Here is a 55,810-nt window from a genome sequence, read left to right on the forward strand (position 1 = left end):
GCTGCGAGGGAGGCACGGCGTAAAAAGATATATCTCGGAGTGAACGACACCTATGGATAGACGACAGTTGCTCGCAATGCTCGCCGCGGGCACTGCGACGGCCCTGACGGGCTGCTCCGCGAGCGACGCCTCCCCGCACAAGATCACCCCGCGTATCAGCGGACCGGTCACCGCGTCCACGACGACGGCGGCTACCGAGCCGCTGGCCGCTCCGCCCGGTACCCCCAAGTCCGCCATTCCCGCCGGGACCATTACCGCACTGCCCGGCACCGGCAGCAATTTGGCGCTCACCGTCGACGACGGGGCCAGCCCGGAAGTGGTCGGCGCGTACATCAAATTCGCGCAGGACACCGGCGCGCGGTTCACCTTCTTCGTGACCGCGAATTACGACTCCTGGACCGCCCATCGCGCCGAGCTGCGGCCGCTGGTGGAGTCCGGCCAGATCCAGCTGGGCAATCACACCTGGGACCACCCCGACCTCACCAAGCTCTCCGCGGCCGAGGTATCGACGCAGCTGGGCAAGGCAAAAACCTTCCTGCACAACAACTTCGGCGTGGACGGCACCCCCTACTTCCGGCCGCCCTACGGCCGCCACGATGCTACGGTCGACAAGGTGGCAGCGGATCTGGGGTACACCGTCCCCACCATGTGGTACGGCTCGCTGTCGGACTCCGGCGTCATCACCGAGGACTACCTGATCGAGTGCGCGCGAAAGTATTTCAACGCGCAGGCCATCGTCATCGGGCATGCCAATCATCCCCCGGTCACCCATTGCTACGGGCAGCTGATCGACATCGTGCGCCAGCGCAATCTGTCGCTGGTCACGCTCAATGACGTACTGAGGTCGCCGACGTAGCCGGATTCGGCCGGGGGAGTGGATGTTCCGGCGCCACGGGCGCTGGAGACGAGGGAATGAGGTTCGATATGGACAGGCGACGGCTGCTGACGATGCTGGCGGCGGGCACGGCCGCCACCCTGCTGGGCACCGGTGAATCGCGCGCCGACTTCCCCTTCGACACCGGATCCTCCGGGATCGTGCCGCAGATCCCCGGCATACCGCAGATCCTGGCCCCGGACTTCGGCCCCAAGACGCCGATCGGCCCGGGCACCATCAATGCCCTGCCCGGCGCGGGCAACCACATGGCGCTCACCATCGACGACGGCGCCAGCTCCGAAACCATCCGGGGTTTCATCGATTTCGCCCGCAATACCGGGGCCCGGATCACCTTCTTCGTGACCGCCTACTACCCGGGCTGGCTCGATCACCGGGATGTGCTGCGCCCCCTGGTCGATTCCGGTCAGGTCCAGCTGGGCAACCACACCTGGGACCACCCGGACCTGACCCGGCTGTCCGGCGGCGCCGTCGCCGACCAGCTGAACCGGTGCAAGGACTTCCTCTGGAACCAGTACGGCACCGACGGAACCCCTTACTACCGGCCGCCTTTCGGCCGCCACAACGGCAGCGTCGACGCTGTCGCCGCCGACTGCGGCTACAGCGTCCCGGCCATGTGGTACGGCAGCCTGAGCGACACCAACAAGGTGATCAGCGAGGACATGCTGCTCGACGCCGCCCGCCAGTGGTTCCGCGCCCAGGCCATCGTCATCGGCCACGCCAACCGGCCCACCGTCACCCACATCTACGACCAGCTCATGGACCTCATCCGCGAGCGCAGCCTGCAACTGGTCACCCTCAACGACGTCCTGATCCCGCCGCGCTAGCGCCCGGCCGCCGCGAATCAGCCCGTGAACACGGCGGATTCGCGGAGCCGGTGCAGGCGCAGGGCCAACTGGATCTCGAGCGCGCGATCCGGATGCTGACAGCCCTCGCCGAGCAGCCCGGTGATCCGCTCCAGCCGCTGCGTCACCGTATTCACGTGCACGTGCAGCTGTTTGGCGCTGGCGCTGAGACTGCACCCGCTGGCGAAGTAGGTTTCCAAGGTGTGGACCAGCTCGGTCCGGCGGCGGCGGTCGTAATCGACCACCGGACCGAGCGCATTGTCGAGGAAGGCCGGGGCGTCGGCGTCACCGCTGATCAGCAGGCCCACGAAGCCCAGATGTGCTGCACTGGAGGCGGATGCGGCGCGGCCGAGCGCGTGCAGCACCCGCACGCAGCGCATTGTCTCGCGGTAGGCGGGCTCGGTACCGGCGGGCAGCTGCACCGGTCCCGCGCCCGCGACGGTCGCCCGGGAGCCGAGCGCCGCCGCCAGCTCCCGGCCGAGCTGTTCGGCGGCGGCGGTGGGGTCCGAGCCGGGCAGCAACAGCACGGTGTGCTCCCCGCGGGTGGCGGCCAGGCCGTGCTGGGTCATGCCGTAACCGGTTGTCCAGGTGGCCATTCGGCGATGCTCGCCGTGATCGACGTCCACCAGCACATGGGGCCGTGACAGATCGATGCCCAGCAGCGCGGCCTGGTTCTCCAGCGCCGCGCGATCGGCGACCCGCCCGGCCAGCAGATCGTCGAGCAGCTCGCCGCGGACCCGGCCCTCGGCCTCGGCAATGCTGCGGCGGAACAACAGCAGCAGCGCGGTCACCAGCGTTGCGCGTTCGAGAATGCGCTGATCGGAGACCGACAGCGGGTCCGGATGATGCAGCACCAGGGTGCACAGCGGTTCGCTGCCCGCACCGCCGGGCGCGGCCCACAGCTCCTTCAGCTGCGCGGTGCGCCCCAATTGCGCTGCCGTGGTGACGATCTCGCCCAGCATCCGGTCGTCCTCCAGCTGCCCGTGCGGCCGGGGGCCGGGCGCGTCGACCAGGCCGACACGGCGGCCGTCGGCGTCGAGGACCAGCAGCGCCCCACCGAGGATATCGGCGGCGACCGCGGCGACATCGTCCACGCCGCCGCCCCGCACCACCACGTCGGTCATCCGGTCGTGTGCCTGCGCCGCCCGTTCCACGGTGTTGTAGTGGGCGTGCATGGCCTCGTTGGCGGCGCTCCATTCGGCCAGCGCCGTGCGGGTTTCGGTGAGCAGCCGGGCCGAGTCCAGTGCGATGGTGGCGTGTGCGGCCAGCGAAGACAGCAGCGCGATCTCCTCGGGCGCGTACGGGCGGGCATCGCGGTGCGAGGCGAACAGCACCCCGATCACCCGCTCGCCCAGCTTCATCGGCACGCCCAGAATGGCCACGATGCGCGCTGACGGGACGAATCCAGAAGCCGCTCATCACGATTCACGGCACCCTCGACACCCTGCTGCCCATCGGCCGGGACTCCGACGTGTATGCCGCCATGATCCGCGACCGGGGCCGGGGCGATCTGCACCGGTACTACCGGGTCGAGGGTGGCAACCACGTGGACGGACTGTACGACACCCACCCGAATCTGCTGCGGCCCATGCTGCCCTGCTTCCGCAGCGCCTCCACCGCACTCGAATCATGGACGGCCGCAGGGCAATTGCCGACGCCGGACGCGACCTTGGCCCGGACCGCCGTCGGCGACCCGGCCGCTACCTGCCCGCTGGGCAACTGAGAGAAGGAAGAATGATGAGGAATATCACGACGGCATCGCTGCTGCTGGCCGCCGCGGTGGGCATCGCAGCGGGTCCCGCGGGAGCGGCTCCGGCTGATGCAGGTGGCAATGCCATCGATTACACCGCCACCACGACCGAGACCGGCGCGATCATTCGCACCGACGCCGGTTCGCTGGTGAACGACAACGGCATCTTCGAGATCAAGGCACCGGACGGCACCGTGATAGCCGGGACCGAATTGAAGCTGCGGGTGGACGATTTCGAGTTCCCGGTCGCGGCGCGGATCTCCGACCACACGGCGACCTTGACCCCGCAGATCGATGAGGCGCACGCGGTGTACAAGCCGGTCGCTTTGCCCTACGAGGATCAGGCTCCGTTCAAGAGCCAGTACGACCGTGAGCAGGCGGCGTGGGCCCGGATGCGCGACACCATCAGTGTGGGAGCGACGATCGGCACGCTGGTCGGCGGCCTGGGCGGGGCCGCACTGGGCTGCCTCGTCGGGGCGGGCGCGGCGGCGGGGATCGTCGGGCTGGGCTCGGCGGGCATCCTCGCCGCCATGTTCGTGCCGCTGCTCGGCGCCGCGGGCGCGGGTTGCGTGATCGGTGCGGGCGCCGTCGGTTTCCTGGGCACCTTGGCGGGTCAGCTGTTCATCACGGCCCCTGTCGCGATCGCCGCCGCGGTGCAGTAATTCACCACGATCAACGCGCCGTTCACACCGGCGAAGTAAGGCCCTCGCCGCCCGGCGGGCAGTGCCGGGCGGCGAGGTTCATCCCAATGTTGAGGAAACCCGCATGAAGTTGCGAAACGCTTTATCCGCCTTGGCCGTTGCCGCGGGACTGGCCGCGGCCACCGCGTCCATGGTGACCGCCGCCGTTCCGAGTCCCACGCCGGGCGCCCTGCAGGGCTACAACATCAGCGCCACCTACGTGTCGGGCGTCTCGTCCGGCGGCTACATGGCCAACCAGCTGCACATCGCCTATTCCGGAGTGTTCGCCGGCGCGGGCATTTTCACCGCCGGTCCCTACCGCTGCGCCGGGGACTTCGATTACGCGGTGCGCGCACAGAATTCGTGCATGCAGAACGGGTCGGGGCGGCAGACTCCCGCCCAATTGGAAACCGAGACACGGGATCTGGCGAGTCAGGGCGAGGTGGACGCCGTCGCCAATCTCTCCGGCGCGCCGGTGTACCTGTACCACGGCACCAACGACAACACCGTGCTCCAGGCCGTCAACGACGATCTCGCCGCCTACTACGCGGGTTTCGGCGCGAACCTCACCTACGACAAGACCAGCGCGGCCGGGCATGCCTGGGTCAGTCCGCTGGGACCGGTGAACTGCTCGGATACCAGCTCGCCTTTCATCAACAACTGCGGCAACGATCCCGAGAAGGCGATGCTCGCCAAGTTCTTCGGCACCGTGAGCGCCCCGGCCGCCACGCTGAACGGCAAACTGGTCCAGTTCGACCAGAACACCTACGCGCCGGGCGGTAGTGCGAGCGCTATCAGCATGGACGACAAGGGATTCGCCTATATTCCGCAATCCTGCGCGGGCGGGACCAGCTGCCGCCTGATGGTCGCCCTGCACGGCTGCAAACAGGGCTACGACTACCAGTCGTTCGGCGACACCTTCATGAAGGACGCCAACCTCAACGAATACGCCGACACCAACAACATGATCGTGCTCTACTCCCAGGCGATTCCGCTCAGCAGCGCGAGCACCACCAACCCGAACGGTTGCTGGAACTGGTGGGGCTACGGCGGTGACAGCGCCTACGCCTGGCACGGCGGCAAGCAGATCGAGGCCATCATGGCCATGGTCCACAAGCTCAGCGGCGGTGCGACACCGCCGACCAGCACGACCACACCGCCCCCGACCACGACGACCACACCGCCCCCGACCACGACGACCACACCGCCGACCACCACCGTTCCGCCGACCACCACGACTCCGGCGCCCACCTGCATCACCGACAGCAACTACAACCAGGCCGTGGCCGGCCGGGCGCACCAGAACCTCGGCCAGACCTATGCCAACGGGTCGAATGATGCTCTCGGCCTGTGGAATACCTACAACACCAGTTCGCTGAAGGAGACCAGGCCCGGCTACTGGCAGAAGTGCTGAGGGGTGCGGCACTCATCGGGCGGCACGGCGATCTTCAGCCGTGCCGCCCGGCGTGCGCGGCGGCGGCGGTGACCAAATGCCCGGAGGGTCGGGCGAAAAGCCCGTGTTCCACGATCTTCCGGCCCGCGACACTCGGGCTATGCGGGTCGATGAAGACAGGCTGACGGTGCCGGATCGTACGACGATGACCGAGGCCATGGAGTTGGCGGCGCGAGCGCCGTCGGTGCACAACACCCAGCCCTGGCGCTGGCGTTTCGACGGACTTCGCCTGCGGCTCCACGCGGATCCGACGCGTCGGCTGGCCGCGGTGGACCCCCACGGCCGGCAACTGGTGATCAGCTGCGGCGCCATGCTCGACCATGTGCGAACCGCGTTCGCCGATCGGGGCTGGCATGCCGAGGTGCTCCGCCTGCCGGACCCGAAGCGCCCGGACTACCTGGCCGCCATCGGATTCCGGCCGTGGGACGAGGTACCGGCCGAACTCCGGGAGCGGGCACGGGCGATCGAGCGGCGGCGCACCGACAGACTGCCGCTGCGGGCTCCCGCGCACTGGGAACAGACGCTGGGGGCACTCCGTGAGGTGGCCGCGCCCTACCGCATCGCCGTCGACGTGCTCGCCGAGGATGCTCGCCCGAGCCTGGCCGCGGCCTCCCGCCGTTTCGGCGACCTGCGCCGCCTCGACCTGCTGTACGAAACCGAATTGGACATGTGGACAGGACATTCCGACGGGGCCGACGGCGTGCCCGCGACGGCCCTGGTCTCCGACACCGAGTTCGACCGGGTCGGGGTGGGCCGGATCTTCCCGTCCGGCGCGCCCTCCGCGCGCCGCCCCGGGCTCGACGATCGCGCCCGGCTGGTGGTGCTGAGCACCGCGAAATCCTCGGTGACACATTGGCTGCGAACCGGTGAGGCGCTGTCGGCGGTGCTGCTGCGCTGCACCGCGGACGGGCTCGCGAGCTGCGCCCTGACCCACATCACCGAACTCCCGGCGGGGCGGGAACTGCTGGAAACCCTGGTCCCCTACCCCGGCACACCTCAGGTAGTGATCCGGGTCGGCGAAGCGCCGCGGGGCGCGGACCCGATAGAGTCCACGCCCCGCCGTCCACTGGACGAAATTCTCTCCTACTGAACGAGATTCGTGCGGTCAGGGGGTGGACTGCACCCCGCCCCCGACCGTGATCGCCGGACGTGACTCGCCGATGCCCATCGCGTGATCCAGCAGGATCAGAGCCGCGATCAGTGCCAGCGCCCCGAGAATCACCACCAGACCCAGCGGCACCCGCGGGATGCGGAAGGTGGACATGTGCTGGGGGCGCGTCATTTCGCCTCCACCGCAGCGGTTTCGGTGACCTGATGGGCCCCCGCGCCCCAGCCGACGTGCGCCTCGGCGCGCATGCGCTCCACCATGTGCGGGTAGTGCAACTCGAAAGCCGGACGCTCGGAACGGATGCGGGGGAGTTCGTAGAAGTTGTGCCGCGGTGGCGGGCAGGAGGTCGCCCACTCCAGGGAGTTGCCGTAACCCCACGGGTCGTCCACGGCCACGACCTCGCCGTAGCGGTAGGACTTGAAGACGTTCCACAGGAACGGCAGCATCGACGCGCCCAGCAGGAAGGCCCCGATGGTGGAGACCTGGTTCAACAGGGTGAATCCGTCCGAGGGCAGGTAGTCGGCGTAGCGGCGGGGCATGCCCATATTGCCGAGCCAGTGCTGGGCCAGGAAGGTCAGGTGGAAGCCCAGGAAGGTGGTCCAGAAGTGCCACTTGGCCAGGCGCTCGTCGAGCATGCGCCCGGTGATCTTGGGGAACCAGAAGTAGATGCCCGCGAAGGTGGCGAACACGACCGTGCCGAACAGGGTGTAGTGGAAGTGCGCCACCACGAAATACGTGTCGGACAGGTGGAAGTCCAGCGGCGGGCTCGCGAGGATGACGCCGGACAGGCCGCCGAAGAGGAAGGTCACCAGGAAGCCCAGGGAGAACAGCATGGGCGATTCGAAGGTGAGCTGGCCCTTCCACAGGGTGCCGATCCAGTTGAAGAACTTCACGCCGGTCGGGACCGCGATCAGGAAGGTCATGAACGAGAAGTACGGCAGCAGCACGGCTCCGGTGGCGTACATGTGGTGCGCCCACACCGCGATGGACAGCGCCGCGATGCCCAGCGTCGCGTACACCATGCCGGTGTAGCCGAAGATCGGCTTACGGGAGAAGACCGGGAAGATCTCCGACACGATGCCGAAGAACGGCAGCGCGATCACGTACACCTCGGGATGCCCGAAGTACCAGAACAGATGCTGGAACAGCATGGTCCCGCCGCTGGCCGGATCGTAGATGTGCCCGCCCAGGTGCCGGTCGTAGTACAGCGCCAGCGCGGCCGCGGTCAGCAGCGGGAACACCAGCAGCACAAGGAAGCTCGCGACCACCACGTTCCACGTGAAGATGGGCAGACGCCACATGGTCATGCCGGGGCAGCGCAGGCACACCACCGTGGTCAGCATGTTGACCGCGCCCAGAATGGTGCCCAGGCCGGACGCGCCGACGCCCAGGATCCACATGTCCGCGCCGACACCGGGGGAGTGGATGATGTCGCTCAGCGGGGTGTACGCGGTCCAGCCGAAGTCGGCCGCGCCGCCGGGGGTGATGAAGCCCGCCGTCGCCAGTGACGCGCCGAACAGATACAGCCAGTAGCTGAGCGCGTTCAGGCGCGGGAACGCCACATCGGGCGCGCCGATCTGCAAGGGCAGCAGGATGTTCGCGAAACCGAAGATGATCGAGGTCGCGTAGAACAGCAGCATGATGGTGCCGTGCATGGTGAACAGCTGGTTGAACTGCTCGGGCGAGAGGAACTGCATGCCGGGCTTGGCCAGCTCGGCGCGCATGATCAGCGCCATCAGGCCCGCGATCATGAAGAAGGCCATCGAGGTCACCAGATACATCTGACCGAGGACCTTGGGGTCGGTGGTGGTGACCACCTTGTAGAGGAACGAGCCCTTGGGGGAGCGCCGGATCGGATGCGGCCGCACCGCCACCGGCAGTGCCGATCGATCCGGTGAATCCGATCTCGGCATGGGAGCTACCTGTGTCACCTATCCTCCTGAGCGACCGTTCCGAAAACGCGCACCCGGCAGCAGAATTGGCGGAAATGCGCAAAGCAACCGAACGGTAGTCACGGGGAACCGGCCCCGACCAGGCCGAAGGGACCTTTCGGGGACCTCTGGCGTCCGATTGGGGACTTTCGGCGATTCGGTGGACAACCCTGTGGCCCTGGCCCCGCCCGCCCGTGTGACTTGGCTTACCCGGGCACGAAAAAACCCGCGCCACCTCCGAAAACCGGAAGCGGCGCGGGTTTTTCCGCGAACGGACTCAGGCGACGATGTTCACCAGGCGGCCCGGCACCACGATGATCTTGCGAGGCGGCTTGCCGCCCAGCAGTTCCGCGATCTTCTCGTCGGCCAGGGCGGCGGCCTCGACCGCGGCCTGATCGGCGTCGGCGGGCACGCTGACGCGGGCGCGGACCTTGCCGTTGACCTGGATCGGGTACTCGACCGAATCCGCCACCAGCAGCGCCGGATCCGCCACCGGGAACGGGCCGTGCGCCAGGGCGACGGTGTGGCCCAGGCGTTCCCACAGCTCCTCGGCCACGTGCGGGGACATCGGGGCCAGCATCAGGACCAGGGGCTCGACCAGGGACCGCGGCGCACCGTCGCCGTAGTTCTTGGTCAGGTAGTTGGTCAGCTCGATCAGCTTCGCGCCCGCGGTGTTGTCGCGCAGGTTGGCGAAGTCGTCGTCGACACCGGCGATCGTCTTGTGCAGCACGCGCAGCGCATCGGTCGACGGCTCGGCGTCGGTGACCTTCAGCGCGCCGGTCTCCTCGTCCACCACCAGTCGCCACACGCGCTGCAGGAAGCGGTGCGCGCCCACGACATCCTTGGTGGCCCACGGCCGCGAGGTGTCCAGCGGGCCCATCGACATCTCGTAGAAGCGGAAGGTGTCCGCGCCGTACAGGTCGCACATCTCGTCGGGGGAGATGGCGTTCTTCAGCGATTTGCCGATCTTGCCGTACTCCTGGAAGACCTCCTCCTCCACGCCGGAGGCATTGGTCCAGAAGAACTTTCCGTCCCGCTCTACGATCTCCGCGGCGGGCACGTAGGCCCCGCGCGCGTCGGTGTAGGCGAAGGCCTGGATGTAGCCCTGGTTGAACAGGCGGCGGTACGGCTCGGAGCCGGACACGTCACCCAGATCGAACAGCACCTTCTGCCAGAACCGCGCGTACAGCAGGTGCAGCACCGCGTGCTCCACACCGCCGACGTACAGGTCCACGCCGCCCGGATCCTTCGGACCGTGCTCGGCCGTGCGCGGGCCCAGCCAGTACTTCTCGTTCTCGGGGGCGCAGAAGGTCTCGTCGTTGGTGGGGTCCGCGTAGCGCAGCTGGTACCAGGAGCTGCCCGCCCAGTTGGGCATGACATTGGTGTCGCGGCGGTACTTGCGCGGGCCGTCGCCCAGATCCAGTTCGACGTTCACCCAGTCGGTGGCCTTGGCCAGCGGCGGGGACGGCTCGGAGTCGGCGTCGTCCGGGTCGAAGGTGACCGGCGCGAAGTCGTCGATCTCCGGCAGCCGCACCGGCAGCATGGATTCCGGCAGCGCGTGGGCCCCGCCGTCCTCGTCGTAGACGATGGGGAACGGCTCGCCCCAGTAGCGCTGCCGCGCGAACAGCCAGTCGCGCAGCTTGTACTGGACGGTGCCCCTACCGTGGCCGTTGGCCTCCAGCTCGGCGATCACCTTGGCCTTGGCGGACTCGATGTCCATGCCGTCGATGTAGCCGGAGTTCACCATGACGCCGTCACCGGTGTACACGGCCTCCGAGACGTCGCCGCCCGCGACCACTTCCACGATGGGCAGGCCGAAGGCGGTGGCGAACTCCCAGTCGCGCGCGTCGTGGCCGGGGACGGCCATGATCGCGCCGGTGCCGTAGCCGCTCAGCACGTAGTCGGCGATGAAGACCGGCACGCGCGCGCCGTTGACCGGGTTGGTGGCGTAGGTGCCCAGGAAGACGCCGGTCTTCTCCTTGTTCTCCTGCCGCTCCAGATCCGATTTGGCCGCGATCGAATTGCGGTAGGCCGCAACGGCTTCCGCGGGCGTATCCGCGCCGCCGAAGGTCCAGCGCTTGTCGGTGCCCGTGGGCCAGGACGCGCCGGTCAGGGTGTCGACCAGCTCGTGCTCGGGGGCCAGCACCACGTAGGTCGCGCCGAACAGGGTGTCGGGGCGGGTGGTGAAGACCTCGATCAGGTCGCTGCCCGCCTCGAACTTGACCTGCGCGCCCCGCGAGCGGCCGATCCAGTTGCGCTGCATGGCCTTCACGTTCTCCGGCCAGTCCAGCTCGTCCAGGTCGTCGACCAGGCGATCGGAGTAGGCGGTGATGCGCATCATCCACTGCCACAGGCGCTTACGGAACACCGGGAAGTTGCCGCGCTCGGAGCGGCCGTCCGCGGTGACCTCCTCGTTGGACAGCACGGTGCCCAGGCCCGGGCACCAGTTGACCATCGAATCGGTCTGGTAGACCAGGCGATAGGAGTCGACGACGGAATTCTGCTCGGCCGGGGACAGCTCGTTCCAGGCGCGTCCCTGAACGGCTTCGCGCTTGCCGTCGGCGAATTCGGCGATCAGCTCGGCGATCGGGCGGGCCTTGCCCAGGCCCGCGTCGAACCAGGCGTTGTAGATGCGCAGGAAGATCCACTGCGTCCACCGGTAGTACTCGGGATCGGTGGTGGCGAAGGTGCGCCGCCGGTCGTGGCCCAAGCCCAGCCGGTCCAGCTGCCGCTGCATATTGGCCATGTTCGCGACCGTGGTGTCGCGCGGGTGCGCGCCGGTCTGCACCGCGTACTGCTCGGCGGGCAGGCCGAAGGCGTCGTAACCCAGGGCGTGCAGCACATTCCGGCCGTGCATGCGGTGATAGCGGGCGAACACGTCGGTGGCGATATAGCCCAGCGGGTGCCCGACGTGCAGGCCCGCGCCCGACGGGTACGGGAACATGTCCTGGATGAACAGCTTGTCGGCCGGGGTCTCGCCCTGCAGCGGACCGACCGGGTTCGGCGCGTAGAACGTGCCGCGCTCCTGCCAGTTGCCCTGCCACTTGCGCTCGATGCGCCCCGCGAGGTCGGCGTTGTAGCGGTGTGCGGGAACGTCGCCGCCCCCACCCGCGGTCGCGGTGGGTGTTTCGGTTGCACGGGTGTCCTGCACTGTCCTGCCTTCTGTGTCCAGCCAATCCCCGATAAAGGTCGCTCACCAGGGTAAAACGTGGCCTTCCCCAGGCCCAAAAAGGGTAGGGGTACCGTTTACCGGGTGTTCGTCGTGGCGCTGATCCTCTTTGTCTTCGCGGCTGTGGCCGTGGTCACGGGCGTGCTCGGGTTTACGGGCGCCCTCCCTGGCAACCGGTATTTCGGCGTGCACTCGGAGGCGGCGGTGAAAACCGAGGAAGCCTTCAAGCTCGCCAACAAGGTGGCGGCACCGACCTCCATCGTGGCCGGGCTGCTGCTCGCGGCCAGTGGTGCGGTGGCGATCGTGGCGGGTGGGATTCCCGCGCTGATCGTCGCGGTGGTGGCCGTGGTGATCGCGGTGTTCACCCTCGGGGCGGGTGCGGCGGCCGCGGAGAAGGCGCTGGCCGTGGCGTTTCCGGAGGAGAAGGTCGGCGGGTGCGGGAGCGCCTGCGGCTCCTGCTCACTGCGCGACGCCTGCGAGCCCGCCTAGCCGCTTCGCGACGAGTACTCAGTTCGCGAGGTCGCGGCGCATCCAGATGTGCGGGATGCCCGCGTCCATGCCGATCTCGCCGTACGCCTCGTAGCCGAGCTTCTCGTAGAAGCCGCGGGCCCGGGTCTGCGAATGCAGTTCGACCGCGCCCAATCCGCGCTCGGCCACGCGCTCCTCGATGGCCCGAACCAGGGCCGCGCCCAGTCCGGTACCCCGGGTCTCCTCCAGCACCGCCAGTCGGCCGAGCACGCCGACGCCGTCCCGCACGATCAGGCGTCCGGCCCCGACGGGCTTGCCGTCCAGGCGGGCCAGGAAATGATCGGCAACCTCATCGAGTTCATCGATCTCGATCTCTTCGGGCACGCCCTGCTCATCCACGAACACCTTCATGCGCACGGCATAGGCGTCGGCTAGTTCTTGTTCGGTACTGACGGTGACGACCTGGATCATGAGTCCAGCATGCCTGAGTGTCCGAGCTCACTTGCCGAGAGTTCGCCAGCGTGAGCGGCGGGCCCGATTCGGTCCCGGCCCGGGCAGCCCGAACTCGCTCGCGAAGGCGGCCGCGTCCGCGATCGTGGTGGTCTTTGGCCGGGTCCGCGCCCACTCCACGTAGCGGGCCGTGAAGTCGGGTCCGGCGGCAAGTGCCAGGTGCGGGAAGCGCCGGGCCACCTCGTGCGCCCGCTTGTGCAGCAGTCCCTGCGCGGTGGCGGCGAGATCGGCCGCGTCGAAACCGGGCGGCACCGCGGCCCCCGCCACCAGCGCCGACACCAATGCCGCCTGCTGCTGTGCGAGTGTCATGTCCGAATCGGTTCCGGGTGCAGGGTGACGGCCGGGCGGCCCGCCGCGGCGGCGATGGCATTCAGTTCGGCCGCGAGTTCGGTTGCGGGCGGGTAGTTCCCGTCACGCTCGAGCATGAGCGGGACGGTACGGCCCGGCGCGAACTCGGCGACCAGGGCCAGCACCTCGGCGGGGACGGCGTGCACGTGGGTGTCGATATAGCGGCCGCCGGACTCGTGGCCGCCCGCGATATGGCAGTACGCCAGCCGCTCGGTGGGCAGGCGCAGCAGTTCGGTGAGCGGATCGCGTCCCGTATTGCGGGCATTGGCATACACATTCGCGATATCGAGCAGCAGGTAGACGCCGGTGCGGTCGACCAGCTCCCGAAGGAATTCGGCCTCGGTGTATTCGGCGTCGGGCCATTCGAACAGCGTCGCGATGTTCTCCACGGCCAACGGCACGTCCAGCTGCCTGCTGGCACGGAAGATATTGCGCTCCAGTGCATCCAGCGCCTCGCGGGTGCGGGGGACCGGCAGCAGGCGCCCGGCCTCCAAGCCACCCGCGCGCACGAAGGCGATGTGCTCGCTCACCAGCGGTGACCCCAGTGTCCGTGCGCATCCGGCGAGGTGGGCGACGCGTCCGTCGTCCACCGCCTCCGCCCCGCCGAGCGAGAGCGAAATACCGTGCGGCACAGCCGGAATGCCCCGGTTCACCAGAGCGGCCAGCTCCTCGGGCACGGCGATGCCGGTTCGCGATCCGGAGCGACCGAGCAATGTGCCGAGGCCGCCGCGCCCGGAACCGCCGGGGGTCAGGGTTTCCGCGATCACCTCGCAGAAGCCGATGCCCTCCAACGCCGCGACCGTCCGCAGATCTCGCGCCGCCAGCCGATGCCCAGCGCCCCCGCCGGGAGCGGTGATCCGCTCATCCGCCGCAGCCTCCCCCGCAACTGCTGCCGCAACTGCTACTGCTGCAACTGCTTCCGCCGCCGCTGTCACCGCTGCTGCCGCTGTCGGTGCTACAGCTGTAGCCGCTGCCGCCACCGCCGACCGGGACGGCCGCCATGCTCACCGCTCCGGCCAGCTCCGGATCCATCATCCACAGCGCGGCACCGCCGAACAGGGCCACGGCCAGGGCGGCGCTGTCGGGACCGTAGGAGCTGTAGGCGGGCGAATTGCCCGGCCGCAGATACAGATTGCGCTCCTGTTCGGCCGCGAGCGTGTCACGGCCACGCCGCGCCACCCGGGGCGGCCGCAACATCAGCGCCGCGGCGATGAACGTGACGATCAAGGCCACCACCAGGAATCCGACGCTGTGGTGTGTCGAGGCGCCGGCGACCAACCGCGCGAGGCCGATCACGAGCAGCAGGTCGAGCGGAAGGGTGGCCAGGATCAATGCTTTCCGCTGTCGCGGACCCGACAGGTACCCGCGGGCGCGAAGATCCGCGCGCATCTTGACCACCGCGAAAATGCCCGCCGCCCGCAGGTCTCGAATGTTGCGCCGGTCCGTACGAATCAGGTGCGCGTGCAGCGAGACCGACAGGGGGTCGAGGGCAGACATTTCGGCGGCGGTCGGCGTGCGGATCGACCGCCCGGTGGAGTCGATGAGGTGCCTGCCGCGCAGTTGCGCCAGGCCCGCCAGCACCGGTCGCTTCTCGTCGATCAGCATGGCCAGTTCGGTGGGACGCAAGGGGCCGTTCGGGTCCGATGCCGGTGTGATCCTGTTCAGTACCGCGCGGCGACAGGCGAGTGCGAGGCCCAGCGCCAGCAGTGCGCCCAGCGCGTAGTACCCCAGAAAGGCAGGTCCCGAGATTCCCCAGGTGTCGGGTGCGGTCGTGGCCGCGGCGGTCCACTGGACCATGGCGATTCCCCTCGGGAGTCGTCGTGATGTTCGATCACCACCAGTATCGCCGTCGCGCGGGTGCGGTGTTATCCCGAGAATTTTGGGGTGTTTAGCCTGGTTCGGTGCGATTTATCAGCAAGTTCTACATAGACGGGTTCATCCTGTCGATCCTTGCGATGGTCCTGCTGGCCAGTGTTTTCCCAGCCCGGGGCGAGGCCGCCGAGGTCGTGAGCTGGTTGACGAAGATCGCTATCGCATTGCTGTTCCTGCTCTACGGCACCCGGCTCGCGCCGCGGGAGGCAGTCGAAGGTCTCAAGCACTGGCGGCTGCATCTGACCGTGCTGGCCTGCACGTTCGTGCTGTTCCCGGTGATCGGCCTGGCCGCGCGGGTGCTGGTGCCGCACGTGCTCACCAGCGACCTGTACACCGGTGTGCTGTTCCTGTGCCTGGTGCCGTCCACGGTGCAGTCCTCGATCGCCTTCACCTCCATCGCCAAGGGCAATGTGGCGGGCGCGATCGTGAGCGCCACGGTGTCGAACCTGCTGGGCGTCTTCCTGACTCCCGCGCTGGTGATCGCGCTCATGAACACCACCGGCCAGGCGCGGGTCGATCCGTCCGCCGTGGTGGACATCGTGCTGCAGCTGCTGGTGCCGTTCTTCGTCGGACAGCTGATCCGGCCCAAGGTGAAGGGCTTCCTGTCCCGCTATGCCGAGCCGACCAAGCTGGTGGATCGCGGTTCCATCCTGCTGGTGGTCTACAGCGCCTTCAGCGCGGGCATGGTGGAGGGCATCTGGCATGCCATGTCGCCGTGGCGGATTCTGCTGCTGGCCCTGGTGTGCTGCGCCATCCTGGCCATCGTGCTGACCGCCACCGGATTCCTCGGCGAGGCGGTGCGATTCGATCGCGCCGACCGCATCGTGGTGGTGTTCTGCGGTTCCAAGAAGAGCCTGGCCACCGGTCTGCCCATGGCGACGGTGCTGTTCGCCGGTCACCCGGTGGGCCTGATCGTGCTGCCGCTCATGATGTTCCACCAGATTCAGCTGATCACGTGCGCGGCCCTCGCCGGACGCTGGGCTCGTACCGCGCCGTCAGCGTGAGCAGCCGGCTGTCCTCGCGCCGCAGCGAGCGCCCGCCGGCCGAGGGCCGCCCGGCCAGCGCGTGCAGTACGGCGCGGTCGGCGAGCGGATCGCCGACGGCGATGCGGGCGCTGCCGTCCGGATAGCGCTTGGCCACGATTCCGGCCAGCGCCAGCGCGGGGGCGATATCGCGCCCGGGCAGGTAGAGGAAGTTGGCGCTGCTGCGCGGCACCCGGATGCCGCCGCGGCGCAGTTCGGCGCGCAGTAGTTCGCGTTCGGTGGTGATGCGCAGAATCCGTTCTCCCAGTTCGGCTTCGGCCGCGTAGGAGGCGCGCACCGCGGCCACCGCGGTGGCTGGCACGCCGAACGGCAGTTGCAGGCGGTGCACCCGCCGCACCAGTTCGGGCGCGCCGAAGGCGTAGCCGATGCGCAGCCCGGCCAGACCGTACGCCTTGGAGAAGGTGCGCAGCACCAGCACATTGGGGTGCCGCCGGATGAGCTCGCGGGCGTCGAGAGTGTCTGTCGCGCCGAGGAATTCGACGTACGCCTCGTCGAGGATGACCGGCACCCGGGCCGGGACGGCGTACAGGAACGCCTTCAATTCACTGGCCGGGACCACGGTTCCGGTCGGATTGTGCGGGCGGCACACCGCGATCAGCCCGGTGCGCTCGTCCACCGCCCGCGCCATGCCCCACAGGTCCTGACGGCCGTGCGGATCCAGCGGCACCGCCACCGGTCGCAGCCCGACCATATTGGCCATGATCGGATAGCCGTCGAAGGTCGGTGCGGCGTAGACGAATCCGGCTCCGGCGCGGGGGAGGGTCTGCATGATCTGCATGGCCACCCCGGTCGCGCCGGAACCCACCACCACCTGGTCGGCGCGCACGCCCAGCCGGTCGGCGATGACCTGCGGCAGCCGCGTGGGCAGGAACTCCGGATACCGGTTGGCCATATCGATGCAGTCGTCGAGCGCCTCGATGACCGAAGGCAGTGGCGGGAACGGGTTCTCGCTCAGGCTCAGGTCGTAGCGGACGGCGGGCTCCTCGCCGCGCAACCCGGTCGGCCACCGCATCGGGGTGACCTGGGACCGCATCGGTGCGACCGGAGACCGCAGCGGTGCCAGCGGCGCGGGGCGGCTGTCCTCCTCGACGCCGTCGCGGGTCATCGCGCGGCTCCCCAGCGCACGGCCGCCGCCCCCGCGAAGTCCCCGGCGTGCGCGAACGCCGCCATCAGTACCACCGAGCCATTGCGCAGCCGCCCGGCCCGGTTCTCGGTGTCCAGGGTGACCGGAATGCCCGCGGCGAAAAGGTTTCCGCAGCTGTCGAAGGTGTCGGGATGCCGTTCGGGCGGCAACTCCATGGCCTCGTTCCAGTTGCGCAGGAACAGCCGGTTGGGCTGATTGGTGACGAAGGTGTCGATATCGCGGGACTTCACCCCGATGCGCTTGCACACCGCCTGTGCCACCTCGGGCACCAGCCGATTGCCGCGCGTCATCACCTTGGCCACCTTGGACTCGGTGAAGGTCACGCAGCCCTGGCCCTCGCCGGGCTCCCAGTACTTGCGCTCGCCATTGGTGCTGAACTCCATGTCCCCGGCGAACTCCGGATAGGTCCGGCACTCGATATCGAGGACGGGCGCGGAATTGTTCTTCACCAGCAGCCCGACCCCGCACCCGTCGCCGGGAACCGGAGCCTGCGCGAGCCCGCGAATATCGGACTGGGTGAACACCGGTCCGGCGCAGTTCTGCGCGCACGCGATGAGCGCGGTGCGCGCGTCGGTGGTCTGCAGGATCATCCGCGCCATCCACATCATGTGGATGAACGCCGCGCAACCGCCGTTGTGCACGTCGAAGACCCAGCGCGGCTTCATATCCAGCCGCCGCGCCGCCTCCGTCCCCGCGCCCAGCACCGGATTGTCGGGCAGCTGGGTGTGGGTGAGCAGCACGTCGATCTCCGAGATCTGCTGCGTCCCATGGCGATCGACGAGCGGGGCGACGGCGCGCTCGATCATGTCGACGGCGGTCTCGTCGCGGGCCACGTGGTGGCGGCCCTTGGGCGCGCGGAACATGACGTTCTTGGCCATCCGGTCCGAGCGCGAGAACTGGGTGAAGTACTCGGTGCCGACCGGTTCACCGGGCAGGTACCCGGCCACGTCGACCAGGCTGACAGGCGGCGTCCTCAGGGTGGGGTTCGTAAAGTCCATGGGAGACAACTCACTTCATCCAATTTGGCTTGATGGGTAGGCCATGTGCGGCGCGGTATTCCGCGATGGCCTTGAGGTTGTCGAGCTCCAATTGGTGCCCGGCGGAGAACATCTCCCAGAAGTCGCCCACCCACACCTTGCGCTTGTCCGGCGCGGCGTCCTTGTACGGGTTCTTGTCGTAGAACGGGTGATGGCAATTCGTCCACAGCACAACCGATCCCGGCTTGTCGAACACCACCTGGGCGTCGACCACCCGCATCAGGTAGATCATCCACAGGTGCTCGCCCTGGTCCCAGGCGCAGTGGTAGTCCACGGTCATGGCGTCGGGATTGGCGACGGTGCGGGTGTAGATCTTGGTGCTCTCGCCCAGCCGGTCGTAGGAAACCCACAGGCCCGGCTCGTCGGTCTCGGTGAAACCGCGCAGGCTGTAGGTCCACTCCTCCAGGGACCGGGTGTCGGCGAGATAGTCGTAGAGGTCCCGTGGCGGTGCGTCGATGTAGCCCTGGACGGGGCAGTAGTCGCCGAAGATCTGGTCGTGCGGGTACACCGACCGGAGCATGTCGAGGATGATCGGCGTGGTGGCCTCGCGGTCGGAGTTCTCGATGCGCAGCACGCCGGGGACGACTTCGGGAATATCGCTGAGTGCGGGCAGGGCGCTGGTGGTCACGGATTACCTCCTGGGTGGCGTCAGGAACGGTGTGAACGGCGGGATTTCGTCGGGGTCGCAGTCGACGGCGATGAAGGTGGGGCCCGGGCGGTCGGCGCAGTGCCGCAGCGCCGCGGCGAGCTCGGCCGGGGACTCCGGTGCGTGGGTGCACAGATCCGGGAACATGGCGGCCATGCCCGCGCCCGGATACGCGGGACGGAATCGGTTGAAGCTGTAGCGATCTCCGTAGTACAGTTGTTCGCGGGTGATGCACATGGCGTGCGCGTTGTTGTTGAGCACCACGAAGGTGACGGGCAGGCGGTGCTCGATGGCGGTGTGAATTTCCATGCCGTGCATGAAGAAGGCCCCGTCGCCGGCGATCACATAGGTCCGGCGCAGGCTCCCGTCCGGGCGGCGGTGCCGCGCGAACGCGGACCCGATCCCGGCCCCGAAGGCATAACCCATCCCGCCCATGCCGAGCGCGACGGTGAAGCGGCCGTCGCGGGGCAGCCGCAGGTGATGCACCACGGCCGCACCGGTATTGCCCGCGTCGGCGAAGACATCCGACCCCGGCGGCAGCGCGTCGTTGATGGTCTCGACCACCTCCCGGTAGCGCAGTCCCGGGCCGTCGGAGGGCGGCACCGGCAGCGGCGTCAACGAGTGTCCGGGCTCCACGCGTGGGTGCAGCGGGATGACCGGAGCGGAATCGGCCGCGCCGGAATCCAATTCGCCGATCAGTTCGGCGAGGGTCTTGGCCAGGTCGTTGCTGCCCGCGTGCCGGGTGGGCAGAAAGGGTTGCAGCGCACCGATACTGACGGTCGGCACCGCGGCGAGCGCCTCCTCCATCCCGGCCCGCGCGGTGACCGGCATGCGGGTGCCGATCAGCAGGCACAGCGCCGCGCCGTGCAGCGCGTCCAGCAGTTCCGGATTGCCCATGCTGCCCGACACGCCGCAGTAGCCCGGATCGGCGTGGTGGTAGACGTCCTTGGCGTCGGGGGCGACGCCGACGGCCGCGTCCAGGGCGGCGGCGAAGCGGGCCAGTTCGGCGCGGGCATTGTCGCGGGCCACCTGGTCACCGGCGATGATCACCAGCTTGCCGGTGGCGCGGGCCCCGCGCACGATGTCCAGCACCCGCCACAGGCTCTCGATCTCCCGGCGGTAGGCGTGCGAGGGCGGCACGAAATCCGGGGCCACCAGGTCGGCCTGCTGAATGTCCTTGGGCAGCAACAGCACCGCGGGTCCGCCGCGCCGCGCCGCGGTGACCGCGTGGGTGAGGTGCGCGGGCAGGTCGGCGGGGGCCTCGACGCGCGCGCAGTACCGAGAGATCGGCGTGAACAGCGCGACCGCGTCGAAGGCGCCGGCCTGCCCGCTCGAATCCTGAAAAGCGCCCTTGCCCTCCAGGACCGTCGGGGGCTGCCCGACCAATGCCAGCACCGGGACCCGCGAGGCGAACGCCTCGGCCAGTCCGGCCACCAGATTCACGGCCCCGCCGCCGGAGGTGGCGCACACCACCCCGATCCCCGAGGTGGAGCGGGCGTAGCCGTCGGCCATGGTGGCGGCCGCGAACTCGTGTTTGGCGACCACCGCGGTGATCAGCTTCCGATGCTCGAACGCCGCGTCGTAGAGATCTTCGATATTGGCCCCGCCGACCCCGAAGATGTGCCCGACACCCAGCGCCGAAACCGCCTTGACCAGGTGGTCCGCTACCCGTGTTCCGCTGTGCATGGGCGCTTCCCTTCGGTAGCCACCACCGGTGCCTCACCCGAGATACGAATGCGAGTCATGAGCGGTTCAATCTCCGCTTTTCGCGACAAGTCTTGCGGTGTACGTATACATCTACGTATAGTTGGAGTCATGCCGAACAAGACGATTTACGTATCCGATGATGACCTCAAGCTGTTTCAGCGCGCGCAGGAGCTGGTCGGGGGCAATCTGTCGGGCGCGATCGTGACGGCACTGCGGCGCTTCATCGAGCTCGAAGAGGGCCGTCAAGAGGGCTACGAAGAGGTGGTCCTCAAGGTCGGCAAGGACGGGGTGCGGCAGGTCCGCTTCTCCGGCGCCCTGCTGACCCACTGGCACCAGATGGCCAACGAGCGCATCGAGGACATCCGGGTGTACCGCACACGCAAGGGCGCGTACGCGGTGCACAGCCACTTCTCCAACTGGTCGGAGTTCCCGACCGACACCAATCCGCTCAAGGACTGGCGGCAGTGGCGGCGCTTTCTCGGTCTGGGCGAACAGGATTGGGGTGATTTTACCCTGGAGGTCTACGACACCCTCGACGACCTGAAGGGCGAGATCCCCGACAACCTCTACGCCCGCGTCGTGGACGCCACCGCGCACCCGCAGGTCGAGGATCTCGATATCTGATCGAAAAACCCTGTAGCGCAACTGAATAGCTGGATTCGAAAACTTTGATCGCAAGCCTCGGCGGTCACGGCGTGGATGACGTATGCATTCATGCCTACTTATTGATGAATGAGAGGGGAGTCATGAACCACCCCGGAACGGCGGCCATCGCGGTCACCGGCCTCTGCAAATCCTTCGGCGAGCACATCGTGCTCGACCGCATCGACTTCGACGTCCCGGAAGGCACCGTCTACTCGCTGCTCGGCCCCAATGGCGCGGGCAAGACCACCACCGTCGAGATTCTGTCCACGCTCAAGCACCCCGATGGCGGCGAAATCACCGTCGGCGGACACGATCTCGCCACCGACCCCGACGGGGTCCGCTCGGCCATCGGCGTCACCGGGCAGTTCTCGGCCGTCGACGAACTGCTGACCGGGCGCGAGAACCTGCTGCTCATGGGCGACCTACACCATCTGCCGCGGGCCGAAAGCCGCAGGCTCGCAGCCGAACTGCTGAGCAAGTTCGATCTGGAGGAGGCGGGCGACAAGATCGCGTCGAGCTACTCCGGCGGCATGACCCGCCGCCTGGACCTGGCCATGACCCTGGTCGGCGACCCGCGCATCATCTTCCTCGACGAGCCCACCGTGGGCCTGGATCCGCGCAGCCGCCGGGCCATGTGGGACATCATCCGCGATCTCACCGGGCGCGGCGTCACCATCTTCCTGACCACCCAGTACCTGGAGGAGGCCGACCAACTGGCCGACCGCATCGCGGTACTGCATCGGGGCCGGCTGGTCGCCGAGGGCACCGCGGATCAGCTCAAGCGCCTGGTGCCCGGCGGCCACATCCGGCTGGACTTCGGCGTGCGCGACGAATTCGATGCCGCCGCACTGTTGTTCGGCAATGCCGCGCAGGTGAACGGCGATCTCACGCTGGCCATCCCGAGCGACGGCGCGGTGCGATCGGTGCGCGAGGTGATCGACCGCCTCGACAGCGCCGGGGTGGAACCGGCCGGGCTGTCAGTGCACACCCCCGATCTCGACGACGTATTCCTGGCCCTCACCGGTGGCCACGTTCCGGAGCAGGAGACCTCCCGATGAGCACCGCATTCGCCGACTCGAAAACCATGCTGCGCCGGAACCTGTTGCACGCCAAGCGGTATCCGGGGATGACCTTCGCGCTGGTCATCATGCCGGTGTTCCTGCTGCTGCTGTTCAACTTCGTCTTCGGCAGCGCGCTGAAATCCTCCACCGGCGGCAGGTACATCGACTACCTGGCGCCCGGCATGATGCTGATCATCCCGGCGTACATGGTCGCGGGCGTCGCGGTCGGCATGGCCACCGATATGACCAAGGGCATCAGCAATCGCTTTCGCACCATGCGCTTCTCGCACGCCTCGGTGCTGACCGGGCAGGTGGTGGGCACCCTCATTCAGGGCCTGCTGGGCGTGACCGCCATGACCCTGACGGCCTTGGCCATCGGCTTCCGCCCGAACGCCAACCCGCTGGAATGGGTGGCGGCCTTCGGCCTCATCGCGCTCACCATCTTCGCGCTGAACTGGCTCGGCGTCGGCTTCGGCCTGATCGCCCAGACCCCGGAGAGCGCGTCGAACATGCCCACGCCGATCCTGTTCCTGCCCTTCCTGGGCAGCGGCCTGGTGCCCACCGACACCATGCCGGCCGGGGTGCAGCAATTCGCCGAGTACCAGCCGTTCACGCCGATCACCGAGACCCTGCGCGGGCTGCTGATGGGCGGGCCGATCGGGCACAACGGCATCCTGGCGATCGGCTGGCTGGTGGTGATCGGCGTGGCCGGATACTTCTGGTCCACATCGACCTTCCGCCGCAAGACCAAGTAATCGCAGGACCAAGGCGGGACAGCGCGACGGCGCACTCCTCATCGGGGTGCGCCGTCTTTCCTGCGGCCTCAGATATTCGCTGCCAGTAGGACGTTCCCCGACATGTTGCGGATCTCGACCGTCTTCAACTGATCCGGCGACACCGAGGTGGTGCCGTCCGGGGTCAGCACCTGGCCCGGCTTGACCGTCCACTCGGCGAGCTTGGACTGCACGCCGTCCTCGCGGGTCACCCACAGCGACAGCGTCCACAGGTACCCCTCGTCGTCCTTGTCGGTGGCGGGCGGGTACTTGCACCACATGTCCACCCGGGTCTGGCCGTTGACGGTGATCACCTTGAAGGTGGCCTGAATCGGGGTCGCGGACTGCGGCTTCAGCGGGCCCTGCGCCACCACCTGCTGCACCACCGCCGGGGTCTGCTCGCGGGCCACGGTGGCGGTCACCGGCACCGCGATCATCACCGCCGCGGCCGCCGCCACTGGTCCGCCGAGCGTCCACCATCGCCTTCGGCGCCGCCGTTTGACGGCCTGCGCCGCCAGCGTCGGCAGTAACCGCTCGGGCGGCGGCGGTACGGTGGCGGGCGGATCCTCCTGCGCCGCAAGCGACAGCGCGGTATCGGTGTCCACCAGCGCCAGCAACCCGGGCAGCCCGGCCAGTTTCGACACCGCCGTGCGGCACGCGTCGCATCCGATCAGATGATCCTCGTACTCGCGGCGGTCGTCCCGGGCGAGAGCACCGAGCACGTACGCGCCATCCCAGGTGGTGTAGCCATCGCACAGCTCATGGCCCTCGGTCATCTCGTCACCCCCATCTCCTGCAGCACCAATCGCAATGCCCGCATGCCGTAGTGCATCCGGGACTTGACCGTGCCCTCCGGGATTTCCAGCTCCTCCGAAATCTGGTGGGTGGAAAGCCCCCGGTAGTAGGCACGGACGATCACGTCGCGGTGATCGATGCTCAGGCGCGCCAGCGCATCGGCCACCAGCCATCCGTCCAGAGCCCGATCCGTCTTGTCCGGTTCGGGGACCTCCGGCGGGTGGTCGGTGCGGAACTCGCGCCGACTGCGCGCGCTGCGGTGCTCGTCCACGGCCAGATTACGGGCCACCGTGAACAGCCACGCCCGCGCCGAGGTCGTCGTCTGGTCCAGCACATTGGGCCGCTGCCAGGCGCGCAGCAGTGTCTCCTGCACGATGTCCTCGGCGCGGCCCGGATCCCCGACCAACCCATAGGTGTAGCGCCACAGTGCCGCCGCGTGCTCGTCGTAGAGCGCGCGGAGCAATGCGGCCTGATCCTCCGGCATCGCGCTAACCCGTCTCTCCGCGCCTTTTGCCGACGGCTGGGAGCCACTCCGGTCGATCACCGGACCGGCGGTTCGGAGCCGCTCGGGTTCTGGGCGTACCCGGGGAGTTACCCATACGGCACCAGATCAGTTGTCCCGTACCGGACGGCATGTAGGCCATACCGTTTCCACGATCCTAGTTGCGTTCTAGTTCGATCGGGTGTGTGGCCAGCAGGGACAGGGGTAGCGGCTGGCGGCGCAGGACCTGTGCCCACAGGTCGCCGCGACCGGCCAGGGGGTCGGTGGGCAGGGCCGACAGCACGATCCAATCGCCGCGGTCCAGTTCGCCTTCCAGCTGCCCGAAGGTCCACCCGGCGTAGCCCGCGAAGACGCGCAGGCCCTCGATCAGGCCCTCGATCTGATCCGGATCCGAGTCCAGGTCCACCAGGGCGACGCGGCCGTCGACCCGGCGCACGCCCGACAGCCCGGCGATGGACGCACCCACCTTGACGGTGGCCAGGCACAGGGCCGCATCGCGTTTCACTGGACCGCCGATGTAGAGCGCGCGCGGCCCGGCGGCGAGTTCGGACCAGTTGGGGAGCACATCGTGCAGGGCGGTATCGCTGGGCTTGTTCAGAACCACGCCCCAGGTGCCGCCGTCATTGTGTTCGAGAATGTAGACCACCGAGCGACGGAACGACGGCTCTACGAGATCGGTTGCGGACACCAGCAGTGTGCCAGGCCGAACTACCTGGTCCTCGTGCCGGAATTCGCGTCGAGAACGGTCACCGTGTTCGTCTGCGCGTGCCACTCCGCCATCATCGCACTGACACAGGCTGATTGCTGCGCTAAATTGCCCTCCGCTTCGCTCCGGACGGGTTCGCGGCCCCGAAGTCTCGATTCTTCCCTCCCTCCGCTCCTCCGCTTCGCTCCCTCTGCTCCTCCGCTTCGCTCCCTCCGCTCCTCCGCTTCGCTCCCCCGCTCCAGTCAGTCCAGAATCGAGACGGCCGCGAACCTTTGGGTAGCTGTCCAGTCGGGTTCGTGTTTAGGTGATCGGTATGGAACGTCCCGAGGTGCTCCTCGAGAACAGCGATGCCGTCTACGACTTCTATCGTGATCACCAGCAGAACCTGCTGAAGGCGCGGGCGGCGTACTGGCTACTGGGGCGTCGCTACCGGCCGCGCGTGGACTACGCGCCCGAGGCGCGGGAACGGCTGCGGGAGTTCATCTCCCAGGGGCGGCCGCTGCTCATCTCGGTCAACCATCTCTCGCAGCTGGATCCGTACACGGTCGCCGCCGCGGCCTGGGGCAGCGGGCTGCGGCCGGTCATCGGGCGCACCCGGGTGCTGGCCAAGGACGAGCTGTTCGTCGAGCCCAAGCTGCGCGGCCGCATCGACATGATGGGCGGCATCCCGGTCTTCCGCGGCAAGGACCACGGGCTGCGGGCGGTGAACGCGGCCGGGCAGCGCATGATCGACATCTGCGCCGAGCGCATGGCGCGCGGGGACGGGGTGGCGGTGTTCCCGGAGGGCACCTGCAATGACGTGGACCCGACGCAGGTGCAGCAGGTCGGAACCGGCATCGGGCACATCGCCTTCCGGGCCAAGAAGCTCGGGGCGGAACCGGTGCTGGTGAGTCTGGGATTGAGTTACGGGCCGCGGCCGGATCCCAGGGTGGAGCCCTCCAAGGAGGAGGCGCACTCGGCCAGCTTCTATTTCGGTGTGCCGGTGGCGGAACTGCCGACCAAGCCCGCCGAGATCACGCGGGTGGTGCGCGACGAACTACAGGTCGCGCTGGATGGTGCGGTGAAGGCGTACTAGCTCTGGGGTAGGTTCAGGCGCTGTCTGGACCACTGCGGCACCAAAGCCAGGTAGTCGGGCCGGGATTCGACGAAGTGGTGCACCATCGGGCACAGCGGCAGGATGCCGTAGCCCTCGTCCCGGGTCTGATCCAGCGCGCCCTGGACCAGCTTGCGCCCGTAGCCCAGGCCCTCGAACTGCGGATATATCTCGGTGTGCACGAAGGCCCGCTCGTTCGCGGTGTCCTGGTAGGAGGTGACACCGGCGAGGTATCCGTCGACGTACAACTCGAACCGATCCAGTGCGGCGTTCTTGCGGACCTCGATCGACTCACTCGACATAAGTGCGACGTTAGTGCGCCCGCCACGGCAATTTGTCCGTTTGGCCGAAGGGTGACGCCGGGCGTGTCGCTTCCCACATCGATGATCAGAATGTATGGATGACGAACCCACCGCCGCGCCGGGTTTTGCTGGCTCCGGACAAATTCAAGGGCTCCCTCACCGCCGCGCAGGTGGCCGCCGCACTGGCCGCGGGGATCACCCGGGCCGCCCCCGGGACCACGGTGCACCGAACTCCGGTCGCCGACGGCGGGGACGGCACGGTCGACGCCTTCGTGGCGGCGGGCTGGGAGCGGGTGGAGATCGAGAGCTACGGGCCGACGCTCGCACCGGTGACCACGTCCTACGCGGTGCGCGTGACGACGGCGGTGGTGGAGCTGGCGGCCGTCAGCGGAATCACGAAAATGCCTGGAGGGCAACCGGATCCACTGCATTCCAGCACCTATGGCGTGGGCGACGTGATCGGCGACGCGCTCGACCGGGGTGCGCGCAATATCGTGATCGGGCTCGGCGGCAGCGCGTCCACCGACGGCGGTGCGGGCATGTTGCAGGCCCTCGGACTGCGCATCCTCGACGCGGAGGGCAATGAATTGCCCTGCGGCGGAGCGGCACTCGCGCGCGCGGTGCGCGTGGACCGGACCGATCTGCATCCGGGGCTGGCCGATGCCACGGTGGTCCTGGCCAGCGATGTGGACAATCCCCTGCTCGGTCCCAATGGCGCGGCCGCCGTCTACGGGCCGCAGAAGGGCGCCGATTCCGAGCAGCTCGCCACTCTCGAAGCGGCACTGAAGAATTGGGCCGCCGTGCTCGGACCCGAATGGGCCGACAAGCCGGGCGCGGGCGCGGCGGGCGGCACCGGATTCGGGGCGCTGGCGGCGCTGGGCGCGCGCATGCGCTCCGGCATCGAACTCGTCCTGGACCTGATCGACTTCCGGGCCCAACTGGCCGACGCCGACCTGGTGATCACCGGGGAGGGCTCGCTCGACGAGCAGAGCCTGTCGGGCAAGGCCCCGCTCGGGGTGCTGGACGCGGCGCGCGCGGCCGGGGTGCCGGTGATCGCGGTCGCGGGCCGCATCGCGCTCACCCCCGAGCAGGTGCGCGCGGCCGGATTCGCCGGTGCGTACGCGCTCTCCGATCTGGAACCCGCCCCGGCCCGCAGCATGGCCGACGCCGCCGCGCTGCTGGAGCGGATCGGCGCGCGGATAGCCGAAAACTAGCGGTCACGCGCTTATTCGTTTCCGATCCGACGGCAATCCGCGCCCACCAGGGTGGCCTTGCGCGATCACGGGACGCACCGCGTCCGGTGGACCTGTGGTCTTCAGGTACGCGGGGAGGCGTGCCCGGTCGCGGCGGCGACACGGATCGGAAGTGAGTAGTGAACGTGGGATCGATCAGGGGATTTCGAGGGGGCCTGCGCGGGGTGTCCCGCACCGTGGGGATGGCCGGAATCGTCGTGCTGGTGGCCGCGGGGTGCGGCTCCAAGGGCGCGGGGCACACCGCCCAGACCGGGGACACGCTCAAACTCGGTGCGTCGCTGTCCTTCTCGGGCGCGACCGTGCGGGAGGGTGTGCTCACCCGGGAGGGCTACGACCTGTGCATCGATCGGGTCAATGCCAAGGGCGGCGTGCAGGTCGGCGACAAGAAGCTGAAGCTCGACATCGACTACCAGGACGACACCTCCGTTCCCGACACCGCCGGTCAGATCGTGGACCGCTTCAATGATCGCGGTGTGAAACTGCTGCTCGGTCCCTATGGCACCGCGCCCACCGGGGCGGCCATGCCGGTGGTGGAGCGCAACGGCCAGGTGATGGTGGACTCCGCGGGCGCGACCGCCGCGTACAGGACGCCTACCTGGGCATGGGCTGAGCTAGCTCGCGGGGGTGAGCGCGCGGCCGAGCACCCGGTCGCGATTGCGGTCGCCCCACTCCTCCAGCGGCCGCAGCGCCGCGCTCAGGTCCCAGCCCAGCTCGGTGAGCGAATACTCCACGCGCGGTGGGATTTCCGGGTAGATCTCGCGGTGCACGACGCCGCTGGCCTCCAGCTGCCGCAGGTTCTCGGCGAGCACCTTCTCGCTGACCCCGGTCAGTAGGCGGCGGATCTGCCCGAAGCGCTGCGGGCCCTCGGCCAGCACCCACATCAGGTGCATCTTCCATTTGCCGCCGACCACGTCGATGGCCACGGACATGCCGCACACCGCGTTGTTCATGGACCCAGTGTCCGTGGACACCGTGTTATCCACATCACCGTCGGTATTCATCGTGCCCTCCTGACCGGATTTCGAACCTTCAGGTAAGCAACCGCACTCGAACGTGCGGTCTTCCCGAGGCTACCGATCGCGGACACCATCGAGATCAGCGCGCTGCTCCCCAACCACCCGAAATCGAAGGGCAACATCATGTCTGAACCGCGTCGATCCGTCACCGTCATCGGCCTGGGCCCGATGGGCCGCGCGATGGTCAAAGCGTTCCTGGCCGCCGGGGTCGAGGTCACGGTGTGGAACCGCAGCCCCGAGAAGGCCGATGCCATGGCCGAGTCGGGTGCGAAGCGGGCCGGGACCGTGGCCGAGGCCCTCGACGCCAACGAGGTGATCGTCGTGAGCCTCACCCACTACGCGGCCATGTACGACGTGCTCGAGCCGGTCGCGGATCGACTGCGCGGCAAGGTGATCGCGAACCTGTCCTCCGATTCTCCGGAGAACGCCCGCAAGGGCGCGGCCTCGGTGCGATCGTTCGGCGCGCGATTCCTTTCGGGCGGTTGCATGACCGTCTCCGACGATATCCTGCACCCCGCCTCGTACATCTTCTACAGTGGCCCACGCGAGGTCTTCGACGCGCACGCCGAGCTGCTGCGCCCGCTCAGCCCGCAGGAGTACCTGGGCGCGGACGACGGTCTGTCCCAGGTCTACTACCAGGCCCTGCTCACCATCTTCCACTCGTGGATGCTGGCCCTGGACCAGGCTTTCGCGCTGATCGTCAACTCCGGCAACGAGATCGGTCATTTCCTGCCCTACGCGCTGCGCTCGCAGACCCCCTTCGCCGATTTCATGGCGAACTTCGCGGCCGCGGCCGAGGCGGGCGGCTGGGGCGACCTGGCCAACCTGCGCATGATGGACGCGGGTGCGCAGCATGTCATCGAGGCGAGCGAGGACGCGGGGGTCGATGCCTCGCTCGCGCACGCCGCGCAGGCCCTGTGGCGCAAGGCCATTGCCGCCTCCGAAACCGCAGGGGCCCCGGTACCGGTCTTTCGGATACTGAAAGGCACTGCGGCCTAAGCGGTTTCCGATCCGATGCGCGGGAACGGTGCGGTGGAGAAGATGGTCTCCACCGACACCTCGAAATACTGCGCGAGCCGCAGCGCCAGATGCAGGCTCGGGCTGTACTCCCCGCGCTCCAGGTACCCGACGGTCTGGTAGTGCACGCCCAGTGCCTCGGCCAGCTCCCGGCGCGAGATGCCGCGCTCGGCGCGGAGCATGGCGATCCGGTTGTAGATGAGCTCAGTAGGCACGCTGCATGGCCCTCTCGCGCCGCGCCGCCACCGAGGACCCGGATTCCCGCCGCGCCATGCGGCGCAACACGATCGGGGCCAGCACGAAGCCCAGCACCGCCCAGGCGCCCAGCACCGCAACGGTTTCCAGGTGCCGCCACGAGTGGGTCAGCTCCACCACGGCCGCGCTGTCGGGCAGCATGGCCGAGCGCATGCCCAGGCCCAGCCAGTAGATCGGAAAGACCTGCGCCACCGCCTGCAACCAGCCGGGCAGGCCGGTGATCGGGTAGAAGATTCCGGAGATCGCCACCACACCCATGATGGGGAACGACACGAAGCCGATGCTGCGCGGGCTGTCGAAGACCGAGCCCACCACCGCGCCCAGCGGCAGGCAGGCCAGCAGGCCGAGCGCCAGCACGCCGATCAGGGTGGCCCACGCGCCGACGCTGTCCAGGCGCACCCCGCCGATGGCGATCAGCCCGAAGCCGAGGATCAGCGCCACCTGCACCAGGGTGGTTCCGGAGACCGCGACCACCTTGCCGATCAGATAGCCCAGCATGCCGTTGGGAGTCGCCTTGGCGCGCAACAGGGTGCCGTCCTCGCGGTCGATGGCCAGGCCCTGGGCCACCCCGAACATGCCGGTGAACGCCACGATCATGCCGAGCACGCTGGGCAGCGCCAGCGCGCCGAGCCCGACCCCGGTGCCCTGGAAGTTGCCGTGCCGCATGAAGAACACCGCGACCACGGTGGCCACCGGCCAGAAGAACTGCGAGAAGACGTCCATCCCATTGGTGAGGGTCTGGATCAGCTCGATGTGGCCGCGCCGGAAACCGGCCTTGACCGCGACGGTGGTCGGATTCATCGGGCAACCTCCTCGAGACTGTGCAATTCGGTGTCCCCCGGCCGGATTCGAACCGCTGCACCAGGGTCATATAGGTGTCCTCGAGCGAGGCCCGCCGCACCTCGAGCTCGGCCACGGACTCGCCGAACTGCTGGAAGAGCTCGTAGACGAACTTGGTGGACTCGGTGGTGGTGTGCACGAAGCGCTGGCCGTCGCGGGTCCACTTCACCTCGGCCTCACCGGCGATGCGGCGGGAGAGCTGATCGGCGGAACCGTCGGCGATGATGCGCCCGCCCGCGAGGATCAGGATGCGGTCCGCCAGCTTCTCGGCCTCGTCCAGATCGTGGGTGGTGAGCAGGATGGTGGTGTGGTCGTCGTCGGCCAGGCGGTGCACCAGATCGTGGAATTCGCGGCGTGCCTGCGGATCGAAGCCCGCGGTCGGCTCGTCCAGGAACAGCAGTTCGGGACGGCCGACAATGCCGATGGCCACGTCCAGGCGCCGGCGCTGACCGCCGGACAGCGTCATCACCTTGGCGTCGGCGTGCTCGGTGAGCCCGACCGCGGCGATGAGTTCTTCGGTGTGCCAAGGCCGTTGGATGGTCGCGGTGGAGTACGGCGCGTAGAACATGCCCAGGTAGTCGAGCAGTTCGCGGACCCGCCACTTGCCGTGGTCGCGCCAGGATTGCAGCACCACGCCCAGCCGCGCCCGCCACGCCTCGTCCCCGTGCGCGGGGTCGGCGCCCAGCACCTCGATCCGTCCGGCCGAGCGCATGCGGAAGCCCTCGAGGATCTCGATGGTGGTGGTCTTGCCCGCGCCGTTCGGGCCGAGCAGGGCGACCACCTCGCCGCGATGCGCCTGGAAGGTGACGTCCTTCAAGACATCGCGGGTGCCGTAGCGCATGCGCAAGTTCTCGACGTCCAGCACGACGCCTTCGTCCACCGACATGATTCCCCTCCGTAGTAGAAGACGGATCATATGTAGCATACCTACTACATTCTGACGGGTTCAAGCTATTGACCGAGGCATGAAAAAGGGCCCGGCTCGAAATGAGCCGGGCCCTGCTGGTCAGCGGTTTCAGCGCGTGCAGAGGAACTCGATCGCCGCCGCGTAGCCCTGGATCCCCATCCCCGCGATCACCGCGGTGGCGATGGGGGAGACGTAGGAGTGGTGCCGGAACTCCTCGCGGGCATGCACATTGCTGATGTGCACCTCGACGATCGGCACCTCGGGGATGACCAGCGCGTCCCTCAGCGCCACCGAGGTGTGGGTGAGCCCGCCCGGGTTGACGACGATGCCGGACTCCATGCCCCGCGCGGCGTGGATCCGGTCGATCAGCGCCCCTTCGTGATTGGACTGGAACGCCACGATCTCCCGATCGAACCGGGCCGCGGTCTTGCGGCACAGTTCGACCACGTCGTCGAGGGTGTCCGCCCCGTACACCTCGGGCTGACGGGTGCCGAGCATGTTCAGGTTCGGGCCATTGAGCACCAGAATCGGACCGATCGCAGCCATGGGCTCACTCTACGGCCACAGACCTCGCGGTCCCCTCTGGCTAGAGGCCTTGCGGTCCTTCCGAGCGCAGGTCGTCGACTTTGCGCATGGCCGAGCGCAATTCCTCGAGCCATTCCTCGGCGTGCTTGCCGGCCAGCTTGACCGTCCAGGCCAGCGCGTCGGAGCGGGAGCGGGCCACGCCGGAGTCGACCAGCGTGTCGAGCACCTTGCGTTCGGGCTGGCGCAGCCGGGTCATGACCGGAACGGCCAGGTGGGTGAACATGATTCGCTCGCCGTTGACCGTGACACCCCAGGCCACATTGCGGCCGTAGCGGCCCTGCGCCTCCTGGGCGATCTGCATGCGGGCGGGGCGGGTGGTCTCCCGGAAGCGGGCGATGACGCCCTCGCGGGTGGCCTGCGGAATCGTGGCCGGGGCGGCGTCGGCGGGCGCGTCTGCGGCGGGTTCGGCTGTCGGGAGGGGAAGTTCACCGACCACGACGATCTCGTCGCGATCGATCTCGAGGGTTGCGGGACCGGCGAACCAGTCGGCTGGCAATCGTCCAGCGAACCAGTCGGTGGCATCCGAGACGTCGGGCAGGTCGGCCTGTTGCCAGCCGCCGGTGCGCCCGAAACCGTGTCCGCGTTGTCCGTGTCTCATGTTGGTCACTCTCACTTACGGCATGGAGTTGTAATACTGATTACAACGTTACTTCTTTTCGGCGCATGTGGATTCCGCTCTGGGAGAACGGGGTTCGCCGGGTTCGCCCCGAATGCTCCGGAGGGCTGTCATCAGTGAGAACCGAACAGTCTGGAGCGTCTCGAGTACGCCAGCGCCGTAACCGACCGGTGATCATGTAAGTGGTCACTGCTGACCGATTTCGGCACTATGGTGGTGCTCAGAACAAGCACGCCTGGTGGAAAGGCAGAACCGCGGGCGGTCGGCGCGCGGTACCGTGGACCTGTTGCTGATGTGGCCAGAGTGAAGAGTGGGCGATATGGATGTGTGGGGATCCCGCCGCTTCCGGGTACGGGGTGCGATCGCACTCGCGGGCGTGGCTGCCGTCGCGATCGCGATGGGGTCATGTGGATTTCGGGAGCGGGCGACGGGTGCGGAAGCGGTGGTCGAACGGTTCGCAACGCTGCTCGACAAGAAGGACTACGACGGGGCGTCGCGACTGACTTCCTATCCGGCGGGGGCTTCGGCAACGCTGAAGCAAGTTTTCGAGGGCCTCGATCCCGGCAAGCCTGACTGCCGCATGACCCAATACATCGGACTGGACGGTACGACTGGCCTCTTCTCCATGACCGGTGCCTGGAACTTCGGCGAGAAGCGGGACTGGAAGTACGACCTCCAGGGCACGGTGCGCAAACTCAGTGTGGGCTGGCGCATCTCGTGGGATCCCGCCCTGGTCATGCCCCAGCTCGACGCCAAACGCAGCGCCAAACTGGTGCGCACCTCCGCCACGCCGTCACCCCGGGTGAACGACATCGTCGGGCAGCCGCTCATGACCGAGCAGACCATCAATGTGGTCAAGCTGGACCCGGCCAAGATCACCGACCCGGTCGCCTCCACCAACGCACTGGCCACCGCCATCGCACCGGTCGCGCCGCTCATCGACGGACCGGCACTGATGCAACAGCTCTCGGCCTCGCAGGGCAAGCCCATCGTCGCGGTCAACCTGCGCGACGGCGACTTCAATATCCTCGAGCCGCGCATGGCTCCGATCCCGGGCGTGGTGCTGGAGAAGCAGCCCAAGCTCATCTCCGCCGATCGCCGCATCTGGTCGCCCATGCTGGACGCGCTCACCAAGGTGTGGCTGGACAATCGGGATCAGCACTCCGGCTGGGGCGTTCAGCTCTTCGAGCCCGACGGCAAATTCGTCACCCAGCTGGCCGGGGAACAGGGCCCGCCCGGACCCGACATTCCCTCCACCATGGACCAGCGTCTGCAGCGCGCGGCCGAGGACGCCGTGGTGAGCACCGGTTCGCCGACCTCCATCGTGGCCATCCAGCCCTCCAGTGGGGCCCTGGTCGCGGTGGCGCAGAACAGCCAGGCCAGTGAGCGCGGCAATATCGCCTTCACCGGGCAGTACCCGGTCGGCGGCATGATCGAGCTCTTCAAGAATGTCGCCGCGGTCACCAAACACAAAGCGCCGCAGGATGTCTCGGTCGGCGACGCGGCGGACGCGGCCAGCCTGCTCGGCATCGGCATCGACTTCAAGGTGCCCGGCCTGGACGAGACCACCGGGCGGCTGCCCACCGGCAAGAACGCCGCCGAGAACGTGGGCCGCGGCAATGCCGCCGACTCGCTGCTGGCCAGCCCGTGGGGCATGGCCATCGCGGCGGCCGCCATCGCCAACGGCCAGGTGCCCAAGCCCATGATCACCATCGGCCAGCCCGCCACCGTCGAGGCCGACCTGGCCGCGCTGCCCGGCGAGGCCACCGACCGGCTGCGCGCCATGCTGCGCGACGGCGTCGGCGCGCCGGAACTGGCCGCTCTCAACCGGTATCGCGACGTCCAGGCCTTCGGCGCCACCACCGGCAACAGTGGCTGGCTCATCGCCACCATGGGCGACCTGGCCTTCGCCATCCACATCGACGATCCCGACAGCGGCGACCTCACCGCCCGCGTGGCGGCGCGCCTGCTCCAGTCCCTGGCCTCGCCCGGCGACTAGCGGGCGCGGGAATCGCTAGCGGGCGCGCAGGATCTGGGCGGCGGCGCGCCAGCCGATCAGGAACAGGGCCAGGAAGGTCGCGGCCACGATGAAGAAGCTGACCACGACGCTCTGGCCCGCCACCGCGCGCAGCGCCATGCCGCCGACCAGGGTGCTCAACCAGATGATCACCCCGGTCGGCCATACCGCGCGGCCGTCGAAACGCCTTGCCGCGCCTGCCCCGTCGCGGGCCGCCACCGCGACCGCGATCGCCCAGCCCAGCACCAGCCCGGTGCCGAACGGCCAGAACGTACGCAACAGGCCCGCACCGAGCACGGCCTCGTCGTGAGCGTTTCGCCCGAGCAGGCAGAACACGACCACGAGCACGACATCCGCGACGAACGGCACCAGTTTCCTCACGCGCCACAGGGTATCGGGCGGGCCGGGCTCACCTGTGCAGGGACACTGCACCCTGGCCAGTCACGCAGAGTTCAGGCCGCGCTGCCGTCGGTGTCGGCCGGGGGCGTGGTGCGGCGGCGGTCGGTGACCAGTGAATTTCCGCGCTGTTCGAATTCCTTCTCGTATTGGGCGTCATCGGCCTGGGGCTTGCGGAACAGGAACAGGAAGACGATCCAGCCCACGATGGCCACGAGGATGAAGCTGATCAGCCGGTAGAGGAAGGCCGCGGCCACGGCCTGCGCGGCGGGCAGCCCGGCCGCCACGGTCAGCGAGTAGATGAGCGTGGCGTCCACGTAGACGATGCCGCCCGGCGCCAAAGGAATGGTGCCCACGGCCTTTCCGGCCGCGAAGGCCAGCATGAGCGCCGCCCAGCGTGGGTCAGCGCCCACCGCGTAGCAGGCGAAACCCAGGCAGGCGACATCGGCGAACCGGTGCACCAGCGCCCACACCGCCACCCACGCGCCGTCGCGCCGCCCCAGATCCACCGACTCCACCTGGGACAGGATCTCGCCGACCCGGTCCATCCCGGCATCGGCGGGCCGGTGGCGAATCCGGTTGATCCGCCGCAGGATTCGCCGCGCCAGCGCCTCCATGCCGCCCGGGTGCCGGGACACGTAGTTCACCGCCCAGACCAGCGCCGCGACGGTGCCCAGGGTCAGGATCACCTTGAGCGGGCCGACCCGGTCCCCGGTCAGCACCGCGCCGAACAGGCCCAGCAGGGTCAGTCCGGCCGCCGCCACCACGCCCGACATCACCAGCTGCCAGGACGCCACGATCGGGCTCGCGCCCCAGCGCCGGGTCTGCCGGTAGGTGAAGGCGGCCGAGAACACCTGGCCCGCGGGCAGGGTCAGCGACATGCCGGTCGCGCCGTACACCACCGCCACCGATTTGCGCTGGCTCACCTCCACGCCGCCGGCGTGCAGCAGTTGTTTCTGGATGCGGCCGAATCCACTCATGGACAGCGCCGCCATGAAGATGCAGGCCGCAACCCAACCCCAATGGATTTCGGTCAGGTTCTTCCAGGATTCGTGCAGGCGGGGATAGAGATACACGCCTTCGGAAATCAGCAGTGCCACCAGTGCGGCGCCGAGAACCCATTTGGCCCACCAGAACCTGCCCCGGTACGAGTCATTCGCGGGCGGCGCAGGATCGCCGGCCAGCTCCCCATGGGCCGTCACATTGGTCAGCCTAACGAACTCGCCGCCGCCTCGTCTGCATCAGTCGGGTCGGCGCTTTCCAATGGCCAGGCCAGGCGGGTTTTGCGGCGGCGGCCGCGCAGTTGCACTTCTTCGCCGGTCTGCCAATGCCGCTGCTCGTTCTCATCGGCGAAAAACAGTGCGCTCGAGGAGGTCAGCACGCGTCCGGGGCGGTCCTTGGCGAGTTCGGTGAGGCGGGACGCCTCGTTCACCGGATCGCCGATCACGGTGTATTCGAAACGATTTGCACCGCCGATATTCCCGGCCACCGCGAGCCCGGCCGAGACGCCGATGCCGATATCCAGTCCGGCCACCTCGCGCAGGGCTTCGCGCAGCTCACGGGCGGCGGCCAGGGCCGCGGTGGGCGCGTCCGGGCGGTCCAGCGGCGCGCCGAAGATGGCGAGCGCGGCGTCGCCCATGAATTTATTGATGAGCCCGTGATGGCGGTCGATGACATCCACCACGACCCGGAAGAACTCATTGAGCAGACTGACGACTTCGGTCGGCGGGCGTTCCGCGGCGGTCGCGGTGGAACCGACCATATCCACGAACAACACGGCCACGAATCGGGTTTCACCACCGAGTTCGGTGCCGTACTCCAGGGCCCGGCGCGCGACATCCTCACCGACGTGCTGGCCGAATAATTCCTGCAGTTCCCGCCGTTTCGCGGCCTCACCCATCATTCGGTTGAAGCCAACCTGCAGCAGTCCGATTTCCGAACCGTCGAAAACCTCCACCTGCACCTCGGTCGCGCCTTCCTGTACGCGGTCGATGGCCTGGCTGAGCTGGCGGATCGGATCGGAACTGGAAGAGCCGGTGAGCATGGAAAGCGCCAGCGCCTGCATGATCACCACACCGCACAACAGCAGAATCGAGACGGCCAGCGACTGCGCGGAAAACTGAACCCGAGAAGAAATCTGGGTGACGCACAGCAGCACAATGGCAATGGTCGGCGCGAAGGTGCCCATGCCCCAGGTCATGGCCATCCGGGTGCCGACACCCGCGGTCAGGGTGTGGTCGAACGCCCCCGTGGTCAGCGCCTCGGCCGCGACCGGCCGCAGAATTCGTTCCCCCAGCATGTAGGTGAAACCGAAAACGATGGTGGCGGCCATGCATTCGGTGACGATCACCGCCGCGGCCAGCTGCGGGGTCCGCACGATGATCAGCCACGCCAGCACGCCACCGCCGACCAGCCACAACACCAGATGCAGGATCGCCTGCCGCAGCGGCGCGTGCAGCGCCGACATCTGCTCCTGCCGCGACGGCGGCCCGCCCCGCATCTGCCACCGCATGACCGGCCGCAGCATCAACACCGAGGCCGTCACACTCAACAGCCCCCCGATCAGGAAAACCAGCCCCGGAACCAGCAGCCCCGTCTGCCGGGTCGCACTGGTCTCCCCCTCGGGAACCGGCAACCCGTACTGAATGAACGCCCACACCAGCACGGCACCGAACGCGTTGGCCGCGAGCATGGAAGTCAGATACAGCGGCCAGCGAGTCTTCATGGTCTGTTTGACCGCTTCCAGGGGCGCTGACACGATCACCAATCTAGCGGTCCCGCTCCCGCGGGGCCGCAGCGAGCGACCCCGGCGGCCGTCGGGCGGCTCGCCGGGCGCCGGTCGTCGGGGTTTCAGATTCGGCCGAGGAAATCGCGGATGAGCGCGGAGATCTCGGGGCCGTGGGTTTCGAGGGCGAAGTGGCCGGCGTCGAGCAGGTGCAGTTCGGCGTCGGGGAGGTCACGCAGGTAGGCGCGGGCGCCGTCGGCGCCGAAGATCTCGTCGTGTTCACCCCAGGTGATCAGGACCGGGGGACGGTGCTCGGCGAGGTACTTCTGGAAGGCGGGGTAGCCGTCGAGGTTGAACTGGTAGTCCCAGAACAGCTGGAGTTGGATCTCCTTGTTGCCGGGGCGATCCAGGCGGGCCTGGTCCAGTGTCCAGGTGTCGGGGCTGACCAGTGCCAGGCGGTCGGCCGGGACGCCATGGGTGTACTGCCACTCGGTGGCGTCGAGTTCGAGCAGCTTGCGGACATCGGCCTCGTTGGTGGCGCGGTTCTTGGCGTGTGCGAACAGCACGTCCCAGAAGGGGGTGAAGCCCTCGAGATAGGCGTTGCCGGACTGGGAGATGATCGCGGTGACGCGTTCGGGATCGCGGGAGGCGATCCGTAGACCGATGGGCGCGCCGTAATCCTGGATATAGAGGGCGAAGCGGTCGAGGCCGAGGGCGTCGAGCAGTTCGGTGGTGATCTCGGTGAGTTTGTCGAAGCTGTAGTCGAATTCGTCCACCCGCGGCATGGCGGACTGCCCGAAGCCGATGTGATCGGGAGCGATGAGATGGTAGCTGTCGCCGAGCTCGCGCAGCAGGTTGCGGAACATTGCTGAGCTGGACGGAAAGCCGTGCAACAGTACGAGAGTCGGGTTGGCCGGATCGCCTGCTTCGCGGTAGAACACGTCCAGGTCCTGGATCTGCACGGTGTGGTGGCGGACCGCGTTCGTCATGTTCTTTCCTCGATCTGGCTAAACGGTGGTTGCGAGTTCGGCCCGGGGTGTGCGGGCCGGGGTCAGCAGCGCCACGCAGGCGATGCTGAAGATCAGTCCGAGGGCGAAATATCCTCGGTAGCTATCGGTTTGGGCATGGATCACGCCGGCGACGCCCAAACCGGCCGCAGCCGCGAGTTGGTGGGTGATCCAGGCCGGGGCCAGGGTGCGGCCCATGCGCGCCGGGTCCAGGCCGCGCGACATGACGGCCATGGTGAGCGGCACGATCGGGAACGATGCCGCGCCGAACAGGATCGCCACCGCGATCAGCACCCCGGGACCGGGGACGAAGACGGCCAGGACCAACGCGGCGATGCGGACGAGATACAGTGCCCGCAACAGGTTTTCGGGCCGATAGGTGCGCAGCAGCCGGACCAGCGCGGCCGAGGTCAGACCCGCCGAGAGCGCGGCGAGCGCGACCAGGCGGCCGGCGTCGGTGATGCTCCAGCCCAGTTCGGTGGCGTGCTTGGGCAGCATGAGGATCACCACGTATAGCGTCGCGGCATGTAATCCGAAGGCCGACAGCAGCTTTCCGCGGCCGCGCAGCGACTCCGCGCCGCCCGCGGGCGTGCCGGCGCCCGGGCAGGTGGGCAGCCGCAGGGCCAGGTAGGCGGTCACCGCCAGACCGATCGCGCCGAGCACCGCGTAGGTGGCGCGCACCCCGATGGGGTCGAACAAGGCGGTGGCGGCCCACGGAGTGATCAGCTGGCCCAGGTTTATACCCAGCGCGGCCCGCGCGAGCGCCGGTCCGGCCTGGTTGCCGTGCACCCGGCCCAACAGCGTGGTGACGGTGAGGGTGGACGAGGCCGCGAAACCCAGTCCGCCCAGCACCATGTAGGCGGCGACGAATTCCCAGGTGCGGTCCACCACCGACAGCACCAGGTAGCTGCCCGATATCAGGGTGAGCCCGCCGACCAGCACCGCCTTGGCCCCGATGCTGTCGAGCAGCTGCCCGATCGGATGCTGGGCCAGGCCGGTGACGGTGGTGCCGAGAGCCGCGGCCATGGCCATGGCGGCCGCGCTGATGCCGTACTGGGCGGCGGTGGGGGCGAAGAACACGCCCATGGTGAAGTTCAGGCCGAAGGACACGGTCATGGCCGCGAGCCCCGCCCAAGCGATCCGTTCCGGTCGCATGGCTGTCTCCAATATGAAAGGGATTGTCTCCCAAGTGAATATGCGTAGTGATCGAGTCGAGGACGCTCAGCCGGGCTGTCCCGCGGCGGCGGCGGGCAATGCGGTGTTCTCACCCTCGAGCTCGGCGATCCGCTCGCGCAGGCTCGCGACCGCCTCCAGAACTGTCTCGCGCGGAACAGGGACACCCGATCGTCGTGATCGAGATTGCCCCGGCTGATGTACCTGCTTGGGCGTCGTCATGGTCGGCCTTTCGTTCTGTCGGACAGCGGATTCCACGAGCATCTAACCGTTTATACGGCTATGAACGGTTAGGTTCCTCGAATTGATTCCCGGCTGCGCGCTCTTCTTCCGCGATTGCGTCGGATCCGCTCGTGTTCATGAATCTAGGGGCGGCCGGAGCGGGGGCACGCGCAGGTGATCAGGGCGACCGCGTTGCGGGTTGGCGTGACGCCCGTGCAGCTCGCGCACGCCACGAGCCTGGACCCGGCGGTACTCGGCGACGGCTTGCTGCGGGTGCCCACGGAATCGGTCTGGCGGATATGGGAACTGATCGACGCCACGGCCGGGGCCGGCTCCGGCCTGCTGGCCACCGCGGAGGCCGGCCAGGTCGGGTTATCTGTCTGGGGCGACCTGTTCTCCAGTCGGGCGACCTTGGCCGAGAGCCTGCGCACCGTCATGGAATTGCGGGCCGTGGTCACCGATCCCAGCGTCGGGTGGGAAGTGCTGGAGGACGGCGGGCTGCTCACCATCCGCGTCGCGGCAACCGTCGAACCCGAGATGGTGCTGGCTCCCGTCGAGGAGTTCGTGCTCTCGACCATGTTGCGGCAGGTGCGCGAGGCCACCCGGCAGCACCTGACGCCCGTGCGGGTCGCGTTCAGCCATCGTGCCCGGCACCGCTACACGCACCTGGTCGACGAATTCGGTACCGGCCGTATCGACTTCGGCGCTCGGCATTCCGAGATCACCTTTCTCGATGTCGTCGCTCTGCCCACCGGGCTCGACCCGCACCTGGGACAGCTGATGCGCAATCACGCCGAACTGAACATCGCCGCGTCCGATCGGCTCCCAACTGGCAGGACAAGCTCCATGCCGCCATGATCGCGGCCCTCGCCGAGGGTGAGCTCGACCTCGGTCGCGTCGCACAGCGTCTGGCCATCGGCCCCCGGACCCTGCAACGCCGGCTGAGTGAGGTCGGCACCACCTGGCGCGCGGAGGTCGAGGCGATGCGCCATCGCCGGGCCGCGGAGCTGTTGCGCGACACCGATCTTCCCGTCCAATCCATCGCCGCCCGCGTCGGCTACGTCGACGCCCGCGCGCTGCGGCGAGCCTTCCTCCGCTGGACCGGACACACGCCGGACGCGTTCCGTCGTCAGGCCACCGGTCGACCGGACCGCCGAGCCTGACCTCCGGCGATCTCCACAACCTGACCGACGGTGAGATCACCGAGGCGCTCCTAGCCCCGCAGGGTGGCGATGGCCTTCTCGATGCGGCGTCGGCGGGTGTCGGGCTGCTTCGCGCTCTCGATGGCGTGCACGTGCTGGCGCTTGCGGCTGTGGGAGAGGTTGTCGTACGCGGCGCGGGCGGCGGGGTCGTCGTCCAGGGCGCGGGCGAAGTCGGGGGGCTCGACGACGACGCGCGGCTGGGTGTCGAGTTCCAGCTCCACCTCGACCTCCTCGCCGATCTCGACACCCGCGGCCTGCCGGTTGGCATTGCTGAGGCCGAGCAGGTGGCGGCCGCGCATGATGGCGACCCGGCTCTGCCAGGAATGCCCGTTGATGGTGATCGTCACCGGCGGGCGCGCACCCTCGCCGAGCGCCGCGACCACCTCGGGCGGAACCTCCAGGCCCCGCATGGGCTCGGGCGGTTCCACGTGGGTCCGAAATTTCATGGTCATGCTCCTGTCGTGCGGTCGTTCAGCGATCTTGGAGTAGGCCGAGGATATTGCCGTCGGGGTCGATGACCTCGGCGACTCGGCGGCCCTGGCCGACATCGCGCAGGGCCTGCTTCACCGTCGCGCCGGCGGCGATCAGCTCGGCCAGCTTGGCCTCGATATCGGGCACTTCCCAGTAGTTGACCGGGGTGGTGATGGCCTGCGGGCCGCCGTCCGGAACCAGGCCGATGTGGTGGCCGTCGATCTCGAAGCCGACGTAGTAGGTGCCTTCGATCTGCGGCGGCACGCCGAACAGGGCGGTGTACACGGCCGTGGCCGCGGCCAGATCGGAGACGGGATGCAGCACGGTCTTGATGCCCTTGGCTGCGGTGGCGGTCATGTGCACTCCTGTATTTCCGGCGTTGGTGCTGGTCGGTATGGGAAGTACGGTATTTGCGGCGCGACCGCGTGACATCCGTGGTGACCACGGAGCGTGCCACTGAGATGCCCGCCGAAGGTGTTCGCGCACGTGCGAAATGGCCGTAAGTGAGAATGTGGACGTGTCGAAGTCGAAGCCGGTCGTCGCGATCTCCGATCGTGAGGCCGAGGTGCTCGCCCTGGTCGGGCAGCATCGCAGCAATGCCGAAATAGCCGCGCAGCTGTTCATTTCCGTCCGCACCGTGGAGACCCACGTGTCCTCACTGCTGCGCAAGATCGGGGTCGCGGATCGGCGGGCGCTGGCCGCCCGGGCGGCAGAGTTCGTGCAGGCGGAGGACAGCGGCGCGGCGGGCCGCGTCGCACCGGCGGGGGTAATGGCGCTGCCCGCGCCGCCGACCTCGTTCGTCGGCCGTGAGCGGGAACGCGGCGCGTTGCGCGAGGCGGTGCGGGCGCACCGGCAGGTGACCGCGCTGGGGCCCGGCGGAGTCGGCAAAACGCGGCTCGCCCTGGCCGTGGCCGCGGACCTGGCCGGCGAATTCACCGGCGGCGCATGGTTTGTGGACCTGGTGCCGGTGACCGACCCGGCGATGGCCGGGGCCGCGGTGGCACGGGCGCTGGGACTCGGTGAGCAGCAAGGGCGCAGTCTCGAGGACTCGGTGCCCGCCGCGCTGGGCGAGCGCCGGGTGCTGCTGGTGCTCGACAAATGTGAGCATCTGCGCGACGGGGTGGCGCCGTTCATCGAAAACCTGCTCGCGCAGTGTGCGAACGTGACCGTGCTGGCCACCAGCCGGGCGCGCCTCATGGTGCCGTTCGAGCAGGTCTTCCCGGTGCCGCCGCTGTCGCTCGGCGATGACTCCGCGGACGCCGTCGCCTTGTTCTCGGATCGGGCCGCGGCGCTGGGCTGGCCCGTGGACTTCGAACAGCTGGACCAGGTGCGGGAGATCTGCGGACGGCTCGACGGGCTGGCGCTGGCCATCGAACTCGCGGCCGCCCGGCTGCCCACCCTCGGGCTCGACGGGCTCGGCGCGAGTCTCGCGGATCCATTGCGGCTCCTGGTCGGTGGCCGCCGGGCCGACGAACGGCATCAATCCGTGCGGGCCATGCTGGATTGGAGCCAGGCGCTGCTGACCGCCGAGGACCGGTGCGTGCTGCGCCGGGTCGCGGTATTCGTCGCGCCGTTCACCGCCGCCGACGCCATGGCGGTGGCGGGATCGCCGGACCTGGACCCGATCGCGGTCGCCGACGGGCTGGGTCGGCTCACCGAGCAAAGTCTGCTGACCGTGGTGCGTTCCGCGCGCGGCACCCGGTACCGGGCCTTGGAGACCATCCGCCAATACGAACGCGAGGAACTGGCCGCCGCCGGTGAAATCGACGAAGTCCTCGTGCGCCATCTGAATTGGTGTGCCGCGACCGCCGACAGGCTGGTCGCCGATCCCGCACCGGCCACCCGTGAATGGCGCTCCGCGTTCGATGCCGCCGCCGACGATATGCGCGCCGCACTGACCTGGGCCGCGGCGCTGCCCGAACGCCGGGTCGACGCGCACGCGCTGGCGATTTCGCTGGCGCGGCTGACGTTCACCCGAAACCTGATCGGTGAATCGCAGCGGCGCTACGAACAGGCGGCGACACTCACCGATGACCCGGTCGCGTCCGCCGCGGCCTTGCGGAGCGCCGCCGAGGTGGCCGGTTGCCGGATGTGTGGTGGGGACATGTATCGGCTCTACCGTGCCGCCGCCGAAACCATCGGCGGCGCGGGCGATTCCGCGGCGTCGGCCCGGGATCTCGCCACCGCCGCGATCACCGTCTACCGCATGTCCGACACCTTCACCCGGCCCGTCGCGGCGGGCGAGGCCGCGGCGCTGCTGTCGCGGGCGCGCGAACTCGCCGGCGTGGACCCGGCGGCACTGGCCGCCGTCGCCCTCGCCGAATGCGGTGTCGCCTCCGCCGATCTCGCACGCACCGACCTGCCGGAATCGGAAACGCCTGCCACCGTGGCGATCTCGCTCGCGCGACGAGCGGTGGAACTGGCCGATGGCACCGGCGACCCGCTCGCCCGCAGCGCCGCACTCGACGCCCTCACCGCTGCCCAGCTCTGGTACGGCGACGTCTTCGCCGCCGCCGACACCACCCGTCGGCGAGTCGCCCTGCTGACCGCCATGCCGCTGACGCCCGCCAGCGCCCTCGAGCGCGTCAACGCGCTGTCCGAGGCGGCCGATATCGGTATCGGAGTCGGAGATCTCCAGGGCGCCCGCCGCTGGGCCGAACAGCTCAGTGACCTGCCGTTGCTGGCCGAACGCGGCGATTTCGCCACCTCGGCGCTCCTGGTCGTCGACGCCCTGCTCGGCAATCTCGATGAAGTACTCGCCGGCAGTGGACGATTCGTCGATTCCTGGGAACTCTCCGGCCGCCCCGCCGTCCCCGGTCTCGCCCCGGCCGCCGCGGCCGTCGCGATGGCCCACGGTCTGCGCGGTGACGACGCCGCACGCGCCGAGTGGCTCGCCATCGTGGACGCCCTCGGCGGCACGTTCGGCCATCAGGTCGCCTACCGCGCCGTCTTCGAGGCCATCATGCTGCTCGACCGTGGGCAACCCGAACGGGCACTGGCCGGAATGGCCACCGAGCCGGACGCATTGGACGAGCGCACCGTCTGGATCTGGCGACACTGGTATGCCGCCCTGCGTGCCGAAGCCGCCGTGCTGGCCGGCCATCCGGATGCCCGCGGCTTCGTCGCCGCGGCCCGGACCACGGTGTCCGGCAACCCGATAGCCGCTCCGATCGTCGAGCGCGCCGCCGCCCTCCTCGACGAAAACGGTTCCTGATCATCGAGCTCAGGCCGTCGCCTCCCACACGTACCCGTCCGGGTCGGCGAACGAACCGATGCCGCTGTCCATGACGATGCGATGCGATCCGCTCCCCTCGAGGGAGACCCCCGCCTCCTTGGCGGCGGCCTTGCGCGGGTACAGGGCCAGGGTGACCGTCGAGTCCGGGCTCGCGAACTCGGCGTACTTGCCGCCGAAGCTCTTGGTCGCGGTCAAGCCGCGATCGACATAGAACTGCTTGCTGGCCTTCACATCCGCCACGCCCATCAGCAACACCAGGTCGTCGATCTCGCGGGTGAACGGGCCCACGTCCTTCTTCTTCGAGGTGGCGACCTTCCAGATCGTCCCCTCCGGCGCCTGCACCACCGCGCTGTACCCCCACAGGCTCTTCTTCGCGGGCTTGAGGACCGTGAACCCGGCGTCGACCGCGGTGCCGATCAGGCTGTCGACGGTGGAGGGCTGCGACACCACCAGCGACAAGATGTATCCACGGAACCCGGTCGTCGGCGCCGCCGCGGCCCGGAACCCGACCCGGTCACCCAGTCCGAACGCGGCGTCATAGATCGCGGCGGCGGCCTGGGGATCGGCCACCTCCAGCTGAATGTTGATGTCGGTGCTGATGTTCGCGTTGATTTCCATGCTCATAACGCTAGGCACGGGCCGCCCCGCTCACATCCGTGCCGACCACGGAACCCACCACTGAGTCGAGACCGTGGAAGAGACGCTCGGCCCGATTGGATCGCGGCTACATGCCCGGGGAGGTTTCGGCCGTTAGGCTCGGCTGCGTGAGCGAGGTGCAGGCGACGTCCAGCGGGTCCGGTAAGTCCGGCGGGTTGCGCCGCCAGGATGGCGAGGCCGTGCACCCGATCGTGCGGCAGACCGCGGAGTGGTGCTGGCGGCTGCTCATCATCTTCGCGGCGGTGCTGGCCGTGGCCTACCTGGCGCGGAAGCTGTCGACGGTCACCATTCCGATGTCGATCGCGCTGCTCGGCGCGGCGCTGATGGCGCCGCTGGTCAATTGGATGCAGCGGTTCGGGGTGCCGCGGGCGATCGGTGTGTTCGTGACGCTGGTCGGGGCGCTCGGGATACTCGCCGGGATCATGACGTTCGTCGTGGAGCAGTTCGTCTCCGGCGTGCCGCAGCTGTCAGACGAGTTCAAGACGTCGGTGCACCAGGTGCAGGACTGGCTGATCAACGGGCCGCTGCACCTGAGCAACGATCAGATTCGCAATGCGGGCGACACCATCGTCAAGACCGTCGAGTCCAACAAGGACGCGCTGACCAATGGGGCGCTGACCACTGCCACGGTCATCGGCGAGTTCTTCACCGGGGCGTTCCTGACGCTGTTCATCCTCATCTTCTTCCTCTACGGCGGGGAGCAGATCTGGCAGTTCGTCACCCGCATCGTCCCCACCAAGCATCGGGAGCGGGTGCGGACCGCGGGGGTGCTGGGATTCGGGACGCTCACCGGATTCGTGCGGGCCACCGTCATGGTGGCGGCCGTGGACGCCATCGGCATCGGCGCGGGCCTGGCTATTCTCAATGTGCCGCTGGCGCTTCCACTGGCCTCGCTGGTGTTCATCGGCGCGTTCATCCCGATCGTCGGTTCCTTCATCGCCGGGTCGGTGGCGGTGTTCATCGCGCTCATGACCAAGGGCATCGTCACCGCGCTCATCGTGCTGGGCATCACCATCGCGGTCATGCAGCTGGAAGGCCATGTGCTGCAGCCGCTGCTGATGGGCCGCGCCGTGCGCATCCACCCGCTGGCCGTGGTGCTCGCCATTGCCGCGGGGGTAGTGCTGGCGGGGCTGGCGGGCGGTCTGCTCGCGGTGCCGTTCGTGGCGGTGCTCAATACCGCCATCCGCTCGCTGCTGGCCGATTCGCCGGAAGAGGCGTATCAGGAACTGCATACGGGCGATCCACACGACCCCATGTACCACGCCGAACCCGATAAACCGGACGAGCCGCTGGTTCGGGTCCCGGCGGTCCAGGACGACGACCCGGCACCGAAGCCTTCCGGTGACACCGGGGACTGACACCGACCCGGACTGGGCCGCGTCCGCGCCGCTGTGGCGCGCGGTGCAGGCGTTCCGGCTGGTCACGCTGCTGTACGCGGTGGGCCAGCAGGTCGCCTCGGTGCCGTACTACACCAATCAGCGGCTGAGCTGGTTTCTGATCGCCATCATGGTGGTGTGGTCCGGTATCTCGGCGGTGCTGTTGTCGCAGTGGCGGATTCGGCACCATCCGCGGGTGCGCACCGCCGTCGTGATCGGCGACCACGTGGTGGTGATCGCCCTGATCTTCGCCACCCGGCTGGTCGCGCCCTTCGACTGGTACCACGGTCACCAGACCCTGCCCACCACCCTGTGGGCCGCCAATGCCGTTGTCTCCGCGGCGATTCTGCGGGGACCGCTCGGCGGCATCGGCTCCGGACTGCTCATCTCCGCCGCCGTCATCACCACCCGCGAACAATGGGACTTCGACGTCTGGCGTGACACCACCCTGCCCGTGCTCATCTCGACCGGTCTGGCCCTGGGCCTGGCCTCCAACACCGCCCGCCGCGCCCACGCCCAGCTGCAACGCGCCGTCCGGCTCACCGCCGCCGCCCAGGAACGCGAACGCCTGGCCCGCGAGGTGCACGACGGGGTGCTGCAGGTGCTCAGCTACATCAAGCGCCGCGGCAACGAGATCGGCGGTCCGACAGCGGAATTGGCACAGCGCGCGGGCGAGCAGGAGGTGGCGCTGCGGGTGCTCATCTCGGAACAGGGCGCGGGACCCGATACCGGGGGAGCGGAGGAGGATTTGCGGCCTCTGCTCACCGCCCAAGCCACGCCCTCGGTGTTCGTCTCCACCCCGGGCGATCCGGTGCCACTGGGCCGCTGGGCCGCCCGCGAGCTCGCCGCCGCCGTGGCCGCCGCCCTCGCCAATGTGGTGCAGCACGCCGGGCCGGGCGCGAAAGCCTATGTGCTGCTGGAGGATACCGGCGACGAGCTGATCGTGAGCGTGCGCGACGACGGACCCGGCATCCCGCCCGGCCGCCTCGCCGAAGCGGAAGGCCAAGGGCGCATGGGTGTTTCACGGTCCATCGTCGGCCGGGTCGCCGCGCTGGGCGGCACCGCCCAGCTGCTGTTCGAGGCGACGCCCGTCGAGGGCGAGGAAGGGGCCGGTGCGGAGTGGGAATTCCGGGTACCGCTCGAGCGCTGACCGTGCCCCGCGAATCGCGACAATGAGAATGGAGGCGACCATGACCGAAACAGCGCGGCCGATCACCGTGATGGTGGTCGACGACCACCCGATCTGGCGCGACGGCGTCGCCCGCGATCTCGTCGAGGCCGGATTCGACGTGGTCGCCACCGCCGACGGCGTGCGCGCCGCGGGCGCCCGCGCCCAGGCCGTGCAGCCCGCCGTCGTCCTGATGGACATGCAGCTGCCCGACGGCAATGGCGCGGACGCCACCGCCGAGGTGCTGCGGGTCTCGCCGCGCACCCGGGTGCTGGTGCTCTCCGCCTCGGCCGAACGCGCCGACGTGCTCGACGCCATCAAGGCCGGAGCCATCGGCTACCTGGTGAAAAGCGCCTCCGCCACCGAGCTCCTGGACGCCGTGCGCGCCACCGCCGCCGGACAGGCCGTATTCACCCCGGGCCTGGCCGGACTGGTCCTGGGCGAATTCCGCCGCATCGCCAATACGCCCCCCGACCGCGACGAACCCCACCGCCCCGCCCTCACCGACCGCGAGACCGATGTGCTGCGCATGGTGGCAAAGGGCTTGTCCGCCAAGCAGATCGCCACCCGGCTGGGCCTGAGCCACCGCACCGTCGAGAACCACGTGCAGTCCACGCTGCGCAAACTGCAACTGGGCAATCGCGTGGAGCTGACCCGCTACGCCATCGAACAGGGCCTCGAATAGGGGCGCGGATCAGGGATTGCCCTGATGCGGGGAGGGGCCCGGGCTGGTTAGCCTCGATGGCATGGGAGGTCCTGAAGCGGTTTCCGCGATCGCTACCGGCAACGCCGTGATCGGCGACCGGGATCTACGGGTATCTGATGTCGAACGCGAACATGTCGGCCGACTGCTGCAGCGCGCAGTGGGGCTGGGCATGCTGTCGCTGGGGGAATTCACCGAGCGCATGGACACCGCGCTCGCGGCCAAGACCCGCGGCGAACTCAATACGGTGCTGGTCGATCTGCCGGGCGTCCGGCTGGTCGGACAGCCCGCGCCGATGGGCTACCCGCAGCCGCAGCCGTTCACCGGGCAGCCGCGGTACGTGCCGTCGCAGCGGATGGCGCCGGCGGTGCCGGGCAATGTGATTCGCGCCCGGCTGTCGAGTGTGGAACGCAAGGGCGCCTGGCAGGTGCCGCCCACACTGATGATCACCAGCCTGCTGGGCAGCGTGCGACTGGACTTCACCCAGGCCGTGATGTCCACCCAGGTGGTGGAGATCCACGTCAACGACACCTGCGGCTCGCTGGAGCTGATCGTGCCGCCCGAGGCCACCGTCGATCTGAATCACATCGATCTGATCGGGTCCAGCGCCGAGACCAAGGTGCGCACCGGCCCGCCCATCGGCCGCCTGCACATCATCGTGCACGGCACGCTGCGGTTCAGTTCCGTGAAAGCCAAGCAGCCCTTCGGAACCAACTGGAAGCGCTTCCTCAACGGCGCGTGACCGGCCCGGCGGCAATCGATTCCGGCCGGTAAGGTCACCTGTATGGTGGAAGGCGTCGAGGTTCCGGAGGCTGTGCATCGATCCGGCGACGGTGAACCGCTGCTGCTGTTGCACGGCGTCCTGCTGACCTGGCAGTCCTGGGGCGCGGTCCTCGACGACCTGGCCGCCGAACACAGCGTCCTGGCCCCCACCCTGCCCGGCCACTGGGGCGGCCCCGAGGCTGTTCGCCCCGCCACCGTCGCCGCCCTGGTCGACCACTGTGAACGCCTGCTCGACGAATCCGGCTGGGAGACAGCGCATATCGCGGGCAATTCGCTCGGCGGCTGGATCGCCCTGGAACTCGCCGCCCGCGGCCGCGCGCGCTCCTGCACCGCCATCGCCCCGGCCGGTCTGTGGCGCACCCCCGCCGCCGCGGACTCCCTGCTCCGCAAGTTCCGCGCCTTCGGCCCGCTCATCGGACTGGGCCCCGGTCAGCGGCCGACCATGCCCTCCCTGCTGCGCAGCCTGCTGCTCCCGCTGCTCGCCAACCGGCCCGCCGATGTCCCGAATCCTCTGGCCAAGGCCATGACCGCGGCCATCACCGAATGCGCCATCGTCGACGACCTGGCCGAAGACCCGGAGCTCCCAACGGGTTTCACCCGCCTGGCCGAACTCGACCTGCCCACCACGATCCTGCTGCCGGAGAACGACCGAGTCCTCCCGCCCCACGTCTACCTGCCGCTCACCTCGACCCCCTCCGTCGACGTGCGCCGCTTGCCGGACCTGGGTCACGTCCCCATGCTCGAGGCCCCCGACCTCATCACCGCCGAGATCCACGCCGCCATCGCCCGCACCATCGCCCCCGCCCGCCCCGCCTGACCGGTGCCCCGCCCGGATAGGGCCGAAGTGGGGTACAAATCGGGCGTAGCCCGGGTGTTTCTACTCATGTGACCGAACGCCCAGGTCGAGAGTATGGCGGACATGAATCTCGCCATCGATCCTCGCCTGATCGCGCGGCTGTCGACTGAATTCACCTCGCTCGGCGAGCGCCTGAACGTCCTCGGCCGCGACCTCGACACCCTGCGTTGCCAGGTCATCGCGGAAAACGCCCGCATCGCACCCACTCGAACCACCCCACCCGTCACCGCACCACCGGTGACGGGCGAATCCATGCCCCCGGCCGCGCAGCCCGCCCCGGCTCCGGTACCCGGCGGGATCCCGCCGACGACTTCGGCGATCCCGCCGGTTCCCGAAGCGACTCCATGGGCATCCCCGGTCCCGGGCGGCGAGCATCCGGTAGTCGCGCGCGGGGTATCCGCGGCGGCTGCGGCGGCACAGTCCGCGAATATCCCTGCCGCCGGGCCGATTCCGCAGCCGCCGGCCGCGCCCACCTGGTCCACCCCCGCCGGGACGATGGGCCCGACTCCGCCGATTCCGCCTGCCGCGGGTTGGGGGCCGGTGCCTGCGCCGATCACCGGAGCGGTCGCGGGTCCGGGCTCGGCACCGGGTGCTGGGCCGATCGGCATGGGAGCGCCTGTGGGACAGGGCATTCCGGGGGGCGCGGGGGCGGCGCGGCCCGGGTGGATGGCCGCCGGTGCGCCGCAGCCCGGGTATCGGCCCATGCCGCCGGTTCCGCCGCAGCGGCGTAGCGCCTATGCGCGGCCGATTCGTGCGCCGTGGTGGCAGCGGGAAGGGGTGATCAGCCGGGTGCTGGCCGTTGCCGGTGTCGCTGTCACGCTCATCGGCGTGGTCATGCTGCTGGTGCTGGCGGCGCAGGCCGGGTTCTTCGGGCCGGTGCCGAGAGTCGTTGCCGGGGCGTTGTTCTCGGGTGCGCTGGTGTTCTCGGGGACGCGGGTCAATGCGAAGGCGGGCGGACGGGTCGGGGGAATCGCGTTGGCGGCCACCGGTATCGCAGGGGGATACCTGGATGTCATCGCGATGACCACGATGTACCACTGGCTGCATCCGGTGGTGGGATATGTGGTGGCGCTGGGGATCGCGGCCGGGGGTGTGGCGCTGGCGGTGCAGTGGCGGTCGCAGGCGCTGGCGGTGATGGTCATGCTGGGTGCGGCATTGCTGGCGCCGTTCGTGACCACCGAACTGGCGCTGCTGGGCTTCCTCATCGTGCTGCAGATCGCCGCGCTCCCGGTGCAATCGGTGCGCGACTGGCCGGGCCTGCACTTCGTGCGCACGATTCCGGCGGTGCTGGCCACGCTGGTGGCGGTGGCCGCCTCGGCGCTGGGGCTGGATACCGACCGGACTCCGGCCTCGGATCGCTTTCAGGTGCTGGCCGCGGCCATTGTCATCGCGATCGCCGGGCTGGTGGGCGCGGTGCTCGCGGTGCGCAAGCGGGCCGGGGATATCGCGGCGAGCCTGAGTTTCGCGGCGGCGGTCGTCCCGATGCTGGCCGCGCCGATCATGTTCGGGCGCACCGGATCGGTCATCGTGTCGGCCGCCGTCGCGGCGGTGCTGCTGGTGGTGGCCGCGCTGCCCTGGCTGCCGACACTCGGAGCTGCGCTGCAGATTCCGGGGCAGCTGGCCGTGGTGGCCGGGCTCGCGGGCGCCTTCGCGCTGCTGGAGGCGTGCATCGGGGTCACCCGGGTGCAGACGCTGCCGCTGGCGCTGTCGGTGGTCGCCATGGGCTTCCTGGCGGTGGCCGGTCAGCAGCGGTCGCGAATCACCGCGGGCATCGGTGCGGGCTACGGCGCGCTCGGCGTGCTGACCTTCGCCTTCCGGGCCGACCCCGCGACGCTGGCCGCGCAGTCGGAAGCCGAAGCACACCTGGGCATGTCGACCGCCCTCTCGGCGCTCGCGATCCTCGCGGTGCTGGTGGTGGCGGGCTGGAGCGGACGTCGTCTCGGCCTGCTGGACCGGGAGTCCGATGCCACCGTCCTGTCGGTGTTCGCCGGTATGGGCGGGCTGTACGCGGTGACGGTGCTGACGGTCTCGCTGGGCGTCGCCACCGGTGATCCCAATGGTTTCCGCGCCGGTCACGCCATCGCGACCGTCGTCTGGATGGCCGCGGCGACGGCGGCCCTGCTCTTCGGTCTGCGCCGGCTGAGCCGGAGCCCGCAGCGGGCCAAGGTCGCGCTGGGCGCGGGGCTGCTGGTCACCGCGGCCGCCCTGGCCAAGCTGTTCCTCTTCGACCTGGCCACCCTCGACGGCCTGGTCCGCGCGGCGGCCTTCCTGGTGGTCGGTGTCCTGCTCCTGCTGGTGGGCACCCGCTACGCGCGGGCCTTCGCCGATCTGGACTCGCGCCCGCCCACTCCGTGAGCGATCGAAAAACGAACGCCCGGCCGAGGATTCGGCCGGGCGTTCGCGGTCTCGCGATCAGTCGCGGTTCTGGCGGCGGAGCAGTTCGTTGACGCTGACCTGGCGTCCCTCACCGCCCCGGTGCTTGGCGTCCTCGTCGGGCTTGGGTCGGCGGCGCGCCGAGCGCAGATCCGACATCCACTGCTCGATATTGCTGCGGCCGTCACCCGGCGCCTCGTCGTCGGACGCGTGGTGCGCCGATTGCGCTTCCGGGTCGGCGGAATCCGCGGCCGCCTCGGCCTCGGACGGCTGCGGCTGGTACAGCTGAGCCCGCGTCGCCGGATGCGGCGGGAGCTTCGGACCCTGCGGCGGCAGCACCCGCTCGGAGCCGATCGCCGGCGCGGGCGGCTGCGAATCCACCGGTGCCGCAGGCGAAGCCGGCTGCGAGACGGACGGCACCGTACCGCCCGCGACGGGGGGCACAGCACTGCCTGCGACGGGGGGCACAGCACTGCCTGCGACAGGGGGCACCGTGCGGGGTGGGATCGGAGTCCGGAAGGCCCCGTCCTGGCCCGGGGTGGCCGCATCGGCCGGCGCGGAACCCGCACCGGGAGAGGCGAAATCGCCGATCGGCAGCGGGCCGCGGGCGGTCGACCCGGCACCGAGATCGGTGGTCGGCGCATCCGCCGAGGCGGCACCGGTCACCCGGCGCGGCGGCAGTGCCGCACCGGAATCCGCCGGGCCGCTTAGATTCGTCAGCGGCGCGGGGTTCGCCGTTGCGGGAGCACCGGATTCGACTCCGGACGCCGGGGTCGCGGCACCGGCGTCCCTGGAAACCGGGGCGGCGGAATCGGATTCGGTCTTCCCGACGAGCCCGGCCAGCGGGCTCGGGGTCGCCGCACCGCCGGAATTGGCCATGAAGGCCGGGGTGGTGGCGGTCGACGGGGTGACGCCGTGCCCGGGACGCGCTGTGGCGGACGGGAATCCGGGCGCGGGCCGCTCCGCCTCGGGTGCCGGGGCGGCGGGCGGCGGAGTGGCGGTCGACGGGGTGGCCGCCGGGACATCGATGCGCTGGGTCGGAGCCTCGCTGTCGATATCGACGGTCCGGCGCGGGCGCGGCTTGCGCGCGCGGGCGGGCTCCGACCCGTCGGTGATCATCGGGATCTGCATGGTGACCGGGTCGGTGACCGGGGTGGTCTTGACCAGGTCGATCACCTCGCCGCCGCCGGGCCGCTCATCGTCGAGGATGGGCTCGCCCAGCCCGATCTTCTGCTGGATCTTCTTCATCCACTTGGGCGCCCACCAGCAGTCGTCGCCGAGCAGCTTCATGGTGGCCGGGACCAGCAGCATGCGCAGCACGGTCGCGTCGATGAACAGCGCCGCCACCATTCCGTAGGCGATGTACTGCATCATCACCAGATCGGAGAAGGCGAACGCACCCGTCACGACCAGCAGGATCAGCGCGGCGGCGGTGATGATGCGCCCGGTCTGGGCGGTACCCGCGCGCACCGCCTCGGTGGTGCTCGCGCCCTGGGTGCGCGCTTCGACCATGCGGGACAACAGGAATACCTCGTAGTCCACGGATAGGCCGTAGATGATCGCGATGATCAGCACCAGCACCGGCGCCATGATCGGCTGCGGTGTGAAGGTCAGCAGTGACGCACCGTGACCGTCGATGAAGATCCAGGTCAGGATGCCCAGCGTCGATCCGAGACCGAGCGCGCTCATGAGCGCCGCCTTCAGCGGCAGCACCAGCGAGCCGAAGGTGAGGAACATCAGGATGGTGGTGACCAGCAGGACGATGACGATCATCCAGGGCATGCGGGACATCAGCGACTGGAGGCTGTCCATCATCAGCACCGGCTGGCCCGTGACCAGCACCTCGGCGCTGTCGGGCACCTCCATCGACCGCAGGTAGTCGACGGTCGCCTCGGGATGCGCGCTGTCCACGATGGTCGCGTCGGACACCCACACGTTCGACCCGTTCGGCGGCTTCTGCGGAATGCCGAACTGGGCGTTCTTCACGAGTCCCGGAGCCTGATTCGCCGTCGCGAGGATCGGTCCGATGTCCCTGGAGTTGTCGGTGATGATGATCAGCTGCACCGGATCCGCCTTGCGCAGCGGGAAGGTCTCGTCGAAGTGCTGCTGCGCCAGCCGCACCGGATTGTCCGGCGGCAGATAGGTTTCCGAGATGCCGCCGAACTGCAGGTTCTTCACCGGAATGATGAGCAGCAGCAGGCCGATGGTCAGCGGGATCGCGACCTTGAGCGGGTGCTTCATCACCCAGGCGGTGAGTTTGCCCCAGAATCCGGCCTCGATCTCCTCGGCCGTCTTGGTCTTGCGAATCCATTTGAGGCTCAAGGCGTCCACGCGCGGACCCAGGATGCTCAGCAGTGCGGGCAGCACGGTGAGCGAGGTGATCATGGCCAGCAGGACCGCGGCGATGGTGCCGTAGGCGACCGATTGCAGGAAGCCCTGCGGGAACAGCAGCATGCCCGCGCTGGCCGCGATGATCA

Annotated in this window: 54 protein-coding genes and 3 pseudogenes (1 of these 57 cut by a window edge); 25 read left to right on the plus strand and 32 right to left on the minus strand. The window is 68.9% G+C overall.

Annotated elements, in window-relative coordinates:
• Positions 1-76 precede the first annotated feature (76 nt).
• Both NS2_RS07120 and NS2_RS07125 read left to right on the plus strand, forming a co-directional pair.
• Entirely contained in the window at positions 77-856 is a 780-nt protein-coding gene (locus tag NS2_RS07120; protein WP_370737275.1) for a polysaccharide deacetylase family protein, read from the plus strand.
• A 68-nt stretch (positions 857-924) separates the two neighbouring features.
• Positions 925-1,719: a polysaccharide deacetylase family protein gene (locus tag NS2_RS07125; RefSeq protein WP_033085879.1), complete on the plus strand. Its 795-nt coding sequence runs from the start codon at positions 925-927 to the stop codon at positions 1,717-1,719.
• 17 nt (positions 1,720-1,736) lie between these two features.
• Here the strand turns inward: NS2_RS07125 and NS2_RS07130 are convergent, their stop codons facing one another.
• On the minus strand, positions 1,737-3,119 hold the full coding sequence (locus NS2_RS07130) for a helix-turn-helix domain-containing protein (RefSeq protein WP_052085996.1): 1,383 nt from the start codon (positions 3,117-3,119) through the stop codon (positions 1,737-1,739).
• A gap of 89 nt (positions 3,120-3,208) precedes the next feature.
• Between NS2_RS07130 and NS2_RS36700 the strand changes: the two genes are divergently transcribed.
• The 4 genes from NS2_RS36700 to NS2_RS07150 all read left to right on the plus strand — a co-directional run bounded on the left by NS2_RS36700 (position 3,209) and on the right by NS2_RS07150 (position 6,710).
• Positions 3,209-3,460: a hypothetical protein gene (locus NS2_RS36700; protein ID WP_033085880.1), complete on the plus strand. Its 252-nt coding sequence runs from the start codon at positions 3,209-3,211 to the stop codon at positions 3,458-3,460.
• 14 nt (positions 3,461-3,474) lie between these two features.
• Positions 3,475-4,149: a DUF8020 domain-containing protein gene (locus NS2_RS07140; protein ID WP_036545458.1), complete on the plus strand. Its 675-nt coding sequence runs from the start codon at positions 3,475-3,477 to the stop codon at positions 4,147-4,149.
• A gap of 103 nt (positions 4,150-4,252) precedes the next feature.
• On the plus strand, positions 4,253-5,581 hold the full coding sequence (locus NS2_RS07145) for an extracellular catalytic domain type 2 short-chain-length polyhydroxyalkanoate depolymerase (protein WP_145961862.1): 1,329 nt from the start codon (positions 4,253-4,255) through the stop codon (positions 5,579-5,581).
• A gap of 184 nt (positions 5,582-5,765) precedes the next feature.
• Positions 5,766-6,710 (plus strand): Acg family FMN-binding oxidoreductase, encoded by a 945-nt coding sequence (locus NS2_RS07150; protein ID WP_147207114.1) that lies wholly within the window; start codon positions 5,766-5,768, stop codon positions 6,708-6,710.
• A gap of 15 nt (positions 6,711-6,725) precedes the next feature.
• On the opposite strand, the gene NS2_RS35860 is transcribed toward NS2_RS07150, so the two are convergent.
• The 3 genes from NS2_RS35860 to leuS all read right to left on the minus strand — a co-directional run bounded on the left by NS2_RS35860 (position 6,726) and on the right by leuS (position 11,810).
• Positions 6,726-6,902, minus strand: coding sequence for a hypothetical protein (locus NS2_RS35860; protein WP_155239029.1), 177 nt, complete (start codon positions 6,900-6,902; stop codon positions 6,726-6,728).
• A complete protein-coding gene (ctaD, locus tag NS2_RS07155) occupies positions 6,899-8,659 on the minus strand; it encodes an aa3-type cytochrome oxidase subunit I (RefSeq protein ID WP_370737273.1) in 1,761 nt (586 codons plus the stop codon). Before ctaD ends, NS2_RS35860 begins: the two co-directional genes overlap by 4 nt.
• A 277-nt stretch (positions 8,660-8,936) precedes the next feature.
• Positions 8,937-11,810 carry a leucine--tRNA ligase gene (gene leuS / locus NS2_RS07160; protein ID WP_033085882.1) on the minus strand — a complete coding sequence of 958 codons (2,874 nt, stop codon included), beginning with the start codon at positions 11,808-11,810 and terminating at the stop codon, positions 8,937-8,939.
• A gap of 102 nt (positions 11,811-11,912) precedes the next feature.
• Here leuS and NS2_RS07165 point away from each other — a divergent pair, with 102 nt between their 5' ends.
• On the plus strand, positions 11,913-12,317 hold the full coding sequence (locus NS2_RS07165; RefSeq protein ID WP_033085883.1) for an SdpI family protein: 405 nt from the start codon (positions 11,913-11,915) through the stop codon (positions 12,315-12,317).
• A gap of 18 nt (positions 12,318-12,335) precedes the next feature.
• On the opposite strand, the gene NS2_RS07170 is transcribed toward NS2_RS07165, so the two are convergent.
• The 4 genes and pseudogenes from NS2_RS07170 to NS2_RS07185 all read right to left on the minus strand — a co-directional run bounded on the left by NS2_RS07170 (position 12,336) and on the right by NS2_RS07185 (position 14,951).
• Positions 12,336-12,767 carry a GNAT family N-acetyltransferase gene (locus NS2_RS07170; RefSeq protein ID WP_033085884.1) on the minus strand — a complete coding sequence of 144 codons (432 nt, stop codon included), beginning with the start codon at positions 12,765-12,767 and terminating at the stop codon, positions 12,336-12,338.
• 27 nt (positions 12,768-12,794) lie between these two features.
• On the minus strand, positions 12,795-13,115 hold the full coding sequence (locus NS2_RS07175; RefSeq protein ID WP_033085885.1) for an SCO6045 C-terminal-like domain-containing protein: 321 nt from the start codon (positions 13,113-13,115) through the stop codon (positions 12,795-12,797).
• Positions 13,112-14,019, minus strand: a pseudogene (locus NS2_RS07180) (MbnB/TglH/ChrH family RiPP precursor modification enzyme). Before NS2_RS07180 ends, NS2_RS07175 begins: the two are co-directional and overlap by 4 nt.
• Complete coding sequence (locus tag NS2_RS07185) at positions 14,016-14,951, minus strand: TIGR04222 domain-containing membrane protein (protein ID WP_033085886.1); 936 nt, start codon at positions 14,949-14,951, stop codon at positions 14,016-14,018. Before NS2_RS07185 ends, NS2_RS07180 begins: the two are co-directional and overlap by 4 nt.
• A 104-nt stretch (positions 14,952-15,055) precedes the next feature.
• Between NS2_RS07185 and NS2_RS07190 the strand changes: the two genes are divergently transcribed.
• The gene (locus NS2_RS07190) at positions 15,056-16,030 is read left to right on the plus strand and encodes a bile acid:sodium symporter family protein (RefSeq protein WP_033085887.1); all 975 of its coding nucleotides are present in this window, start codon (positions 15,056-15,058) and stop codon (positions 16,028-16,030) included.
• Here the strand turns inward: NS2_RS07190 and NS2_RS07195 are convergent.
• The 4 genes from NS2_RS07195 to NS2_RS07210 form a co-directional block, all read right to left on the minus strand.
• Complete coding sequence (locus NS2_RS07195) at positions 15,978-17,081, minus strand: aminotransferase class I/II-fold pyridoxal phosphate-dependent enzyme (protein WP_052086013.1); 1,104 nt, start codon at positions 17,079-17,081, stop codon at positions 15,978-15,980. The genes NS2_RS07190 and NS2_RS07195 overlap by 53 nt on opposite strands.
• Before the next feature lie 89 nt (positions 17,082-17,170).
• A complete protein-coding gene (locus NS2_RS07200; RefSeq protein WP_045436224.1) occupies positions 17,171-18,211 on the minus strand; it encodes a 3-oxoacyl-ACP synthase III family protein in 1,041 nt (346 codons plus the stop codon).
• A 10-nt stretch (positions 18,212-18,221) separates the two neighbouring features.
• A complete protein-coding gene (locus NS2_RS07205; protein ID WP_033085888.1) occupies positions 18,222-18,878 on the minus strand; it encodes a DUF8713 domain-containing protein in 657 nt (218 codons plus the stop codon).
• 3 nt (positions 18,879-18,881) lie between these two features.
• Positions 18,882-20,582: a thiamine pyrophosphate-binding protein gene (locus NS2_RS07210; RefSeq protein ID WP_036545439.1), complete on the minus strand. Its 1,701-nt coding sequence runs from the start codon at positions 20,580-20,582 to the stop codon at positions 18,882-18,884.
• Between the two features lie 129 nt (positions 20,583-20,711).
• Between NS2_RS07210 and NS2_RS07215 the strand changes: the two genes are divergently transcribed.
• From NS2_RS07215 to NS2_RS07225, 3 genes are all read left to right on the plus strand, one after another.
• On the plus strand, positions 20,712-21,227 hold the full coding sequence (locus NS2_RS07215; RefSeq protein WP_033085890.1) for an EXLDI protein: 516 nt from the start codon (positions 20,712-20,714) through the stop codon (positions 21,225-21,227).
• Between the two features lie 122 nt (positions 21,228-21,349).
• Complete coding sequence (locus tag NS2_RS07220; protein ID WP_033085891.1) at positions 21,350-22,306, plus strand: ATP-binding cassette domain-containing protein; 957 nt, start codon at positions 21,350-21,352, stop codon at positions 22,304-22,306.
• The gene (locus NS2_RS07225; RefSeq protein ID WP_071812212.1) at positions 22,303-23,064 is read left to right on the plus strand and encodes an ABC transporter permease; all 762 of its coding nucleotides are present in this window, start codon (positions 22,303-22,305) and stop codon (positions 23,062-23,064) included. Before NS2_RS07220 ends, NS2_RS07225 begins: the two co-directional genes overlap by 4 nt.
• 68 nt (positions 23,065-23,132) lie before the next feature.
• On the opposite strand, the gene NS2_RS07230 is transcribed toward NS2_RS07225, so the two are convergent.
• From NS2_RS07230 to NS2_RS07240, 3 genes are all read right to left on the minus strand, one after another.
• Positions 23,133-23,858, minus strand: a complete 726-nt coding sequence (locus tag NS2_RS07230) for a zf-HC2 domain-containing protein (protein WP_033085893.1) — start codon at positions 23,856-23,858, stop codon at positions 23,133-23,135.
• Positions 23,855-24,361 carry a sigma-70 family RNA polymerase sigma factor gene (locus NS2_RS07235; protein ID WP_033085894.1) on the minus strand — a complete coding sequence of 169 codons (507 nt, stop codon included), beginning with the start codon at positions 24,359-24,361 and terminating at the stop codon, positions 23,855-23,857. The genes NS2_RS07230 and NS2_RS07235 overlap by 4 nt, the downstream gene beginning before the upstream one ends.
• Positions 24,362-24,536: 175 nt before the next feature.
• Positions 24,537-25,151 carry a YqgE/AlgH family protein gene (locus NS2_RS07240; protein WP_033085895.1) on the minus strand — a complete coding sequence of 205 codons (615 nt, stop codon included), beginning with the start codon at positions 25,149-25,151 and terminating at the stop codon, positions 24,537-24,539.
• A gap of 247 nt (positions 25,152-25,398) precedes the next feature.
• On the opposite strand from NS2_RS07240, the gene NS2_RS07245 reads away from it, so the two are divergent.
• Positions 25,399-26,160, plus strand: coding sequence for a lysophospholipid acyltransferase family protein (locus NS2_RS07245; protein ID WP_033085896.1), 762 nt, complete (start codon positions 25,399-25,401; stop codon positions 26,158-26,160).
• On the opposite strand, the gene NS2_RS07250 is transcribed toward NS2_RS07245, so the two are convergent.
• Entirely contained in the window at positions 26,157-26,480 is a 324-nt protein-coding gene (locus NS2_RS07250) for a GNAT family N-acetyltransferase (RefSeq protein WP_033085897.1), read from the minus strand. The genes NS2_RS07245 and NS2_RS07250 overlap by 4 nt on opposite strands.
• A gap of 98 nt (positions 26,481-26,578) precedes the next feature.
• Between NS2_RS07250 and NS2_RS07255 the strand changes: the two genes are divergently transcribed.
• A complete protein-coding gene (locus NS2_RS07255; protein ID WP_033085898.1) occupies positions 26,579-27,694 on the plus strand; it encodes a glycerate kinase in 1,116 nt (371 codons plus the stop codon).
• A gap of 221 nt (positions 27,695-27,915) precedes the next feature.
• Positions 27,916-28,311: pseudogene (locus tag NS2_RS37225) on the plus strand (ABC transporter substrate-binding protein); the annotation flags it as partial.
• A 33-nt stretch (positions 28,312-28,344) separates the two neighbouring features.
• On the opposite strand, the gene NS2_RS07265 reads toward NS2_RS37225, so the two are convergent.
• On the minus strand, positions 28,345-28,683 hold the full coding sequence (locus NS2_RS07265) for a winged helix-turn-helix transcriptional regulator (RefSeq protein ID WP_071812434.1): 339 nt from the start codon (positions 28,681-28,683) through the stop codon (positions 28,345-28,347).
• Between the two features lie 189 nt (positions 28,684-28,872).
• Here NS2_RS07265 and NS2_RS07270 point away from each other — a divergent pair, with 189 nt between their 5' ends.
• Complete coding sequence (locus tag NS2_RS07270; protein WP_033085900.1) at positions 28,873-29,748, plus strand: NAD(P)-dependent oxidoreductase; 876 nt, start codon at positions 28,873-28,875, stop codon at positions 29,746-29,748.
• Here NS2_RS07270 and NS2_RS07275 read toward each other — a convergent pair.
• From NS2_RS07275 to abmR, 5 genes and pseudogenes are all read right to left on the minus strand, one after another.
• Positions 29,745-29,981, minus strand: a complete 237-nt coding sequence (locus NS2_RS07275) for a helix-turn-helix transcriptional regulator (protein WP_052085999.1) — start codon at positions 29,979-29,981, stop codon at positions 29,745-29,747. The two genes, NS2_RS07270 and NS2_RS07275, sit on opposite strands and share 4 nt — an antisense overlap.
• The gene (locus tag NS2_RS07280; protein ID WP_033085902.1) at positions 29,971-30,822 is read right to left on the minus strand and encodes an ABC transporter permease; all 852 of its coding nucleotides are present in this window, start codon (positions 30,820-30,822) and stop codon (positions 29,971-29,973) included. The genes NS2_RS07275 and NS2_RS07280 overlap by 11 nt, the downstream gene beginning before the upstream one ends.
• 472 nt (positions 30,823-31,294) lie before the next feature.
• Positions 31,295-31,786: pseudogene (locus tag NS2_RS37230) on the minus strand (ATP-binding cassette domain-containing protein); the annotation flags it as partial.
• A gap of 90 nt (positions 31,787-31,876) precedes the next feature.
• Positions 31,877-32,314 (minus strand): type II 3-dehydroquinate dehydratase, encoded by a 438-nt coding sequence (gene aroQ, locus NS2_RS07290; protein ID WP_033085903.1) that lies wholly within the window; start codon positions 32,312-32,314, stop codon positions 31,877-31,879.
• A 40-nt stretch (positions 32,315-32,354) separates the two neighbouring features.
• Complete coding sequence (abmR, locus tag NS2_RS07295; RefSeq protein ID WP_033085945.1) at positions 32,355-32,951, minus strand: ATP-binding transcription factor AbmR; 597 nt, start codon at positions 32,949-32,951, stop codon at positions 32,355-32,357.
• 460 nt (positions 32,952-33,411) lie between these two features.
• Here abmR and NS2_RS07300 point away from each other — a divergent pair, with 460 nt between their 5' ends.
• Entirely contained in the window at positions 33,412-34,968 is a 1,557-nt protein-coding gene (locus NS2_RS07300) for an NTF2-like N-terminal transpeptidase domain-containing protein (RefSeq protein ID WP_235263938.1), read from the plus strand.
• Positions 34,969-34,983: 15 nt separating this feature from the next.
• Here the strand turns inward: NS2_RS07300 and NS2_RS07305 are convergent, their stop codons facing one another.
• The 6 genes from NS2_RS07305 to NS2_RS35865 all read right to left on the minus strand — a co-directional run bounded on the left by NS2_RS07305 (position 34,984) and on the right by NS2_RS35865 (position 40,509).
• Positions 34,984-35,367, minus strand: a complete 384-nt coding sequence (locus tag NS2_RS07305; RefSeq protein ID WP_033085904.1) for a DUF3054 domain-containing protein — start codon at positions 35,365-35,367, stop codon at positions 34,984-34,986.
• A 71-nt stretch (positions 35,368-35,438) separates the two neighbouring features.
• Positions 35,439-36,584, minus strand: a complete 1,146-nt coding sequence (locus NS2_RS07310) for a lysylphosphatidylglycerol synthase transmembrane domain-containing protein (RefSeq protein WP_045436221.1) — start codon at positions 36,582-36,584, stop codon at positions 35,439-35,441.
• Between the two features lie 5 nt (positions 36,585-36,589).
• Entirely contained in the window at positions 36,590-38,107 is a 1,518-nt protein-coding gene (locus tag NS2_RS07315) for an adenylate/guanylate cyclase domain-containing protein (protein ID WP_172416814.1), read from the minus strand.
• Between the two features lie 125 nt (positions 38,108-38,232).
• Complete coding sequence (locus tag NS2_RS07320; RefSeq protein WP_036545447.1) at positions 38,233-39,096, minus strand: alpha/beta fold hydrolase; 864 nt, start codon at positions 39,094-39,096, stop codon at positions 38,233-38,235.
• Between the two features lie 18 nt (positions 39,097-39,114).
• The gene (locus NS2_RS07325) at positions 39,115-40,269 is read right to left on the minus strand and encodes an MFS transporter (RefSeq protein WP_081985652.1); all 1,155 of its coding nucleotides are present in this window, start codon (positions 40,267-40,269) and stop codon (positions 39,115-39,117) included.
• Positions 40,270-40,335: 66 nt separating this feature from the next.
• Positions 40,336-40,509 carry a hypothetical protein gene (locus tag NS2_RS35865; RefSeq protein ID WP_155239035.1) on the minus strand — a complete coding sequence of 58 codons (174 nt, stop codon included), beginning with the start codon at positions 40,507-40,509 and terminating at the stop codon, positions 40,336-40,338.
• Positions 40,510-40,683: 174 nt separating this feature from the next.
• Here NS2_RS35865 and NS2_RS07330 point away from each other — a divergent pair, with 174 nt between their 5' ends.
• Together NS2_RS07330 and NS2_RS07335 are read left to right on the plus strand one after the other, a co-directional pair.
• On the plus strand, positions 40,684-41,367 hold the full coding sequence (locus NS2_RS07330) for an AraC family transcriptional regulator ligand-binding domain-containing protein (RefSeq protein ID WP_081985653.1): 684 nt from the start codon (positions 40,684-40,686) through the stop codon (positions 41,365-41,367).
• On the plus strand, positions 41,364-41,672 hold the full coding sequence (locus tag NS2_RS07335; RefSeq protein ID WP_052086002.1) for a helix-turn-helix transcriptional regulator: 309 nt from the start codon (positions 41,364-41,366) through the stop codon (positions 41,670-41,672). Before NS2_RS07330 ends, NS2_RS07335 begins: the two co-directional genes overlap by 4 nt.
• 50 nt (positions 41,673-41,722) lie before the next feature.
• On the opposite strand, the gene NS2_RS07340 is transcribed toward NS2_RS07335, so the two are convergent.
• Together NS2_RS07340 and NS2_RS07345 are read right to left on the minus strand one after the other, a co-directional pair.
• Positions 41,723-42,157: a YdeI/OmpD-associated family protein gene (locus NS2_RS07340; protein WP_033085949.1), complete on the minus strand. Its 435-nt coding sequence runs from the start codon at positions 42,155-42,157 to the stop codon at positions 41,723-41,725.
• A 25-nt stretch (positions 42,158-42,182) separates the two neighbouring features.
• Positions 42,183-42,539 (minus strand): VOC family protein, encoded by a 357-nt coding sequence (locus NS2_RS07345; protein WP_033085907.1) that lies wholly within the window; start codon positions 42,537-42,539, stop codon positions 42,183-42,185.
• A gap of 160 nt (positions 42,540-42,699) precedes the next feature.
• On the opposite strand from NS2_RS07345, the gene NS2_RS07350 reads away from it, so the two are divergent.
• Positions 42,700-45,396 carry an ATP-binding protein gene (locus NS2_RS07350; protein ID WP_261772264.1) on the plus strand — a complete coding sequence of 899 codons (2,697 nt, stop codon included), beginning with the start codon at positions 42,700-42,702 and terminating at the stop codon, positions 45,394-45,396.
• Positions 45,397-45,405: 9 nt separating this feature from the next.
• On the opposite strand, the gene NS2_RS07355 is transcribed toward NS2_RS07350, so the two are convergent.
• On the minus strand, positions 45,406-46,035 hold the full coding sequence (locus tag NS2_RS07355; RefSeq protein ID WP_155239036.1) for a VOC family protein: 630 nt from the start codon (positions 46,033-46,035) through the stop codon (positions 45,406-45,408).
• 218 nt (positions 46,036-46,253) lie between these two features.
• Between NS2_RS07355 and NS2_RS07360 the strand changes: the two genes are divergently transcribed.
• From NS2_RS07360 to NS2_RS07385, 6 genes are all read left to right on the plus strand, one after another.
• The gene (locus NS2_RS07360; RefSeq protein WP_370737274.1) at positions 46,254-47,432 is read left to right on the plus strand and encodes an AI-2E family transporter; all 1,179 of its coding nucleotides are present in this window, start codon (positions 46,254-46,256) and stop codon (positions 47,430-47,432) included.
• Complete coding sequence (gene macS / locus NS2_RS07365; RefSeq protein ID WP_081985654.1) at positions 47,416-48,600, plus strand: MacS family sensor histidine kinase; 1,185 nt, start codon at positions 47,416-47,418, stop codon at positions 48,598-48,600. Before NS2_RS07360 ends, macS begins: the two co-directional genes overlap by 17 nt.
• Positions 48,601-48,640: 40 nt before the next feature.
• Positions 48,641-49,303, plus strand: a complete 663-nt coding sequence (locus NS2_RS07370; RefSeq protein ID WP_096490912.1) for a response regulator — start codon at positions 48,641-48,643, stop codon at positions 49,301-49,303.
• A 109-nt stretch (positions 49,304-49,412) separates the two neighbouring features.
• A complete protein-coding gene (locus NS2_RS07375; RefSeq protein WP_033085954.1) occupies positions 49,413-50,063 on the plus strand; it encodes a DUF1707 SHOCT-like domain-containing protein in 651 nt (216 codons plus the stop codon).
• 42 nt (positions 50,064-50,105) lie between these two features.
• Complete coding sequence (locus NS2_RS07380) at positions 50,106-50,921, plus strand: alpha/beta fold hydrolase (RefSeq protein ID WP_052086004.1); 816 nt, start codon at positions 50,106-50,108, stop codon at positions 50,919-50,921.
• Between the two features lie 705 nt (positions 50,922-51,626).
• The gene (locus NS2_RS07385; RefSeq protein ID WP_422395182.1) at positions 51,627-53,315 is read left to right on the plus strand and encodes a DUF2339 domain-containing protein; all 1,689 of its coding nucleotides are present in this window, start codon (positions 51,627-51,629) and stop codon (positions 53,313-53,315) included.
• A 57-nt stretch (positions 53,316-53,372) separates the two neighbouring features.
• Here the strand turns inward: NS2_RS07385 and NS2_RS07390 are convergent, their stop codons facing one another.
• Positions 53,373-55,810: the 3' portion of an MMPL family transporter gene (locus tag NS2_RS07390; protein WP_096490752.1), read on the minus strand. 877 nt of this gene lie beyond the right edge of the window; 2,438 of the gene's 3,315 nt are visible here — the last part of the coding sequence; its start codon lies off the right edge, out of view; it ends in the stop codon at positions 53,373-53,375.

The organism is Nocardia seriolae NBRC 15557 (assembly GCF_007990715.1).
GTDB lineage: Bacteria > Actinomycetota > Actinomycetes > Mycobacteriales > Mycobacteriaceae > Nocardia > Nocardia seriolae.

What these genes read in the sequence shown, in the direction of transcription:
- NS2_RS07245 (WP_033085896.1), top strand. Translation starts at nt 25,399, where the DNA reads ATGGAACGTCCCGAGGTGCTCCTCGAGAACAGCGATGCCGTCTACGAC.
- NS2_RS07370 (WP_096490912.1), top strand. Translation starts at nt 48,641, where the DNA reads ATGACCGAAACAGCGCGGCCGATCACCGTGATGGTGGTCGACGACCAC.
- NS2_RS07345 (WP_033085907.1), bottom strand. Translation starts at nt 42,539, where the DNA reads ATGACCGCCACCGCAGCCAAGGGCATCAAGACCGTGCTGCATCCCGTC.
- NS2_RS07175 (WP_033085885.1), bottom strand. Translation starts at nt 13,115, where the DNA reads ATGACACTCGCACAGCAGCAGGCGGCATTGGTGTCGGCGCTGGTGGCG.
- NS2_RS07125 (WP_033085879.1), top strand. Translation starts at nt 925, where the DNA reads ATGGACAGGCGACGGCTGCTGACGATGCTGGCGGCGGGCACGGCCGCC.
- NS2_RS07220 (WP_033085891.1), top strand. Translation starts at nt 21,350, where the DNA reads ATGAACCACCCCGGAACGGCGGCCATCGCGGTCACCGGCCTCTGCAAA.
- NS2_RS07255 (WP_033085898.1), top strand. Translation starts at nt 26,579, where the DNA reads ATGACGAACCCACCGCCGCGCCGGGTTTTGCTGGCTCCGGACAAATTC.
- NS2_RS07340 (WP_033085949.1), bottom strand. Translation starts at nt 42,157, where the DNA reads ATGAAATTTCGGACCCACGTGGAACCGCCCGAGCCCATGCGGGGCCTG.
- NS2_RS07185 (WP_033085886.1), bottom strand. Translation starts at nt 14,951, where the DNA reads ATGGTCCAGTGGACCGCCGCGGCCACGACCGCACCCGACACCTGGGGA.
- NS2_RS07325 (WP_081985652.1), bottom strand. Translation starts at nt 40,269, where the DNA reads ATGCGACCGGAACGGATCGCTTGGGCGGGGCTCGCGGCCATGACCGTG.
- NS2_RS35865 (WP_155239035.1), bottom strand. Translation starts at nt 40,509, where the DNA reads ATGACGACGCCCAAGCAGGTACATCAGCCGGGGCAATCTCGATCACGA.
- NS2_RS07215 (WP_033085890.1), top strand. Translation starts at nt 20,712, where the DNA reads ATGCCGAACAAGACGATTTACGTATCCGATGATGACCTCAAGCTGTTT.
- NS2_RS07140 (WP_036545458.1), top strand. Translation starts at nt 3,475, where the DNA reads ATGAGGAATATCACGACGGCATCGCTGCTGCTGGCCGCCGCGGTGGGC.
- NS2_RS07265 (WP_071812434.1), bottom strand. Translation starts at nt 28,683, where the DNA reads ATGAACAACGCGGTGTGCGGCATGTCCGTGGCCATCGACGTGGTCGGC.
- NS2_RS07195 (WP_052086013.1), bottom strand. Translation starts at nt 17,081, where the DNA reads ATGCGGTGGCCGACCGGGTTGCGCGGCGAGGAGCCCGCCGTCCGCTAC.
- NS2_RS07230 (WP_033085893.1), bottom strand. Translation starts at nt 23,858, where the DNA reads ATGACCGAGGGCCATGAGCTGTGCGATGGCTACACCACCTGGGATGGC.
- abmR (WP_033085945.1), bottom strand. Translation starts at nt 32,951, where the DNA reads ATGAGACACGGACAACGCGGACACGGTTTCGGGCGCACCGGCGGCTGG.
- NS2_RS07270 (WP_033085900.1), top strand. Translation starts at nt 28,873, where the DNA reads ATGTCTGAACCGCGTCGATCCGTCACCGTCATCGGCCTGGGCCCGATG.
- NS2_RS35860 (WP_155239029.1), bottom strand. Translation starts at nt 6,902, where the DNA reads ATGACGCGCCCCCAGCACATGTCCACCTTCCGCATCCCGCGGGTGCCG.
- NS2_RS07280 (WP_033085902.1), bottom strand. Translation starts at nt 30,822, where the DNA reads ATGAATCCGACCACCGTCGCGGTCAAGGCCGGTTTCCGGCGCGGCCAC.
- NS2_RS07225 (WP_071812212.1), top strand. Translation starts at nt 22,303, where the DNA reads ATGAGCACCGCATTCGCCGACTCGAAAACCATGCTGCGCCGGAACCTG.
- NS2_RS07380 (WP_052086004.1), top strand. Translation starts at nt 50,106, where the DNA reads ATGGTGGAAGGCGTCGAGGTTCCGGAGGCTGTGCATCGATCCGGCGAC.
- NS2_RS07210 (WP_036545439.1), bottom strand. Translation starts at nt 20,582, where the DNA reads ATGCACAGCGGAACACGGGTAGCGGACCACCTGGTCAAGGCGGTTTCG.
- NS2_RS07150 (WP_147207114.1), top strand. Translation starts at nt 5,766, where the DNA reads ATGACCGAGGCCATGGAGTTGGCGGCGCGAGCGCCGTCGGTGCACAAC.
- NS2_RS07145 (WP_145961862.1), top strand. Translation starts at nt 4,253, where the DNA reads ATGAAGTTGCGAAACGCTTTATCCGCCTTGGCCGTTGCCGCGGGACTG.
- NS2_RS07335 (WP_052086002.1), top strand. Translation starts at nt 41,364, where the DNA reads ATGATCGCGGCCCTCGCCGAGGGTGAGCTCGACCTCGGTCGCGTCGCA.
- NS2_RS07315 (WP_172416814.1), bottom strand. Translation starts at nt 38,107, where the DNA reads ATGAAGACTCGCTGGCCGCTGTATCTGACTTCCATGCTCGCGGCCAAC.
- NS2_RS07385 (WP_422395182.1), top strand. Translation starts at nt 51,627, where the DNA reads ATGGCCGCCGGTGCGCCGCAGCCCGGGTATCGGCCCATGCCGCCGGTT.
- NS2_RS07235 (WP_033085894.1), bottom strand. Translation starts at nt 24,361, where the DNA reads ATGCCGGAGGATCAGGCCGCATTGCTCCGCGCGCTCTACGACGAGCAC.
- NS2_RS07355 (WP_155239036.1), bottom strand. Translation starts at nt 46,035, where the DNA reads ATGGAAATCAACGCGAACATCAGCACCGACATCAACATTCAGCTGGAG.
- aroQ (WP_033085903.1), bottom strand. Translation starts at nt 32,314, where the DNA reads ATGGCTGCGATCGGTCCGATTCTGGTGCTCAATGGCCCGAACCTGAAC.
- NS2_RS07120 (WP_370737275.1), top strand. Translation starts at nt 77, where the DNA reads ATGCTCGCCGCGGGCACTGCGACGGCCCTGACGGGCTGCTCCGCGAGC.
- NS2_RS07320 (WP_036545447.1), bottom strand. Translation starts at nt 39,096, where the DNA reads ATGACGAACGCGGTCCGCCACCACACCGTGCAGATCCAGGACCTGGAC.
- NS2_RS07170 (WP_033085884.1), bottom strand. Translation starts at nt 12,767, where the DNA reads ATGATCCAGGTCGTCACCGTCAGTACCGAACAAGAACTAGCCGACGCC.
- NS2_RS07250 (WP_033085897.1), bottom strand. Translation starts at nt 26,480, where the DNA reads ATGTCGAGTGAGTCGATCGAGGTCCGCAAGAACGCCGCACTGGATCGG.
- NS2_RS07200 (WP_045436224.1), bottom strand. Translation starts at nt 18,211, where the DNA reads ATGGACTTTACGAACCCCACCCTGAGGACGCCGCCTGTCAGCCTGGTC.